General features: G+C 67.2%; 51 protein-coding genes (2 of these 51 running past the window's edge). 18 read left to right on the plus strand and 33 right to left on the minus strand.

The features are described 5' to 3' along the window. From araH to H512_RS0107035, 3 genes are all read right to left on the minus strand, one after another. On the minus strand, nt 1-189 hold the start of the coding sequence (gene araH, locus H512_RS0107025; protein ID WP_026782855.1) for an L-arabinose ABC transporter permease AraH. Its footprint begins 759 nt before the window's first position; 189 of the gene's 948 nt are visible here — the first part of the coding sequence; its start codon is at nt 187-189; its stop codon lies beyond the left edge, outside the window. Then, on the minus strand, nt 189-1,709 hold the full coding sequence (gene araG / locus H512_RS0107030; protein ID WP_026782856.1) for an L-arabinose ABC transporter ATP-binding protein AraG: 1,521 nt from the start codon (nt 1,707-1,709) through the stop codon (nt 189-191). Before araG ends, araH begins: the two co-directional genes overlap by 1 nt. Nucleotides 1,710-1,788: 79 nt before the next feature. Further along, nucleotides 1,789-2,775 (minus strand): arabinose ABC transporter substrate-binding protein, encoded by a 987-nt coding sequence (locus H512_RS0107035; protein WP_053239651.1) that lies wholly within the window; start codon nt 2,773-2,775, stop codon nt 1,789-1,791. A 666-nt stretch (nt 2,776-3,441) separates the two neighbouring features. Between H512_RS0107035 and H512_RS27325 the strand changes: the two genes are divergently transcribed. After that, nucleotides 3,442-3,615: a hypothetical protein gene (locus tag H512_RS27325; RefSeq protein WP_169507135.1), complete on the plus strand. Its 174-nt coding sequence runs from the start codon at nt 3,442-3,444 to the stop codon at nt 3,613-3,615. 358 nt (nt 3,616-3,973) lie between these two features. Next, entirely contained in the window at nt 3,974-4,687 is a 714-nt protein-coding gene (lexA, locus tag H512_RS0107045; protein ID WP_026782858.1) for a transcriptional repressor LexA, read from the plus strand. A gap of 435 nt (nt 4,688-5,122) precedes the next feature. Here the strand turns inward: lexA and queA are convergent, their stop codons facing one another. Further along, on the minus strand, nt 5,123-6,217 hold the full coding sequence (gene queA / locus H512_RS0107050; RefSeq protein ID WP_026782859.1) for a tRNA preQ1(34) S-adenosylmethionine ribosyltransferase-isomerase QueA: 1,095 nt from the start codon (nt 6,215-6,217) through the stop codon (nt 5,123-5,125). A 927-nt stretch (nt 6,218-7,144) separates the two neighbouring features. On the opposite strand from queA, the gene H512_RS25685 reads away from it, so the two are divergent. The 3 genes from H512_RS25685 (at nt 7,145) to H512_RS0107065 (ending at nt 10,096) form a co-directional block, all read left to right on the plus strand. After that, entirely contained in the window at nt 7,145-8,305 is a 1,161-nt protein-coding gene (locus H512_RS25685) for an HD-GYP domain-containing protein (protein ID WP_053239652.1), read from the plus strand. Nucleotides 8,306-8,453: 148 nt separating this feature from the next. Beyond that, the gene (locus H512_RS0107060) at nt 8,454-9,095 is read left to right on the plus strand and encodes a DUF47 domain-containing protein (RefSeq protein WP_026782860.1); all 642 of its coding nucleotides are present in this window, start codon (nt 8,454-8,456) and stop codon (nt 9,093-9,095) included. Beyond that, on the plus strand, nt 9,092-10,096 hold the full coding sequence (locus H512_RS0107065) for an inorganic phosphate transporter (RefSeq protein WP_026782861.1): 1,005 nt from the start codon (nt 9,092-9,094) through the stop codon (nt 10,094-10,096). Before H512_RS0107060 ends, H512_RS0107065 begins: the two co-directional genes overlap by 4 nt. Here the strand turns inward: H512_RS0107065 and H512_RS22975 are convergent. The 4 genes from H512_RS22975 to coaD form a co-directional block, all read right to left on the minus strand. Beyond that, a complete protein-coding gene (locus H512_RS22975) occupies nt 10,069-10,908 on the minus strand; it encodes a DUF817 domain-containing protein (protein WP_245585362.1) in 840 nt (279 codons plus the stop codon). The genes H512_RS0107065 and H512_RS22975 overlap by 28 nt on opposite strands. 126 nt (nt 10,909-11,034) lie before the next feature. After that, entirely contained in the window at nt 11,035-11,502 is a 468-nt protein-coding gene (locus H512_RS0107075; RefSeq protein WP_026782862.1) for a peptidylprolyl isomerase, read from the minus strand. Between the two features lie 75 nt (nt 11,503-11,577). Continuing rightward, entirely contained in the window at nt 11,578-12,117 is a 540-nt protein-coding gene (locus tag H512_RS0107080; protein WP_210162673.1) for a peptidylprolyl isomerase, read from the minus strand. Between the two features lie 27 nt (nt 12,118-12,144). Beyond that, nucleotides 12,145-12,642, minus strand: coding sequence for a pantetheine-phosphate adenylyltransferase (gene coaD, locus H512_RS0107085; protein WP_026782864.1), 498 nt, complete (start codon nt 12,640-12,642; stop codon nt 12,145-12,147). 225 nt (nt 12,643-12,867) lie between these two features. Here coaD and H512_RS0107090 point away from each other — a divergent pair, with 225 nt between their 5' ends. After that, nucleotides 12,868-13,116, plus strand: a complete 249-nt coding sequence (locus H512_RS0107090; RefSeq protein ID WP_026782865.1) for a hypothetical protein — start codon at nt 12,868-12,870, stop codon at nt 13,114-13,116. 191 nt (nt 13,117-13,307) lie between these two features. On the opposite strand, the gene gyrA is transcribed toward H512_RS0107090, so the two are convergent. The 6 genes from gyrA to H512_RS0107120 form a co-directional block, all read right to left on the minus strand. Further along, nucleotides 13,308-15,977, minus strand: a complete 2,670-nt coding sequence (gene gyrA / locus H512_RS22980; protein WP_156899420.1) for a DNA gyrase subunit A — start codon at nt 15,975-15,977, stop codon at nt 13,308-13,310. Between the two features lie 422 nt (nt 15,978-16,399). After that, nucleotides 16,400-17,041, minus strand: a complete 642-nt coding sequence (locus tag H512_RS0107100) for an NAD(P)H-dependent oxidoreductase (RefSeq protein WP_026782866.1) — start codon at nt 17,039-17,041, stop codon at nt 16,400-16,402. A gap of 280 nt (nt 17,042-17,321) precedes the next feature. After that, entirely contained in the window at nt 17,322-18,728 is a 1,407-nt protein-coding gene (gene der, locus H512_RS0107105) for a ribosome biogenesis GTPase Der (protein WP_036790540.1), read from the minus strand. Nucleotides 18,729-18,810: 82 nt separating this feature from the next. Then, nucleotides 18,811-20,184, minus strand: a complete 1,374-nt coding sequence (locus tag H512_RS0107110) for an outer membrane protein assembly factor BamB family protein (RefSeq protein WP_053239653.1) — start codon at nt 20,182-20,184, stop codon at nt 18,811-18,813. Then, nucleotides 20,181-20,858, minus strand: coding sequence for a tetratricopeptide repeat protein (locus H512_RS0107115; RefSeq protein ID WP_026782869.1), 678 nt, complete (start codon nt 20,856-20,858; stop codon nt 20,181-20,183). Before H512_RS0107115 ends, H512_RS0107110 begins: the two co-directional genes overlap by 4 nt. Before the next feature lie 136 nt (nt 20,859-20,994). After that, nucleotides 20,995-21,570, minus strand: coding sequence for an NnrU family protein (locus H512_RS0107120; RefSeq protein WP_026782870.1), 576 nt, complete (start codon nt 21,568-21,570; stop codon nt 20,995-20,997). 278 nt (nt 21,571-21,848) lie between these two features. Here H512_RS0107120 and H512_RS27600 point away from each other — a divergent pair, with 278 nt between their 5' ends. The 4 genes from H512_RS27600 (at nt 21,849) to H512_RS22985 (ending at nt 27,483) form a co-directional block, all read left to right on the plus strand. Continuing rightward, entirely contained in the window at nt 21,849-22,325 is a 477-nt protein-coding gene (locus H512_RS27600; RefSeq protein ID WP_425414161.1) for a L,D-transpeptidase, read from the plus strand. A 730-nt stretch (nt 22,326-23,055) separates the two neighbouring features. After that, nucleotides 23,056-23,205, plus strand: a complete 150-nt coding sequence (locus H512_RS26265) for a DUF1127 domain-containing protein (RefSeq protein ID WP_084633142.1) — start codon at nt 23,056-23,058, stop codon at nt 23,203-23,205. 457 nt (nt 23,206-23,662) lie between these two features. Further along, the gene (gene trmFO, locus H512_RS0107135; protein ID WP_026782872.1) at nt 23,663-25,054 is read left to right on the plus strand and encodes a methylenetetrahydrofolate--tRNA-(uracil(54)-C(5))-methyltransferase (FADH(2)-oxidizing) TrmFO; all 1,392 of its coding nucleotides are present in this window, start codon (nt 23,663-23,665) and stop codon (nt 25,052-25,054) included. 104 nt (nt 25,055-25,158) lie between these two features. Further along, complete coding sequence (locus tag H512_RS22985; protein WP_053239654.1) at nt 25,159-27,483, plus strand: putative bifunctional diguanylate cyclase/phosphodiesterase; 2,325 nt, start codon at nt 25,159-25,161, stop codon at nt 27,481-27,483. 73 nt (nt 27,484-27,556) lie between these two features. Here the strand turns inward: H512_RS22985 and H512_RS0107145 are convergent, their stop codons facing one another. Continuing rightward, nucleotides 27,557-28,504: a nucleoside hydrolase gene (locus tag H512_RS0107145; RefSeq protein WP_084798342.1), complete on the minus strand. Its 948-nt coding sequence runs from the start codon at nt 28,502-28,504 to the stop codon at nt 27,557-27,559. Between the two features lie 71 nt (nt 28,505-28,575). Continuing rightward, on the minus strand, nt 28,576-29,583 hold the full coding sequence (locus H512_RS22990) for an SLAC1 anion channel family protein (protein ID WP_053239655.1): 1,008 nt from the start codon (nt 29,581-29,583) through the stop codon (nt 28,576-28,578). Between the two features lie 157 nt (nt 29,584-29,740). On the opposite strand from H512_RS22990, the gene H512_RS0107155 reads away from it, so the two are divergent. Beyond that, a complete protein-coding gene (locus H512_RS0107155) occupies nt 29,741-31,333 on the plus strand; it encodes an MBL fold metallo-hydrolase (protein ID WP_026782874.1) in 1,593 nt (530 codons plus the stop codon). A gap of 5 nt (nt 31,334-31,338) precedes the next feature. Here H512_RS0107155 and tsaA read toward each other — a convergent pair whose 3' ends face one another. Continuing rightward, a complete protein-coding gene (tsaA, locus tag H512_RS22995; RefSeq protein ID WP_036790543.1) occupies nt 31,339-31,797 on the minus strand; it encodes a tRNA (N6-threonylcarbamoyladenosine(37)-N6)-methyltransferase TrmO in 459 nt (152 codons plus the stop codon). A gap of 90 nt (nt 31,798-31,887) precedes the next feature. On the opposite strand from tsaA, the gene H512_RS0107165 reads away from it, so the two are divergent. Next, complete coding sequence (locus H512_RS0107165; protein ID WP_026782875.1) at nt 31,888-32,679, plus strand: TOBE domain-containing protein; 792 nt, start codon at nt 31,888-31,890, stop codon at nt 32,677-32,679. Nucleotides 32,680-32,823: 144 nt separating this feature from the next. After that, nucleotides 32,824-33,975 carry an MFS transporter gene (locus H512_RS0107170; protein ID WP_026782876.1) on the plus strand — a complete coding sequence of 384 codons (1,152 nt, stop codon included), beginning with the start codon at nt 32,824-32,826 and terminating at the stop codon, nt 33,973-33,975. 2 nt (nt 33,976-33,977) lie between these two features. Here the strand turns inward: H512_RS0107170 and H512_RS0107175 are convergent, their stop codons facing one another. The 3 genes from H512_RS0107175 to H512_RS0107185 all read right to left on the minus strand — a co-directional run bounded on the left by H512_RS0107175 (nt 33,978) and on the right by H512_RS0107185 (nt 37,903). Continuing rightward, the gene (locus H512_RS0107175; protein ID WP_026782877.1) at nt 33,978-35,294 is read right to left on the minus strand and encodes an RsmB/NOP family class I SAM-dependent RNA methyltransferase; all 1,317 of its coding nucleotides are present in this window, start codon (nt 35,292-35,294) and stop codon (nt 33,978-33,980) included. Nucleotides 35,295-35,407: 113 nt separating this feature from the next. After that, the gene (gene guaB / locus H512_RS0107180; protein ID WP_026782878.1) at nt 35,408-36,913 is read right to left on the minus strand and encodes an IMP dehydrogenase; all 1,506 of its coding nucleotides are present in this window, start codon (nt 36,911-36,913) and stop codon (nt 35,408-35,410) included. Nucleotides 36,914-37,174: 261 nt separating this feature from the next. Then, nucleotides 37,175-37,903: an HAD family hydrolase gene (locus H512_RS0107185; protein WP_026782879.1), complete on the minus strand. Its 729-nt coding sequence runs from the start codon at nt 37,901-37,903 to the stop codon at nt 37,175-37,177. A 148-nt stretch (nt 37,904-38,051) separates the two neighbouring features. On the opposite strand from H512_RS0107185, the gene mazG reads away from it, so the two are divergent. Continuing rightward, nucleotides 38,052-38,885, plus strand: coding sequence for a nucleoside triphosphate pyrophosphohydrolase (gene mazG / locus H512_RS0107190; protein WP_026782880.1), 834 nt, complete (start codon nt 38,052-38,054; stop codon nt 38,883-38,885). A 140-nt stretch (nt 38,886-39,025) separates the two neighbouring features. Here mazG and H512_RS26270 read toward each other — a convergent pair whose 3' ends face one another. The 5 genes from H512_RS26270 to H512_RS0107215 form a co-directional block, all read right to left on the minus strand. Next, a complete protein-coding gene (locus tag H512_RS26270; protein WP_084798343.1) occupies nt 39,026-39,178 on the minus strand; it encodes a DUF3563 family protein in 153 nt (50 codons plus the stop codon). A gap of 495 nt (nt 39,179-39,673) precedes the next feature. Further along, a complete protein-coding gene (locus tag H512_RS26275; RefSeq protein ID WP_084798344.1) occupies nt 39,674-39,829 on the minus strand; it encodes a DUF3563 family protein in 156 nt (51 codons plus the stop codon). A 297-nt stretch (nt 39,830-40,126) separates the two neighbouring features. After that, nucleotides 40,127-40,288 carry a DUF3563 domain-containing protein gene (locus H512_RS26280; protein ID WP_084798345.1) on the minus strand — a complete coding sequence of 54 codons (162 nt, stop codon included), beginning with the start codon at nt 40,286-40,288 and terminating at the stop codon, nt 40,127-40,129. 185 nt (nt 40,289-40,473) lie between these two features. Next, on the minus strand, nt 40,474-41,367 hold the full coding sequence (locus H512_RS23000) for an MBL fold metallo-hydrolase (RefSeq protein WP_084798346.1): 894 nt from the start codon (nt 41,365-41,367) through the stop codon (nt 40,474-40,476). Beyond that, a complete protein-coding gene (locus H512_RS0107215) occupies nt 41,364-42,155 on the minus strand; it encodes a TatD family hydrolase (protein WP_026782881.1) in 792 nt (263 codons plus the stop codon). Before H512_RS0107215 ends, H512_RS23000 begins: the two co-directional genes overlap by 4 nt. A gap of 296 nt (nt 42,156-42,451) precedes the next feature. Here H512_RS0107215 and recG point away from each other — a divergent pair, with 296 nt between their 5' ends. Further along, a complete protein-coding gene (recG, locus tag H512_RS0107220) occupies nt 42,452-44,563 on the plus strand; it encodes an ATP-dependent DNA helicase RecG (RefSeq protein ID WP_026782882.1) in 2,112 nt (703 codons plus the stop codon). Between the two features lie 4 nt (nt 44,564-44,567). On the opposite strand, the gene pcaQ is transcribed toward recG, so the two are convergent. Then, nucleotides 44,568-45,497, minus strand: a complete 930-nt coding sequence (gene pcaQ, locus H512_RS0107225) for a pca operon transcription factor PcaQ (RefSeq protein WP_026782883.1) — start codon at nt 45,495-45,497, stop codon at nt 44,568-44,570. Nucleotides 45,498-45,646: 149 nt separating this feature from the next. Here pcaQ and H512_RS0107230 point away from each other — a divergent pair, with 149 nt between their 5' ends. Next, complete coding sequence (locus H512_RS0107230) at nt 45,647-46,306, plus strand: DsbA family oxidoreductase (RefSeq protein ID WP_026782884.1); 660 nt, start codon at nt 45,647-45,649, stop codon at nt 46,304-46,306. A 500-nt stretch (nt 46,307-46,806) separates the two neighbouring features. Here the strand turns inward: H512_RS0107230 and H512_RS27450 are convergent, their stop codons facing one another. The 7 genes from H512_RS27450 to H512_RS0107270 all read right to left on the minus strand — a co-directional run bounded on the left by H512_RS27450 (nt 46,807) and on the right by H512_RS0107270 (nt 54,502). Continuing rightward, a complete protein-coding gene (locus tag H512_RS27450) occupies nt 46,807-47,229 on the minus strand; it encodes a transposase (RefSeq protein WP_483823599.1) in 423 nt (140 codons plus the stop codon). 164 nt (nt 47,230-47,393) lie between these two features. After that, entirely contained in the window at nt 47,394-48,356 is a 963-nt protein-coding gene (locus H512_RS0107245) for a quinone oxidoreductase family protein (protein WP_026782886.1), read from the minus strand. Nucleotides 48,357-48,929: 573 nt separating this feature from the next. Further along, nucleotides 48,930-49,916 (minus strand): class II fructose-bisphosphatase, encoded by a 987-nt coding sequence (glpX, locus tag H512_RS0107250; RefSeq protein ID WP_026782887.1) that lies wholly within the window; start codon nt 49,914-49,916, stop codon nt 48,930-48,932. Nucleotides 49,917-50,237: 321 nt separating this feature from the next. Then, the gene (locus H512_RS0107255) at nt 50,238-51,557 is read right to left on the minus strand and encodes a homoserine dehydrogenase (RefSeq protein WP_026782888.1); all 1,320 of its coding nucleotides are present in this window, start codon (nt 51,555-51,557) and stop codon (nt 50,238-50,240) included. 45 nt (nt 51,558-51,602) lie between these two features. After that, nucleotides 51,603-52,832, minus strand: coding sequence for an LL-diaminopimelate aminotransferase (locus H512_RS0107260; protein WP_026782889.1), 1,230 nt, complete (start codon nt 52,830-52,832; stop codon nt 51,603-51,605). A gap of 172 nt (nt 52,833-53,004) precedes the next feature. After that, nucleotides 53,005-53,745 carry a cytochrome c biogenesis CcdA family protein gene (locus H512_RS0107265; RefSeq protein WP_026782890.1) on the minus strand — a complete coding sequence of 247 codons (741 nt, stop codon included), beginning with the start codon at nt 53,743-53,745 and terminating at the stop codon, nt 53,005-53,007. Between the two features lie 115 nt (nt 53,746-53,860). Beyond that, the gene (locus H512_RS0107270) at nt 53,861-54,502 is read right to left on the minus strand and encodes a lysozyme family protein (RefSeq protein ID WP_036790547.1); all 642 of its coding nucleotides are present in this window, start codon (nt 54,500-54,502) and stop codon (nt 53,861-53,863) included. A 181-nt stretch (nt 54,503-54,683) separates the two neighbouring features. On the opposite strand from H512_RS0107270, the gene H512_RS23010 reads away from it, so the two are divergent. Then, a complete protein-coding gene (locus tag H512_RS23010) occupies nt 54,684-55,721 on the plus strand; it encodes a TRAP transporter substrate-binding protein (RefSeq protein ID WP_084798347.1) in 1,038 nt (345 codons plus the stop codon). Nucleotides 55,722-55,783: 62 nt separating this feature from the next. Then, on the plus strand, nt 55,784-57,671 hold the 5' portion of the coding sequence (locus H512_RS0107280) for an EAL domain-containing protein (RefSeq protein WP_169507136.1). It continues 593 nt past the right edge of the window; the window shows 1,888 of its 2,481 coding nt (coding positions 1-1,888); its start codon is at nt 55,784-55,786; its stop codon lies off the right edge, out of view.

Raw genomic sequence — 57,671 nt, forward strand, 5'->3', positions numbered from 1 at the left:
ATCGCGCGAGGCGAGGCAGAACATCATCGTGCAGGAGACGATGCCGATGGTCACCACCGACTGGAACAGACCGAGCATGTTGCGCTCGGTGAGGAAGCTCGGCACGAACACCGATACCACGGCGAAGGCGATGATGAAGATGACGAGGAGGCCCTGCTCGCCGAGCAGGAGACGTTTCAGGAAGGCCATCACGATGCTTTCTTGTTCGGGCTCCGAGCCGTCCGGTCCGGCAGGGCCGAGGCGAGGATGGCGTGTTCGTTGAATTGGGCGCGGTCGTAGCGGGCGGCGATCCGCCCCTCGCACATGACGACGATGCGGTCGGAAATGCCCATCACCTCCGGCAGCTCGCTGGAGACGACGACGATGGCGAGGCCCTTCTCGGCCAGTTCGTAGAGCAACTCGTAGATCTCGGCCTTGGCGCCGACGTCGATGCCGCGCGTCGGCTCGTCGACGATCAGCACCTTGACGCCGGTCTCGGCCAGCCAGCGGGCGAGCACCACCTTCTGCTGGTTGCCGCCGGAGAGATTGACGACGTCCTGCTTCGCCGACGGCGTGCGGATGCGCAGTTGCCGGATGAAGGTCGCCGCCGTATCGGCCTCGCGCCTCGGGCTGAGCAGGCCGAAGGGCGAGAAGTGGCGGCGGGCCGAAATGACGATGTTCTCGCCGACGGAGAGGCCCTGGACGATGCCGTCGAACTTGCGGTCTTCCGAGCAGAGCACCAGCCCCTCGCGGATCGAGCGGCGCGGGCTCGCCCCGGAACTCTCGGCGCCGCCGATGGTCACCTTGCCGGAATGGCGGGGATCGGCGCCGTAGACGAGGCGCATCAGCTCGGAGCGGCCGGAACCGACCAGCCCGAAGAAGCCGACGATCTCGCCGGCCCGCGCCTCGAAGTCGATCGGCTGCGGCAGCCTGGTTCCGGTCAGCCCTTCGACCTTGAGGCGAACCTCGCCGGCCGGCCGGCCGCGCCAGCCCCAGATGTCGGAAATCTCGCGGCCGACCATCTCGGCGACCAGCCGGTCGCGCGTCACGTCGGCCATCGACGGATGATGGGCGGCCAGCCTGCCGTCGCGCAGCACGGTGCAGCCGTCGCAGAGGCGGAAGATCTCGTCGAGCCGGTGCGAGATGTAGACGATCACCTTGCCGGCCGCCCTGAGTTCGCCGATGATCCGGAACAGCACCTCGCTCTCCTGCGACGACAGCGACGAGGTCGGCTCATCGAGTGCGATGACGCGGGCATCGAGCATGATCGCCTTGGCGATCTCGATCATCTGCCGCTCGCCGAGCGACAGCTTGGACACCTTGGTGTCGGCATCGATGGAGAGGCCGATTTCCTTGAGCCGCCGGTTCACCTCGGCCTTCAGGGAGCGGAAGTCGATGATGCCGGCCCGGCCGGGAAAGCGGCCGAGGCGCAGGTTCTCGGCCACCGTCAGGCCGGGAACGAGTTGCAGTTCCTGATGCACCACCACCACGCCGGCCGCGAAGGCGTCGCGGGTGGAGGCAAAATGCTGCGTCACGCCGTCGATGGAAATGTCACCCGCGTCGGCGGCGGTATCGCCGGAGAGGATGCGGATCAGCGTCGACTTGCCGGCGCCGTTCTCGCCGATCAGCCCGTGCACGGAGCCCTTTTCCACCCCGAAGGAGACATCCGACAGCGCCTTGACGCCGGGATAGGTCTTGGAAATGTGGGAGAAGCTCAGGAAGTCGGCCATATGCGCGCGCCTCGTCGTGGAGGCCGGCGGCTTGCCGCCGCCGGCCGGTTTCGAGCAGTCCTCTAGCTTGTCCGGCAGCTTATTCGATGCCGAGGCTCTTGCGGACGTCGACATAGGTGTCGCGCAGCGCCAGTTCGCCGGCGGTCAGCGTCAGGGCCGGCGGCGCCTTGTCGTTGGCGATCCAGTCGTACATGTTGAGCGCCGTCTCGTAGCCGTGGCGCTTCGGCGAGATGATCACGGTGCCGAAGAAGCCGGTGGCGGCGGGCTTCTTGAACTCGTTGATCGCCGAATCCGCGCCGCCGATGCCGACGCCGATGAAGTTGTCCGGCGTGATGCCGACGGTCTCGGACGCGCGCACCGCGCCGAGCACCGCCTCGTCGTTGAGGCCGAAGGCCACCCAGTGCTTCACCTCCGGATGCTTGTTGAGCACCACGGTAGCGGCGTTCAGCGCCGCCTCGGTGTCGGTCTTGGCCTGCGGCGCGTCGAAGATGTTGGCTTCGGGGAAGCCGGCCGCCTTCAGCGAGGTGATGGCACCCTCGACGCGGTCGACGGCCGTCGGAAGCTGATCGTAGGAGACGCGGACCGCGCCGACCGTGGCCATGTCCCAGCCGCGCTTCTTGATCTCGTCGGCGATGGCGGTGCCAACCGCCTCGCCGATCTTGGTGGCCGAGATGCCCATGTGCGGCACGCTGTCGATCGGCGAGCCGTCGGCGTTGACCAGACGGTCGTCGACGGTCATCAGCTTGAGGCCATTGGCCTCGGCCTTGGCGACGATGCCGGGGCCGAGCTTGACGTCCGGCGTGCAGATGATGAAGCCCTGCGCGCCCTGGGCGCCGAGGTTGTCGATGGCCGACTGCACCTTCTCGCCGTCCTCGGCGCCGATCTTCACCAGCGTGAAGCCCTTCTCCTTGGCGGCGATGTCGGCGAACTTCCACTCGTCCTGGAACCAGGGCTCCTCCGGCTGCTTGACGACGAAGCCGATCTTGACGTCGGCGGCATAAGCCGCGGCGGTCAGCGCGCCAAGGGCGATACCGACGGCGGCGAAGCTCTTCACAATGCGAAGCATGGCGTTTCCTCCATTTTATCTTCAACGATCGCTCGCCGGTGCGGCGTGCCTTCTCGCTGTCCCAAGCAACCTTGGCGGAATGGACCGGCGCTCCGCCATGGACGATTCCGCGCCCTCCGCCATCCCGGAATGGCCCGGCATCTTTGGTCGGCTGAACGGAAGCGCCCGGCGTGCCCGCCGGAAACGGCAAGGACGCCGGCACGGAGTGAGCCGGAACGCACCGGATGATCCGGACCGGCCGGCCGGAAACCTCCTCCGGATATCCTCTCTCTCCCGCCCTGTCGCCTTTTTCGGCTGTCCTGCTTCCGCTCGGCGGCCATCCCACCGCCGACCGGAGTGTCCGCCGCCCGTCACGTCCGACAAGCAAGGACGATCGTGTGCGGCGGAAGATAGCCTAGGTGGCGGATGTCCTTCCGGGAATGGCTGCATCCATGAATTCCATGGACGAAACTCTTAACGAGACATCGGCTCCGACCTTTGGCTGATGCCGCCCGGAAGCCGAGCCGAGCCGGAAGGGGCGGGCCCTCGGCGAGGCGGTCGGACGACGCGCGGCATGCCCGACCTACGCAATTGGCCGGATACGCTCGGCCCTCGCCGTCATTGACCGGCGCGGCGCCACTGCTTACGCTTTCCGGACAGGCACTTGCCAACCCGGAGGACCCCCCCGTGACCGAACAGGCAACTGTTACCGTCGGCGTCATTGCCAAGGAAATCGGCGTTTCCGACGCCAAGGTGAAGAAGGCGATCGAAACGCTGAAGATCGAGCCGGTCGGTAAGCGCGGCGTCTGCAAGCTCTACGCGGCCGACGTCGTCGAGGCCGTGAGGAAGACGCTCGCCTGACCCCGCGAGATCGGCGAAACGGCCTACCCAAGCCTCGTATTCCCGGCAGATGCAGCCACTGTTCTCCACGCCGGGATAGAAACGCGCCTTCCTCCAGCAGGGAGAGTTGGCCGGTATCTCGTGCCGGCATCACCCGCGTTTTCCATCCGTCCGGAGCGAATAGCCGGGCGTTGCTCCCGATACGACTGGGAATTACTCCGCCCGACAACGATTCTCGTCCTGCCCGCACCTGTTCAAAGGTAGATCCGGCAATCTCCCATTGCGGAACACACACGGAACATGTTAACTCTGTTCGTGATTTGTACCGAATCGCGGTGCGGTGCGCAGAGCGCTCCGGCCGACCAGCGGGGACCAGACGATGCTCACGCGCAAACAGCTCGAACTCCTGATGTTCATTCATGAGCGGCTGAAGGAATCGGGCGTGCCGCCGTCCTTCGACGAGATGAAGGACGCGCTGGACCTCAAGTCGAAGTCGGGCATCCACCGGCTGATCACCGCGCTGGAGGAGCGCGGCTTCATCCGCCGCCTGCCCAATCGGGCGCGGGCGCTGGAGGTGATCAAGCTGCCGGAGACCATGCAGCCGGGCATCGGCCGCGGCCGCAAGGGCTTCGCGCCGGCGGTCATCGAGGGCGACGCCGGCCGCAAGACGCCGCAGGCCAGCGCCGCCGCGCCGTCGCTCGACAGCCGCGACACCGTGCCGGTGCCGGTGATGGGTCGCATCGCCGCCGGCGTGCCGATCGCCGCCATTCAGAACCAGTCGCACATCCTGCACGTGCCGATCGACCTGGTGGCCGGCGGCGAGCATTACGCGCTGGAAGTGCGCGGCGACTCGATGATCGAGGCTGGGATCCTCGATGGCGACACCGTGGTCATCAAGAAGTCGGACACCGCCGATTCCGGCGACATCATCGTCGCGCTGGTGGACGACGAGGAGGCGACGCTGAAGCGTCTGCGCCGCAAGGGCGCCTCGGTGGCTCTCGAAGCCGCCAACCCGGCTTACGAGACGCGCATCTTCGGCCCCGACCGGGTGCGCATCCAGGGCCGGCTCGTGGCGCTGATGCGCCGCTACTGATCCCGGTAGCCGGTTCCGGCCTTGATTCCCTTCCCAGGGCGGGTGCGGGCTGCGCCGACCAGCCGCTCCATGAATTCGTCGGCAATCGTGCCCTGAGGGGAACTTGGGCACTGACGCGCCGGGGCACTGAAGCCGCTGGCCCGGACGGCTGGCGCGGCGAGATTATTTCGTGCCCTCGCCCGATTGGCTGTGGACTGGAGCAATTCCAGCAAAGCGGGAACCGGTTTGGCGTCCGCAATTGCGTGTTGATAAAGAGATGGAGCATTCCCGGTGAACCCGTTTTCACCGGCAATACCCCAGAGAGCCGGATTGGGGCATCGTGTCGGGACGTCGGGCCGGAACGCCAAATCGAGCCGGCCGCATGAGCCTTCGCGCCAGGCGGCCGAGAGTTCTCCTGCCTCTAGCTACGCGTCATCTTCCTTGCCCCCCGGATGATCAGTCCTTCTTCGCCAGCCGGCTTTCCGCCGCCGGATGCAGCAGTGACGTATCGCCGTATGAGTAGAAGCGATAGCCGTTGGCGATGGCATGGGCATAGGCGGCGCGTATGGTATCGAGGCCGGAGAAAGCCGAGACCAGCATGAACAGCGTCGATTTCGGCAGATGGAAGTTGGTCATCAGCAGATCGACGGCGCGGAAACGGTAGCCGGGCGTGATGAAGATGTCGGTGGCACCCCGGAAGGGCCGGATGATGCCATCCTCGCCGGCGGCGCTTTCGAGAAGGCGCAGCGACGTCGTGCCGACCGCCACCACCCGGCCGCCGCCGGCCCGCACGGCATTGAGCGCCTTGGCGGTTTCCGCCGAGATGTGACCGATCTCGGCGTGCATCCGGTGATGTTCGGTGTCCTCGGCCTTCACCGGCAGGAAGGTGCCGGCGCCGACATGCAGCGTCACGAAATGCCGGCCGATGCCGCGCGCCTCAAGCCGCGCCAGAAGGTCCGGCGTGAAATGCAGCCCGGCGGTCGGCGCGGCCACCGCGCCGTTCTCGCGAGCGTAGACCGTCTGGTAGTCGGCGCGGTCGTGTTCATCCTCGGCGCGGCGAGCGGCGATATAGGGCGGCAGCGGAATGTGGCCGACGGCGGCCAGCGCAGCGTCGAGCGCCGGACCGGCGAGATCGAAGCGGAGGCCGACGTCGCCCTCCTCGCCCTTGGCGGTGACGATGGCGGCAAGCGGCCCGGCCGCCGGATCGGCGCCGGAGAACAGCACGCGGTCGCCGGGGCGGAGCTTGCGGGCGCCCTTGACGAAGGCACGCCAGCAATCCGGCGCTTCGCGCAAGTGCAGCGTCGCCGAGATGTGGACGGGCTCGGCGCCGGGGCGGTCGCGCCGTCCTTCGAGCTGGGCGGGGATCACCCTGGTGTCGTTGAACACCAGCGCGTCACCCGGCAACAGCAGATCGGCGAGGTCGCGCGCCTGCCTGTTCTCGAAAGGCACGCCGGGCCTGACGACCAGAAGACGCGACGCGTCACGCGGTACGACTGGACGCAGGGCAATCCGCTCGGGCGGCAGGTCGAAGTCGAAGTCTGAAACTTGCATGGCCCTGCATTAGGCAGCGCCGGTGCGAAAGGCAACCAGGATTCCGGCCTTGCAGGGCGGCGTCGGCGGGGGGATCCATGATCGCCGCTCGGCCAAGCCGACAGCCTGTTTCCATCAACGACCGACCCGGAAGTCCGGCGGAGCGGCTTGGGGACTGCAACCCCGGTCAACCGTGCAGGGCGACGGGTACCGGCTGCCATGGTTGCGGTCACCTCGATGTTTCAGGCCATGCCCAAGCGTGACGGGCGACGGCACAACAGCGCCCAGAAAATCCCGCAAGGCATGTATCGATCCTCGACCAAGCACGAAGCGCAATAACCTGCGTCGCTGCCGCCGCTGTTGTCGAACGTTACCGATCCACGCCCATGCACGGGAGGCGCCGCCTGTCGACCCGCCGGCCACAACAGTCATCGGCCGTCCAGGTCCACGCCACCGCAGAGGGGTGGTGCGTCATTACCAGGTCCATACGGTCCTGGTCGGCTGTTTTGCCCCATGTCGGTGCCACCCGCTACCTGAAGCGGGTCCAGCTCCGCCGGAGGTCTGTCGTCCCCTCCGTCGCGCGACATTCATACGGCGGTCCGCGCTCGTTCGGTCCTGTGACGGCATTGAGGAGCAGCGCAGGCCATATCCTTCGCCCTGCTTGCCACTCTCCTCCGCGCTCGAGACCACAACCGCCCACCTCTCGAAACGTTTTTTGTGAGTAGAGTTTATCTAAGATTTTACGCTTGCCGGCGGTTTCGGGGCCCGCCTGCTTACTACCGGCAGCGACCTATGATAGAACACTTACAACGCAAGCAAACGACGAAAACTGCCAATCGCCGGCCCCGGCGGAACAGACCGTCTTGTCCTTTTCACGGCGAGCCGACCGCCGCCATCGCCTTAGCGCCTGCCCTGGAGCGTCCGAACGTGGCCCACCCGAGATCCCCGTTGCGCATCACTGACAACGTTGTCGACACCGATCAGCGGCCGGCTGTCGTCCTGGAGCGCCTCGATCTCGAACTGCGGTTGAAGCTGATGCGGCAGGCGGCACCGGCCGCCGTGCTGGCCGAACGCCCGGACCTCGGCAGCGCGGCGGCTCTGATGCTGTCGGACCTCGGCTTCATCGCCGCGCCCTGGCGATCGGATGCGCCCGAGCCCGACCTCGACCACGGCCTGATGCTGATCGTTGGCGACCGCTTCGCGCCGGACTTTCTCAACGACGTGCTGAACGGCCCCTGGACGGCCCGGCTCGACCGCGTCGTGCTGTTCGGCGACCGGCTCGGCGGCCGGACGCTGGCGGCGCTCGACGAGATCGGCTTTCCCTTCATCGTCAAGTCGCTGCCGACGCCCGAGCGGCTGGCCAGCATCCTGGCCCACGCCGATCCGTCGACGGCAGCGCTCCGCCAGTCGGCCGTCGCCCGCCGCACGGCGGCGGCGGCAGAGATCGAGACCGGCTCCGACCGCCTGTTCGGGCTTATTCGTGCCGGCGACCTCGGCGCCGCCATCGCCGAGGCGAAGGGCGCCTTCAACCATTTCGAAGCGCTGCTGGACAGCGCCGCCGCCGCCCACTGGCTGACCATCATCCAGAGCTATCATGATGGCACCGCCCAGCATTGCAGCCTGGTGTCGGCCATCGCCATGCTGTTTGCGCGTGGCCTCGGCTTCTCGGCCGGCGACCAGCGCCGCCTGTTCGAGGCCGCGCATTTTCACGACGTCGGCAAGGTGCATGTGCCGCTTTCCGTCCTCGACAAGCCCGGCGCGCTCGATCCCGAGGAGCGGCGGGTGATGGAGACCCACGCCAGGGCCGGCTACGACATGCTCGTCGGCAACGATGCGGTTTCTGGCGAAGTGGCCGAGGCGGCGCGCGATCATCATGAGTATCTCGATGGCACCGGCTATCCCTACGGCATAAGCGGACGCCGGATCACCGACATCACGCGCATGATCACCATCTGCGACATCTTCGCCGCCCTGATCGAACGCCGCGCCTACAAGGCGCCGAGAACGGCGCGCCAAGCCTATGCCATCATGCAATCGATGGACGGCAAGCTGGACGCCACGCTTCTCCGCGCCTTTTCGCCGATCGCCGAGAGCTGCTCGTCCGACTGACGGCAAAAATGCAGCGCTGCCCTTCCCTTGACGCGGGACGGCCATGAAAACGCCCAAAAAGATAAGGCGTCGCAGGAACTGCGACTAGCGCACGGAAGGTTCATCGGCTAAACCGCATGCCGAAAAGTCCAAAAGACAAGGACCAACCATGCTCGAATGGTTCCGCAAGCTCCTCCCGCACGAGGAGCAGTTCTTCGCCCTGTTCGCCCAGCATTCCGAAACCGTAGTTACCGCCGCCCACTCGCTGAACGCTCTTTTGTCGGGCGATGACCGCGATCGCCGCATCGCCGAGATCGTCGCGCTCGAGGACAGGGCCGACGGCATCACCCGCGAGGTGCTGCTGGCCGTCCGGCGCAGCTTCATCACGCCGTTCGATCGCAACGACATCAAAGACCTCATCCAGTCGATGGACGACACCATCGACACCATGCACCGCGTGGTGAAGACCATCCTGCTGTTCGAGCAGCAGGTCTTCGATCCCGGCATGCGCGACATGGGCGCCGACATCGTCCAGGCTTCCCGGTTGGTCGCCGAGGCGATTCCGCTCCTGAAGAGCGTCGGCACCAACGCCCCGCGCCTGACGGCGCTGTCGGAGGAAGTGACGCGCGTCGAAGGCCACTCGGACTTCTTGCATGAGAACGGGCTGAAGGACCTCTACCGGCGCCACGGCGTCGGCAACGCCATGGGCTACATCATCGGCAGCCAGATCTACGGCGAGCTGGAGAAGGTGCTCGACCGCTTTGAGGACGTCGCCAAGGAAATCAGCGGCATCGTGATCGAGAACGTCTGATGGAGACGCTGGCCTTCCCTCTCCTCGTCGGCCTGATCGGCATCGCGCTGCTGTTCGACTTCCTGAACGGCCTGCACGATGCCGCCAATTCCATCGCCACCATCGTGTCGACGCGCGTCTTGAGGCCGCAATACGCGGTGTTCTGGGCGGCCTTCTTCAACTTCATCGCCTTCCTGTTCTTCGGTCTGCACGTGGCGACGACGCTCGGCAAGGGCATCATCGATCCCGGCATCGTCACGCCGCACGTGGTGTTCGCGGCGCTGATGGGCGCCATCACCTGGAACGTCATCACCTGGCTGGCCGGCATTCCCTCCTCGTCCTCGCACGCGCTGGTCGGCGGTCTGGTCGGCGCCGGCCTCGCCAAGACCGGCTTCAGCGCCATCGTCTGGGGCGGTCTCCTGAAGACGGCGGCCGCCATCTTCCTGTCGCCGGCCTTCGGCTTCTTCCTGGCGCTGATGCTGGTGCTGGTGGTGTCCTGGACCTTCGTCAAGCGTACGCCGTTCGCCGTCGACAAGACCTTCCGGCACTTGCAGTTCGTTTCAGCCTCGCTCTACTCGCTCGGCCATGGCGGCAACGACGCGCAGAAGACCATGGGCATCATCGCCGTGCTGCTCTATTCGCAGGGCTACCTCGGCGGCGAGTTCCACGTGCCCTTCTGGGTGGTGATCGCCTGCCAGACGGCCATGGCGCTCGGCACGCTGATGGGCGGCTGGCGAATCGTCCACACCATGGGCTCGAAGATCACCCGCCTCAACCCCATGCAGGGCTTCTGCGCCGAAACCGGCGGCGCCATCACCCTGTTCGTCGCCACGCACTTCGGCATTCCCGTGTCGACGACGCACACCATCACCGGCGCCATCGTCGGCGTCGGCGCCGCCCGCCGGGTGTCGGCGGTGCGCTGGGGCATCGCCGGCAATATCGTCATCGCCTGGGTCATCACCATGCCGGCCGGTGCCGCCATCGCCGCCGCCGCCTACTGGCTGGTCGACCTGTTCGTCTGAGCCGCGTCCTCGCCGCCGGGCCGCGCCTCGGGCGGGCGCGGCAGCAGGACGAGCGTGACCAGCGTGAAGCTCACGAACAGCAAGAGATACCAGGACCCCATCTTGCCGAGCGAGACGGGGTGCCAGACCGCCTGCCCCGGATAGAGCCAGGTGCCGGTGACGGTGCCGACGTTCTCCGCCACCCACATGAAAAAGCTGGTCAGGACGGCGGCGAGGACGAGCGGCATCCAGCGAGGTGCCCGATCGACCGTGTAGTAGATCCTCACCCGCCCGTAGAGAAGCGCCGTTGCCGCGAACAGAAGCCAGCGGGCGTCGAAAAAGAAGTGATGGGCAAAGAAGTTGGCGTAGATCGCCAGCGATAGCACGATGGTGCGGACACGCTTGGGGAAATCGGTGAACCGCATGTCGAAGACGCGGATCGCGCGCGCCATGTAGCTACCGACCGAGCCGTACATGAAGCCGGAGAACAGCGGCACCCCGGCGATCGCCATGACCGCCGGCTCCGGATAGGTCCAGGACCCCATGTGGACCTTGAAGATTTCCATGGCGGTGCCGACGACATGGTAGACGGCGATGACCTTCACCTCGGACAAGCTCTCGAGGCGAAAGGCCAGCATCAGAAGCTGGACCGTCAGCGCGAAGACGAACAGGGCATCGTAGCGATGGATCGGCCAGCCCGCCGGCCAGAGATATTTCGTGGCGATCAGCGCCGACAGCATCACCCCGCCGAACAGGCACGCCCAAGCCTGCTTCAGGCCGAACAGCAGGAATTCGGCGACCGGCGGCGGCAGGCGCGCCAGCAGGCGCCTCAAGGCCAGACGCAGCGGCTCCAGCAAAGGTCCGGTGGCATGCTCCGGCGCGGAAAGAATGACCGCCTCCGTCAAAAAAACGCCGACGGGAGAGAACTCTCGTCGGCGCAAGCTCGAATCGGGCAGGCGTCAGGCCGCGTCAGCCGCCACGACCACCGAAATGATCTTGTCGGGATCGCGCACCGGCTCGCCGCGCTTGATCTTGTCGACGTTCTCCATGCCCTCGATCACCTTGCCCCAGACGGTATACTGCTTGTCGAGGAAGCGGGCGTCGTCGAAGCAGATGAAGAACTGCGAGTTGGCCGAGTTGGGGTTCATGGCGCGGGCCATGGACACCGTGCCGCGCACGTGCGGCTCGGCGTTGAACTCCTGCTTCAGGTCCGGATACTGCGAGCCGCCGGTGCCGGTGCCCTGCGGGCAACCGGTCTGGGCCATGAAGCCGTCGATCACCCGGTGGAAGACGATGCCGTCGTAGAACTTCTCACGCACCAGCTTCTTGATGTGGGCGACGTGATTGGGCGCAAGGTCGGGCCGCATCTCGATGACGACGGTGCCCTTGGTGGTTTCCATGACGAGGGTGTTCTCGGGATCCTTGATATCGGCCACGCGGGCCTCCTTTCGGCTCTGGTTGCCGGCGTGCCTCTAGCACGGCCGGGCGGAAAGTTCGATCGGTCAGTTCGGATCGGAGGCGAGGCGCGCCTTGACGATCTTGTCCGGATTGGCCGGCGGCTCGCCGCGGTTGATCTTGTCGACGATGTCCATGCCGTCGGTCACCTCGCCCCAGACGGTATACTGGCCGTCCAGGAAGCTGCCGTCGGCGAACATGATGAAGAACTGCGAGTTGGCGCTGTTCGGGTCCTGGGCGCGCGCCATGCCGACGGTGCCGCGGCCGAAATGCGCCTTGGAGAACTCGGCCGGAATGTCGGGCAGCTTGGAGCCGCCCATGCCGGTGCCGGTGGGATCGCCGGTCTGGGCCATGAAGCCCTCGATCACCCGGTGGAAGATGATGCCGTCGTAGAAGTGCTGGCCGACCAGCGTCTTGATCTGCGCCACGTGCTTGGGCGCCAGATCGGGCCGAAGCTCGATCGTCACCTTGCCCTTGCTGGTCTCCAGGATCAGCGTGTTGTCGGGCGAGGCGGCCCAAGCGCCGCTTGCCAGAACGAGGCTGGTGGCGGCGAGCGCCGCGAGAAAGGTCCTGCGGATCACATCGATCTCCCTGCTTCTTAATGTGCCGATTCTTCAGCCGGCCGGATAGCGGGCGCGGAGTTTGTCCGCAACCTGCGGCGGAACGAAGGCAGTTATGTCGCCGCCGAGACGGGCGATCTGCTTGACGAGGCTGGACGCCACGTGGCGGACGCCCGACGAGGCGCCGAAATAGATGGTGTCGATCTCCGGCGCCAGCACCGCGTTCATGCCGGCCATGCCCACCTCGACGTCCAGGTCGGAGCTGTTGCGGATGCCGCGCACCAGCACGCGGGCGCCGTGCCGGCGGGCAATGTCGACGACCAGATCGGCGAAAGTCACCACTTCGATGCGGCCGCCGGTCCGGCCGGCGATCGGCACCACCAGCTCGCGCAGCATGGCTTCGCGCTCGGCGGCGTCGAACTCGCCCTTCTTCTCGTGGTGGATGCCGATGGCCACGACGAGCGTGCCGAACAGGCGCGAGGCGCGCTCGATCACGTCGAGATGGCCGTAGGTGGCCGGGTCGAAGGAGCCGGCGTAGAGGGCGGTCGTCATGGTTGTCCTGAATAGCCCTTTCCCCGGCCGTTCACAACTCCGCCTCGCCTGCCGCAACCGCCGACGGAGGAACGTTCGATGCCATCGGCATTTGGTCGCATTAACGGCTGATTAAGCATTAGCGCCGATGCCTTCAATGCTCATCATCGCGTTAACTGCCGCGTAACGATCCCGCCCGAAACTCGACCTTCACAGGTAGGTCTCGTGAATGGAAGGCGGCCTGACATGACGAAGCACGGTACCCTGCGCATGAAGAAGATGGCCCTCGTCATGGCCGGTCTTTCCGCGGCCGTTCTGTCGATCGGCGCCACCGAACCGATGTTCCCCGAACTCGGGCGCGGCGATCAGGCGTCGGACGTCAGCCGTTGCGCCACCGAAACCGTCGACGGCCTCAAGGTCTGCGCCAGGGAGGCGCACGCGACCAGCGGCATCACGATCACCACCGTCGCGGCGGGTCTCACCATCGTGGAGTGACCGGTCATCAGGGCATGTCCGCGCGCAAAGCCGATTGCCGCCTTTGCCGGAATGCCCTGGAAGACGACGGACGATCGGGGCCGGCGAGCCCCGGCCAGATGCGGCAAGGGCGCAAGACGGCAGGCCCCGTCTTGCGCCCTCTCCTTTTGTCGGTCAGGCGGCGGCCGGCGTTTCCGCCGGCCGGCCGATCATTACGCCTCGGGCTCTTCGCCGATGTCGGAGATGTGCTCCACCGACACCACCTTCTCGCCGTCGGCCGTGTTGAAGATGCGGACGCCCTTCGAGGCGCGCGACACGATGCGGATCTGGTCGACCGGCACGCGGATCAACTGGCCGCCATCGGAGACCAGCATGATCTGGTCGGCCGGCTCCACCGGGAAGGCGGCGATCAGCTTGCCGATCTCGTCGAGCTTGCTCTGGTCCGTGGCCTTGATGCCCTTGCCGCCGCGGCCGGAGGTGCGGAACTCGTAGGACGACGAACGCTTGCCGTAGCCCTGCTCGTTGACGGTCAGCACGAACTGCTGGGCCAGCATCATCTCGGCGTAGCGCTCCGGCGACAGCGTGTCGATGCCGTTGCCCTCCTCCTCAGCGTCGTCGGCCACCGCCTCATCGACAACCTCTGCATCCTCGGCGCCGGCCGCCCGCTGCTCGGCCGCCCACTCTTTCTGGAAGGCGGCGCGCTCGGCCGGGCTGGCGTCGAAGTGGCGCAGGATGGTCATGGAGATCAGCTCGTCGCCGTCGGCAAGCGAGATGCCGCGTACGCCGGTCGAATCGCGGCCCTTGAACACGCGCACGTCGCCGACCGGGAAGCGGATGCACTGGCCGAGCGCCGACACCAGCAGGAAGTCGTCGCTCTCGGTGCAGGTCTCGACGCCGATGATGCCGTCGCTGTCGTCGTCGAACTTCATGGCGATCTTGCCATTGCGGTTGACCTGCGCGAAGTCGCTGAGCTTGTTGCGCCGCACCGTGCCGAGCCGGGTGGCGAACACCACGTCGAGATCGGCCCACGACGCTTCGTCTTCCGGCAGCGCCAGGATGGAGGTGATGCGCTCGCCATCGGTCAGCGGCAGGATGTTCTTGATGAACTTGCCGCGCGACTGTGGCGTGGCGAGCGGCAGCCGCCAGACCTTCAGTTTGTAGGCGATGCCGCGCGAGGAGAAGAACAGCACCGGCGTATGGGTGTTGGCGATGAACAGGCGGGTGACGAAATCCTCCTCCTTGGTCGCCATGCCGGAGCGGCCCTTGCCGCCGCGATTCTGCGCCCGGTACTGCGACAGCGGCACGCGCTTGATGTAGCCCTCGTGGGAGACGGTGACCACCATCTCCTCGCGGGCGATCAGGTCCTCGTCCTCCATGTCGGCGTCGGACTCGAGGATCTCGGTGCGGCGCGGCGTGGCGTAGGCGGTGCGGATCTCGGTCAGCTCGTCGCGGATGATCGACATCACGCGGTCGCGCGAGGCGAGGATCTCGAGATAGCCCTTGATCTCCTCGGCGAGCTGGTTGAGTTCGTCGGAAATCTCGTCGCGGCCGAGCGCGGTGAGGCGCTGCAGACGGAGATCGAGGATGGCGCGCGCCTGTTCTTCGGAGAGGTTGTAGGTGCCGTCGTCGTTGACCTCGTGGCGCGGATCGTCGATCAGCCGGATCAGCGCCTCGACGTCGGCGGCCGGCCAGCGGCGGGTCATCAACTGCTCGCGGGCGGTGGCCGGGTCCGGCGCGTTGCGGATGACGGCGATCACCTCGTCGATGTTGGCGACGGCGATGGCAAGGCCAACCAGCACGTGGGCCCGGTCGCGCGCCTTGCCGAGCAGGAAGCGGGTGCGCCGCGTCACCACCGTCTCGCGGAAAGCGACGAAGGCGGAGAGCACGTCCTTGAGGTTCATCAGCTGCGGCCGGCCGCCGTTCAGCGCCACCATGTTGACGCCGAACGACGTCTGCAACTGCGAGAAGCGGTAGAGCTGGTTGAGCACCACGTCGGCCACCGCGTCGCGCTTCAGCTCGATGACGACGCGGATGCCGTCACGCGAGCTTTCGTCGCGGAGATCGGCGATGCCCTCGACGCGCTTCTCGCGCACCAGCTCGGCGATCTTCTCCACCATCACCGACTTGTTCACCTGATAGGGAATCTCGGTGACGATCAGCGCCTCGCGATCCTTGCGGATCTGCTCGATGGCGACGCGGCTGCGCATCACCACCGAGCCGCGGCCGGTCATGAACGCCTGCCGGATGCCGGAGCGGCCGAGGATCATGGCGCCGGTCGGGAAGTCCGGGCCCGGCAGCACCTCCATCAGTTCCTCGATGTCGATGTCCGGATTGTCCATCAGACGGATGGTGGCATCGACCACCTCGCCGAGGTTGTGCGAGGGGATGTTGGTGGCCATGCCGACGGCGATGCCGCCCGAACCGTTGACCAGAAGGTTCGGGAAGCGGGCCGGCAGCACGGACGGCTCCCGCTCGGAGCCGTCGTAGTTGGGATTGAAGTCGACGGTGTCCTTGTCGAGATCGTCGGTCAGCGCCTGCGACACGCGTTCGAGGCGCACCTCGGTGTAGCGCATGGCCGCGGCGCTGTCGCCGTCGATGGAGCCGAAGTTGCCCTGTCCGTCGACCAGCGGCAGCCGCATCGAGAACGGCTGAGCCATGCGCACCAGCGCGTCGTAGATCGAGGCGTCGCCATGCGGATGGTACTTACCGATGACGTCGCCGACCACGCGCGCCGACTTGCGATAGGGCTTGTTCCAGTCGTAGCCGTTCTCGCTCATCGAGAAGAGGATGCGGCGGTGCACCGGCTTCAGGCCGTCGCGCACATCCGGCAGGGCGCGCGACACGATCACGCTCATGGCGTAATCGAGATAGCTGCGCTTCATTTCCTCGATGAGAGAAACGGGCCTGATGTCGGTCGGCTCGGCGCCGTCGGGCGTCTTGGTGTTTTCAGCCAATGGCTTAGACTTCCTGAACTACTCCGCCGCGCGGCCACATGGCCTCAAGACGGCGGGGGTTGTCTTGTCCGTCCTGTCGTGCGGCTGAGGATCATTTCGCCCTTGCCGGCCAGACCTTCCGGATATGCTTCGTTCTAGCCGATTCTGACCGTGGAAGCCAACAATGCACGCTCCCATCAACAGCCCTGCGAATCGGTGGATTTTCCTTGTCTATTCAAAGCACTATTCGGGCTTTTTGAGGGCCGGCGGCAAGCACCCGAAACCCTACCCGAATACCGCTCGTGCCGGGGCGGACGCAGCCGTCAAAAAGATTGGGCGGACCCGAGGATCCGCCCCTTCCGTTCGCCGGCTCAGCGGATCACGGTGACGAATTCTTCCTTCGGCCGGCGCACCTTCTTGAGGCCCACCAGCCAGTCCTGGTCGGCCTGCCGGTAGCCGAGCGGCAGCATGGTCACCGACCTCAAGCCACGCGCCCTGAGACCCAGCAGCTCGTCGAGCGCGTCGGCGTCGAAGCCTTCCATCGGCGTCGCATCCACCTCCAGCATCGCCGCCTCGGCAATGGCGAAACCGAAGCCGATATAGGACTGGCGGGCAGCGTGCTCGAAGTTGGTGCGGGCGTCGCGCGGCACGTAGGCATTGAGCAACCGATGCCGGTAGGCGTTCCAGTTGTCGAGCGCCTCGCCCGTCAGCTGCCGCTCGGCCTCCACGAAATCGAAGGCCGCGTTGATGCGGTCGGCGGTGTAGGTGTCCCAGGCGGCGAACACCAGGATGTGCGAGGCGTCGACCACCTGCGTCTGGCCGCTGGCGATCGGCAGGATCTTCGCCTTGATGTCCGGATTGGTGATCACCAGCAGGTCATAGGGCTGCAGGCCGCTCGACGTCGGAGCAAGGCGGACCGCCTCGACGATCTTGTCGATCTTGTCCTGCGGCACCGGCCGCGCCGGGTCGAACTTCTTGGTGGCATAGCGCCAGTTGAGCTTTTCGAGGAGCATGGAGGAATCCTTGTCGGAGGAAGGGGCCGTGGCGACGCCGGTTCGGGGAGGGGCGCGAAGGGTCGCCGCGAGAGACCCCGCGACAGTCGCGCGCCGTCGGCGCACCTTGCAACCGTCTCGCATGGAAGTCACCAAGATGTGACCGTCGATCGCTTGTGCCAATCGGCGCAGACGCCGACGCACCCGCTCATTGAAGCCATTGCCGATTTCTCATGTGCATCAGGGCATGAGAAATCGACAAGCGGAATACCTGGGAGGCATGTTCAATGCCTCGCAGGTCTCAGCCCTTCTTGTCGTAGGGGTTGTCGCCGCCCGAGCGCATCTGCACGCGGATCGGCGTGCCCGGCATGTCGAAGGTCTCGCGCAGGCCGTTGGACAGATAGCGCATGTAGCTCTCCGGCATCGCTTCGGGGCGCGAGCCGAAGATCACGAACATCGGCGGCCGCGTCTTGGCCTGGGTGATGTAGCGGATCTTCAGGCGGCGGCCGGCCACCGCCGGCGGCGGATGATGCTCGATCAGGCCGGTCAGCCAGCGGTTGAGCCGGCCGGTGGAGATGCGGGTGTTCCAGACGTCGTAGGCGCGCGCCACCGCCTCCATCAGCTTGTCGATGCCCTGACCGGCGAGGCCGGACAGCGTGACCAGCTCGACGCCGCGCACCTGCGGCAGCAGCCGCTCGCATTCCTCGCGCAGCTCCCTGAGCTTGGCACCACGATCCTCGACGAGATCCCACTTGTTGAGGCCGATCACCAGCGCCCGGCCCTCGCGGACGATCAGGTCGACGATATGAAGGTCCTGCTTCTCGAAGGGGATGGTGGCGTCGAGCAGCACGACCACGACCTCGGCGAACTTGATGGCCCGGAGCGCGTCGGCCACCGACAGCTTTTCGAGCTTTTCCTGCACGCGCGCCTTGCGGCGCAGGCCGGCCGTGTCGAACAGCTTCACCTCGCGGTCCCGCCACGTCCAGTCGACCGAGATCGAGTCGCGGGTGATGCCGGCCTCGGGTCCGGTCAGCAGCCGGTCCTCGCCGATCATCCGGTTGATCAGCGTCGACTTGCCGGCGTTGGGCCGGCCGGTGACGGCAACGCGCAGCGGCCGCTGCACCTCGGGGGCCACGAGGTTGCCCTCCTCGTCGACGTCGAGGTTGGTCACCGCCTCCTCGCTCTCCGGCTCGGCAAAGCCGAGGCGGCCCTCCAGCGCCTCGCGCAGCGCGTCGTAGAGGTCGGCAAGGCCCTGGCCGTGCTCGGCCGAGATGGCGATCGCCTCGCCCAATCCCAGCTCGTAGGCCTCCATCAGCCCGGCCTCGACCGCCCGGCTCTCGGCCTTGTTGGCCACCAGGATCACCTCGCGGTCCATGCGGCGGATCATGTCGGAGAAATGCTTGTCGAGCGGCGTGACGCCGGCCCGCGCGTCGTAGAGGAACAGCACGGCGTCGGCCTCGCGGATCGCCGTCTCGGTCTGGGCGCGCATCCGGCCGAGGAGCGAATCCGGATCGGCCTCTTCGAGGCCGGCGGTATCGATCACCTGGAAGGCGAGATCGCCGAGCCGGCCGCTGCCGACGCGGCGGTCGCGGGTGACGCCGGGCGTGTCGTCGACCAGCGCCAGCTTCTTGCCGACGAGCCGGTTGAACAGGGTGGACTTGCCGACATTGGGGCGGCCGACGAGGGCGACGGTCGGTTGCGCGGGCATGATCGAAACTTCCTTGAATAGACGTTGCGGCGCCGGATCGTCCGATCCGCCGCCGCCCGTCCGTTTTCCCGTGGCGCCGTGCTCAGTTCACGGCGATGAGCGTACCGTCTCCGGCCAGAACCATCATCTTGCCGGAGTTGAGAATCGGGGCGATAGCACCGCTGAAGCCGATCTCGGTGTTGACGCCGAGCGCGCCGGTCGCCGCGTCCACCGAGGCGATGCGGCCGTCGTTGGAGGTGGCCCACAGCGTACCGGCCGCCATCACCGGCCCGGCCCACGAGCCCTTGCGGCTCGACGACGGCCGGAGCGGCAGCGTCTGCGCCCAGATCACCTTGCCGGACTTGATGTCGATGGCGATCATCCGGTTCTCGAGGTCGATCAGGAACAGGCTGCCGCCGGAGACGATCGGCGTCTCGGCGCTGCCGATCGGCTGCTGCCAGCGGACATTGCCGGTCTTGAGGTCGAGGGCGACCAGCGCACCGCCGATGCCGGTGGCATAGACGGCGTCGCCATGGATCACCGGGCTGGCCGAGGCGTCGCGCAGGCCGGTGATCGCCGAGATCGAGCTGTTGGTGGTGATCGACGCCTGCCACTTCATCGCGCCGGTGGCGAGGTCGAAGGCCTGGATCTGGCCGGACGAACCGGCGACCACCACCGTGTCGCCCGAGATGGCGGCGCTGCCGGCGCCAGCCAGCGCCGCGCCGGACACATCGGTCGAGGCGCGCCAGCCGGCGGCTCCAGTCGTCGCGTCAAAGGCCTGCACCACGCCCGACTGGGCGGTGATGACCACCTTGCCGGCGCCGATGGCCGGCGCCGAGCGGGCCGGCGCGTCGAGCTTCACGCGCCAGAGAATGGAGCTGGAGCCGATATCGATCGCCACCAGTTCGCCATAGCCGGTCGCCGCATAGACGCGGCCGCCGGCCACGGCGAGGCCGCCGCCGCCGACCGCGTCGCGCTTGCCGGCCGGATAGACGCTGACGTGCCAGAGGGCGCCGCTGTTGGCCACCTTGAAGCCGGAGACGACGCCGGAGGCGTCATAGACATAGACAACGCCATCGGCGGCCACCGGCCGCGCCGAGATGCCGCGGCCCTTGCTGGTGGAAAGGCCCATCATGTCGTTGCCGAAACCCGACTTGCCGCCCTTCATCGACCAGAAATGCACACCCTTCAGCGCGCCGGCGACGTTGCCGGGATCGTTGGTGGCCGTGCCGCCCGGCTGCGACCAGGCGGCAAGCGCCGTCGCCGCCCCGATGGTCGCCCGGCCGTTGGTGACGCCGCGCGTCGGGTCGGACACGGCGAGGATGGACGTGCGGTTGCCCTCGGCGACGACCGCGTCTTTCTTGAAGGGATTGAGCGACGACAGCTGATCCATCGCCGAATCCGAGCCGCAGCCGGCCAGCGCCGCGACGACGGCGAGCGACAGGAGGGCGGCGGAGAGGCGCGGACGGGCGATCATCCGGCGGCTCCATCGCCGACGTCGCCGGCCTCGGATATGGCGAGATCGCGCAGGATGCGGGCGCGGGCACGCACGTCGGACGGCGTCGCCGGATCGTCGGTCAGCTTGCGGGCTTCGGTGTTGACGCTCTTCCAGTCCTCGGCGCGGACGGCCGAAAGCGCGATGATCTCGCGCGCCGCATGGCGCCAGGGCGAAATGTCGTTGTTGTAGCCGGCGACGCGCGCCTTGATCTGGTCGAGGTTTTCGCGGTCGACGGCGATCAGCGCGGCGCGGACGGCGGCGAGGTCGCGGAAGGCCTGGTCGACGCCGGACGCCTTGGACAGGTCCTCGAAGGCGGCGAGCGCGTTGTCGGTCTCGCCCATCGCCGCGTGCTCGGAGGCGGCGCGGAAGCGGGCCAGCACCTGATACTGCGTCGGCGCGCCGCCGGCATAGACGGCCAGCGCCTCGGCCAGCGCCTTGTGGTCGCCCGGCTTCACCGAGGCCAGCACCTCGGCATAGGCGTCGCCCGCCGCGTTGGCGCGGCTGGTCGCCCAGTAGTCGTAGCCGCGCCAGGCGGCGGTGCCGATGACGATCAGGCCGGCTGCCAGATAAACGAGCCAGCCATAGCGCTTCCACATGCTGCTCAGCCGGTCGCGGCGCAGGTCTTCGCCCACTTCGTCGAAAATATCAGACATCTTCCATCCAACTGTCCGGTCGCGATCCCCCGCAGGATACGCCCGTGGCACGGCCGGCGCCGGCCCCGCGCCAGCGCAACTCATCGACGCCGTTTACAGCGTTTTTCGCGGCGGCGCCACCTCTTCATGCGGCGGTTCAGACGAGCGGCATGCCGATCAGCCAGTCGTGCAGCAGGAACATGAAAGCCGCCCAGACGGCGAGACCGATTCCGACGGCGATCCAGTCGTTCATCGGCTCGGGCGGCTTCGCCGGGGCGGCGGACATCGGCCGGGCGATCAGCGAGAAGCGGGCCGCCAGCGTCCACACGAAGAACACGGCGCTGAGCAGCACGCCGGCCAGCGTGCCGACGACCAGCGCATGGGCGACCGACCACAGCGTCACCGACAGCAGCATCGGATGCTGGACGAAGCGGCCGATGCGCGTCGGTGCCGGAAAGAAGGAGGCGATCAGCAGCGGCAGCGCCACCGCCATCAGCACGAAGGCGAACCAGCGCGCCCAGGCCGGCGGCTCGAACAGCAGCACCGGATCCTGGCGGGCGAGGCCGTAGCCGTAGATCAACAGGACGAGGCCGGTCAGCGAGACCAGCGAATAGAGGCCGCGCCACGGGTTGTAGCCGATGCGGGCGATCGCCGCCGTCCGCGCGCCGGGCAACAGGATGTAGATCGAGTGCATGCCGACGAAAAGAACAAGGCCGACGAGAAAGATCGACATGTCCGGCTCCCTGAACGGCCACGGCGGCCAGCCCGCTCCACCCGCTCATGGCGCGCGGCGCCGGTGCCCGGTTCCCGGAATTTCGACGAGAAGCCGGGAATTCGGCAAGGCCGGCATCAACCATAATCGGTTAACGCTTGCGTGCAATAGTCGTCCGTATCTTCGCGGGGGATGTCATGTATCGCGTCTTCGCCCTGTTGGGATTGTCCCTTTCCGTGAGCGTCGCTTCGCCGGCCCTTGCGGCAACCGTGAGCGACGTCGCCCCGGCCGTCACCGACATGCGTCCGTCGCTGCCGCTCGCCCAGGCCGGCAGCGAACTGGCAATGACGCTGCCGCCGGCCGCCGACATCGCCGAGGCGATCGGCGCCGGGCCGCCGACGCGCCAAGCCCTCGGTCCCAAGGTGATGGTGCGCGTCGACATCTCCGAACAGAGCATGACGGTGCTGGTGCACGGCAAGGTCGCCCATGTCTGGAAGGTGTCCACCGCCGGACGCGGCTACCGGACGCCGACCGGCTTCTGGACGCCCTACCGGATGCACGTGATGTGGCGCTCGCGCAAATACGACAACGCGCCGATGCCGCACTCCATCTTCTTTCACGAGGGCTATGCGATCCACGCGACGCCCTACGTCAAGCGGCTGGGCAAGCCGGCCTCGCACGGCTGCGTCCGCCTGCACCCCGATAACGCCAAGGCGCTGTTCGCCCTCGTCCGGCAATACGGCCCGGCAGCGGTACGCGTCTCCATCGAGAACTGACAGCGGACAGCCCGCCCTTCCCCCTCGATCCGCGCGCGCCCGATCCGGTCTTCCTCCGGACCGGGCCGCCTTGGCCGATCCCCCAGCCTTCGGCCCGAGTCCCTCATCCCGCTGGACGGCCGACGGCGCGCTCCTCGATGCCGGCGCCGCCAGCCGTTCCGCTTCTCCGGCGCATCCAACGACATGCGGACAGCGCAATCGTCCATGACATCGCTGTCACAGCACGACAATCTTCCATGCCCACGGCGATAGCTTGGGAAAACGGTTCAACTGAGAACTGCGGCTTGCCGGCTGGACCCGGAAAACCGATTCATACGCCTCAGGATTTTCCCGTAGGGGTTTTGGAACTCGTCAAAAGGCGATCCCCACTTCCATAACCGGCCGGCTCATTCAAAAATTCTTTGGGCGGGTTTTAGCGCAGGTTTATGCTGCAATGCAGCATTGTCGCCTTTCTGAGCAAATCGCATCAAAACGCCCCTCAACAAACCTAAACAACGGCAAATGTGCGACCAACTCACCGCCTAAGGTCGTATTTTGGCCGTATTTGCGGCTGGGCGGGGTTAACTTTTATCGGCTCAATTGCTGCCGTGCGAAATCTGCATTCCTGACATGCGTACCCCCCTCTAGCCCCGCATGGCTCGTTCGCCTAAATGTCTTCGTGTCGAGAGCGAAGCGCAGCAGACGCAGGACTGAAGAGCGCAGCGCCTCACAACCCGAATGGATGAATGAAATGCTGGACACCGTTGTCAACAAGCTCCGCTCCTACCGCAAATACCAGGAGACCTACCGCGAGCTTTCCCGCCTGAGCACCCGCGAGCTGGCCGACCTCGGCATCTCCCGCGGTGAGATCTCGAACGTCGCCCGCAAGGCCACGCTCTGAACCCTTGGAATTAGGACCGCCCCGCGAACTCTCCTCCTCCCAGTTCCCCGGGCGCTCCTGATAGACACCCTGCCGGTTCCTCCTCCCTCCGGCCGGTGTCTTGGAAAAATGGGCCTCCTCCCCCATCTTTCCATTAGGCGACGATGGCCCCCTCCTCCTCCCAGGGCCATTTCGCCGGTTTTGTGAGTACCGACCAGCCCTTCCTCCTCCCTGGGCGATGTCGGTTTGGCCGCAGCAATCCTCCTCCCTTGCTGTGGCCGCCCTGTGGCGCTCCTCCTCCCGCGTCACAGGCAAGCTGTAGCGGCATACCTCCTCCCATGCCGTCTACAGAAAATTGCAGCGCCCACCGGATCTCCTCCCCCGGTGGGCGTTTGCATGTCCGGGGTATCTCCACCGCTGCCGCCGGGCATCAGGAAAAGCGCTGCACACGGCGGCGGGACGTGCTATCCCCCCGGCCATGAGCCAACAGACCCCCGCCCCCATTCACATCGTCGGCGCCGGCCTTGCCGGCTCTGAAGCCGCCTGGCAGATCGTCTCGCGCGGCATTCCCGTCGTCCTGCACGAGATGCGGCCGCGCCGCGGCACCGAAGCGCACAAGACCGGCGGCTTCGCCGAACTGGTCTGCTCCAACTCCTTCCGCTCCGACGACCATGAGAACAACGCTGTCGGCTTGCTGCACGAGGAGATGCGCCGCGCCGGCTCGCTGGTCATGGCGGCCGCCGACGCCCACAAGGTGCCAGCCGGCGGCGCGCTGGCCGTCGACCGGGACGGCTTCTCCGGCCGGATCACCGAGACGCTGCGCGCCCATCCGCTGGTCACCGTCGCCGAGGGCGAGGTCGACGGCCTGCCGCCCGAGGATTGGGGCGACACCATCGTCGCCACCGGCCCTCTCACCTCGCCGGCGCTGGCCGAGGCCATTCGCGCCGCCACCGGCGCCGCCGCACTGGCCTTCTTCGACGCCATCGCGCCGATCGTCCATTTCGACAGCATCGACATGGACAAGGCATGGTTCCAGTCGCGCTACGACAAGCCCGGCCCCGGCGGCACTGGCGCCGACTACATCAACTGCCCGCTCGACCGCGACCAATACGAGGCCTTCATCGACGCGCTGATCGCCGGCGAGAAGACCGAGTTCAAGGATTTCGAGAAGACGCCCTATTTCGACGGCTGCCTGCCGATCGAGGTGATGGCCGAACGCGGCCGCGAAACGCTGCGCCACGGCCCGATGAAGCCGGTCGGCCTCACCAACCCGCGCAACCCCACGGTCAAGCCCTACGCCATCGTCCAGCTCCGCCAGGACAACGCACTCGGCACGCTCTATAATATGGTCGGCTTCCAGACCAAGCTGAAATACGGCGTCCAGGCCGACGTCTTCCGGATGATTCCCGGCCTGGAGAAAGCCGAGTTCGCCCGGCTCGGCGGCCTCCACCGCAACACCTACCTCGACAGCCCGCGCCTCCTCGATGCCGTGCTGCGCCTGAAAGCGGCGCCGCGCCTCAGATTCGCCGGTCAGGTGACCGGCTGCGAGGGCTATGTCGAGTCGGCATCGATCGGCCTCCTGGCCGGCCGCTTCGCCGCCGCCGAGCGGCAGTCCGTCGCCGCCCTGCCGCCGCCGCCCACCACCGCCCTCGGCGCGCTGCTCGGCCACATCACCGGCGGGCATCTCACGGCCGACACCGAGGGAGCGCCGCGCTCCTTCCAGCCGATGAACATCAACTTCGGCCTGTTCCCGCCGGTGGAGATTCCGAAGGAGCCCGGCCGGCGGCTGCGCGGCAACGAGAAGACCATCGCCAAGCGTCAGGCGATCTGCCGGCGGGCGCTCGCCGACCTCGCCGCATGGCTCGACTGACGCCCTCGGTAACGATCGGAAGAAACAATCGGCGTCCAAAGTAACAATTGTAAAAGGAAAATCTGGCTTATACGGAAAGACACGGACTGCCTCGGAGTGCGAACATGGGTTCGAGCCGGCTCCTTCGGGCCTGGTGGCGGATGAACGGGCTGGTCCTCAGGGCCGCCAGCCTGCCGGCCCTGATCGCTCTCGTCGCCTTCGGATTGCTCGGCGTGCTCGCCGACCGCCAGAACCGGCAGATCTTCGAGCAGCACGCGCGGGCCGCCGTCGCCGACCGGCTGTCGGTCATCCGGGCCCGTCTCGAAGGCAACATCAGCCGAGACATCCAGATCGGACACGGCGTCGTGGCGGCAATCGCCACCCGTCCGTCGCTCGACACCGCGGAGTTCGGCGCCTTTGTCGAGCACCTCATGGAGACCGGTTCCGACCTCAGGCTGGTCGTCGCCGCGCCCGACATGGTGGTCCGCATGGCGCACCCGCTGCCCGGCAACGAGAAGGTGATCGGGCTCGACTACATGCAGACGCCCAGTCAACGCGAAGCCGTCCTGCGCGCCCGCGAGACCGGCCGTCTCGTGCTGGCCGGCCCGCTCGACCTCGTCCAGGGCGGCGTCGGCCTGGTCGGCCGCATCCCGGTATTTCTCGACCGGCCGCACGGGCCGCCGGCCTTCTGGGGCATCGTGTCGGTGGTGATCGACGTCGACCGGCTTTATGCCAACAGCGGCATCAGCGCCGCCGATTTCGACCTCGACCTGACCATCCGCGGCCGCGACGGCAAGGGCGCGGCCGGCGACATCTTCTTCGGCTCCGAGGCCGCCCTCGACCAGAACCCGCTCATCGCGACGATCGCCATTCCCGGCGGAACGTGGCAGTTGGCCGCCACGCCGAAGGGCGGCTGGCCGCCGCCGCCCAACGCCGCGCTGTTCCGCCTGATGCTTGCCGTCATCGGCGCGCTGATCGTCGTGCCTATTCTGGTCACCGGCCATCTCTATGCCGAGAGACGGCAGAATCTCGACGAGCTGGGCCGGGCCAAGAGCCTCGCCGACGCCCGCAACCGCCAGCTCGAGGAGGCCAACCGCCGCATCCGCCACGCCTCGCTGCACGATGCGCTGACCGGGCTACCCAACCGCCGCCACCTGATGGACCATCTCGGCCGACTCGATTCCGACATGGCGGCGACGGCCGGCGGCATCGCCATGCTGCACATCGACCTCGACCGCTTCAAGCAGGTCAACGACGCCTTCGGCCACGCGACCGGCGACCGCCTGCTCCAGCATGTCGCCGGGCTGATGCGCGCCACCTTCCGGCCGGCCGATCTGGTGGCCCGCATCGGTGGCGACGAATTCGTGGCCGTCTGCCTTGGCGACGAACCGGAGCCGCTGGCCCGCCGGCTGGCCGGCGACCTGCTGTCCGCCTTCCGCCAGCCGATCGACCTCGGCGAAACCCGCTGCCGCAGCGGCCTCTCCATCGGCATCGCCTGCGCCGACGCCGGCAATGGTCCGCCGTCGCGGCTGCTGATCGACGCCGACATCGCCCTCTATCGCGCCAAGGAATGCGGCCGCAACCGCTTCGAGTTCTTCACCGAGGCGCTGGAGGCCGAGGTGGTCAGCGCCAAGCATCTGGCCGACCAGATCCTGACCGGCATCGACGAAGGCCAGTTCACCGCCCATTACCAGCAGCAGTTCCACGCCACGACGCGCGAGGTGGTCGGCCTCGAGGCGCTGGTGCGCTGGAAGCATCCCGCCGAGGGGCTGCTTGCCCCGGCTGATTTCCTTGAGGTGGCCGAGGACGTCGACGCCCTGCCGACCCTCGACCATATCGTGCTGGAGACCGCCCTCGCCGACCGCCTGCGCTGGCGCGCCGCCGGCCTTGCCGTGCCGCGCATCGCCGTCAACGTGTCGATGGGCCGCCTGCGCGACGAGCGCCTCGTCGATCGCCTCAAGGCACTGGCCATCGAGCCCGGCGCCCTGTCCTTCGAGCTGACCGAGGCGATCTACCTCGACGACAGCGACGAGGTCGTCACCGACAACATCCGCCGTCTGCGCGACCTCGGCATCGAGATCGAGATCGACGACTTCGGCACCGGCTATGCCTCCATCGTCAGCCTGATGCGCCTGAAGCCGAGCCGCCTGAAGATCGCCCGACAGCTCACCGCCGCCGTCACCACTTCTTTCCCCCAGCGCCAGCTCGTCCGCTCGATCGTCGAGATCGGCCGGACGCAGGACATCGGCATCGTCGCCGAGGGCGTCGAGACGCTGGAACAGGCCGACATCCTCGCCGACCTCGGCTGCGATATCCTGCAAGGCTTCGCCTTCGGCCGGCCGATGGCGGCCGGCGCGCTGGCGCGGATCATGGCAGAGGAGGCCGTCTCGCCATCCGCCGATATCCGCCGTCGGGGCCGTGATTCCTCGGCCTTCAGCGCCCGCCTCTAGAGCGATCCCGGCAAAGGCGGGAACCGGTTTTGCGCCCGGAATTGCCTTGAAACAAATGGATGAAGCGTTTGCCTCAGTCGCGACGCGCCGCGTGGAGCCGCTCGATGACCAGCTCGAAATAGCCGTCGGCGTCGATCTCGGTCAGCACCAGCGCGTTCTTCGGCCGGCCGGTCACCGAATGCCAGTCGACCACCGTCATGCCGCGCGTCAGCTCGTCGCAGGAAATCTCGACGTTGACGAGTCGGCCGCCGAACAGCTCCGGCTTCAGGAGCCAGGCAATGACAGTGGGGTCGTGCAGCGGCCCGCCCTCCATGCTCCAGGCTTTCTCGTCGAAGCGCTTGTTCCATTCGAGGAGGTGATAGAAGGCTTCCATGTGCGGGCCGCCCCGCGCCCGTAGCAGGTCGAGCCGGTCCTTGCGCGTCAGCGCCTTGTGGGTGCAGTCGAGCGGGATCATGACGATCGGCGCGCCCGCGGCGAACACCTTCGTCGCCGCCTCGGGATCGACGTAGATGTTGTATTCGGCGGCCGGCGTGACGTTGCCGCCCTCCGAGCGGGCGCCGCCCATCAGCACGATGCCTTCAAGGCGTTCGGCGAGGCGCGGCTCCCGCGCCATCGCCAGCGCGATGTTGGTCAGCGGCGCCAGGCAACAGAGCGTCACCGTCTTCTCCGGCCGCGACATCACCAGCTCGACGATCCTGTCCGGCGCAAATCCGTCGGCCGCCCGCGCCACGGGCTCCGGCAGGTCGTAGCCCTCGAAGCCGGTGGCGCCGTGCACGTATTCCGCCGTTTCGAGCAGGCGGGTAATCGGCCCGGCGGCGCCGGCATAGACCGGCACGTCGGCGGCACGATTCACCAGCTCCAGCGCCTTCAGGGCGTTGCGGGTGGTGTGATGGAGCGGCACGTTGCCGCCCACCGTGGTGACGGCGAGAAGCTCCAGTTCGGCCGGTGAGCCGAGCGCCATCAGGAAGGCGACGGCGTCGTCGGGCGACGGATCGGTATCGACGATGATGGATCTGACCATGAAAGGCTCCGGGATGGCGGTCCCGCAGACTTATCCGGTCAATTACTTACAGGCAACGGCGAAATCGCCGGTCAGTCGGAGACGAACAGCTTGCCGTTGGCGAGACCGTAGAGCGTCGCCAGCACCACCATCAGCACCAGCAGCGAGGCGAGCGACAGCTGCGCCCACAACAGCCAGTCGGCGTAGGGGAATGGGTAGGCGCGGACGAACGTGAACAGCGCCACCGTGAACACCGCCGCCGGGAAGGTGTAGCTCCACCAGGACAGCGCCAACGGCGCCCGCACGAAGCGCGGCAGGATGGTGAGGAACACCACGGCCAGGAAGGCGGCGTAGCCGAACAGTGCCATTGCCGGCCAATCAACCTTGCCTTCGAGCGCCACCAGCGACAGGAAGGCCACCGACGGCGGCGCCAGCAGGATCACCAGCGTCGGCTTCAGCTTCTCGGGGAAGGCCGGGCCGGCGGTGACGCGCTGGAAGACCAGCGGCTGGACGATCAGCCAGAACATGATGCCGACGCCGAACAGCAGCCAGGACGGCATGACGAGACCGAGCCGGACGCCGAACACCGGCGCCAGCAGCATGCCGACCAGCGGGATCAGCGTCGGCGGCATCAGCGACATCGGGTCGTTGCGCGGCGTGAGCAGCAGGCCGCGCACGGTGAGCAGCGACAGCAGGAGGTGCAGCGATACCGCGACGACCCACACCCAGAAGGCGGGGCCGGGCAGCATCGGCATCAGCATGGCCGACACCATCATCAGGCCGATGGTGAAGGCGCCGGCGAAGGCCGCGCGGGCCGGATGGCTGAGATCGGCGATCAGCGCCCGCGGATGACGGATCTCCCGCCAGATATGCAGCAGCGTCAGGAGCGCCCAGACCAGCGCCGCCACCGACAGCAGCGCCTCGCCGGGAAAGGCCGGTACGCCGAAATGCGCCGTCGCCTCGCGCCAGGCAAGGCCGAGACCGCCGATGCCCATCGGCGCCGAGAACAATGGGAACGGCAAGTGGGCGATGCGGCTCGGCCGCGATGGCGGCGGCGGCGTCTCCGTCTCCTCGCGGGCGTTTCTGTTGGCGGTCGCCATGTCGGCCTCCTCGCGCCGGCGGGAACTTTCGCGACGCGTTCCTATTTTCCCTTAGGGAAGCTAAGGCTCCGTAAAGCGGCCTTGCCATCGCCGCGCGGAGCGCCACTATGAAAGAAGCGGCCGGCGATGCGGTTCGGCCCTTCTCCGAGGTGTTCCGATGTCCGACCAGCCCGTCATCACCTTCCACGGCGCCGCCGAAACCGTCACCGGCTCCTGTCACATGATCGAGGCGGCCGGCAAGCGCGTGCTGATCGACTGCGGCATGTTCCAGGGCTCGAAGACCGAGAAGGAACTCAACTACCGGGCCTTTCCCTTCGATCCGCGCGCCGTCGACGCGCTGATCCTGACACACGCCCACATCGACCATTCCGGCCTCATTCCCAAGCTGGTGAAGGACGGATTTGCCGGCCCGATCTTCGCCTCGCCAGCCACCATCGACCTCTGCAAGGTGATGCTGCCCGATTCCGCCCACATCCAGGAGATGGAGGTCGAGCAGCTCAACCGTCGCAACAAGCGGCGCGGCCGGCAGGAGGTGACGCCGATCTACGGCCTCCTCGACGCCATGGAGGCGGTGAAACAGATGCGGCCGACCCGCTTCGGCGAATGGCGCGAGGCGGCGCCGGGCATCCGCTTCCGCCTGTGGAACGCCGGCCACCTGCTCGGTTCGGCGTCGGTCGAGGTGGAGGCGGCCGATGGCGACCGGCCGCTGCGTCTGCTGTTTTCCGGCGATCTCGGCCCGGACAACAAGCTGTTGCAGCCCGGCCCGGAGGCGCCGGCCGGCTGGGACCACGTGGTGATGGAATCGACCTACGGCGACACCGACCGGCAGGAGGTGACCGAAAGCCGTCGCCGGGCGGCACTGAGGTCCGAGATACGGGCGGCGATCAACCCGGACGGCGTGCTGCTGATTCCCTCCTTCGCCGTCGAGCGCACGCAGGAGCTTCTGGCCGACATCGTCCACCTGTTCGAGACCGGCGAGCTGCCGCCCTGCCCGGTGATCATCGATTCGCCGCTCGCCAACCGGGCCAGCCAGATCTTCCGCTCCTACGCCCGCACGCTCGACAACGGCGATCTACTGCTGCGCGCCTTCGCCTCGCCGCACGTCCGCTTCACCGAGAGCGTCGAGCAGTCGATGGCGCTCGACCAGATGCACGGCTTCCACATCGTCATCTCCGCTTCCGGCATGTGCGAGGCCGGCCGCATCCGCCACCGCCTGCGCAACTGGCTGTGGCGGCCGGAGGCAACGGTGCTGCTGGTCGGCTACCAGGCGGCCGGCACACTGGGACGCCTGCTCGCCGATGGCGCCTCCGAGGTCCGCATGAAGGGCGAGCAGATCGAGGTGCGCGCCCGCATCCGCAAGCTCGACCTCTACAGCGGCCACGCCGACGGGCCGGAGCTGGCCGCCTGGCTGACGAAGCGCCTGCCGGTCAGCGGCACGGTGTTCATGGTGCACGGCGAGGAACCGGCCATCGACGGCCTCCGGGCACGGCTTGCCGGCGTCATCCCCCGCGAACGCCTCGTCGATCCGCGCCTCGACGCCAGCTACCGGCTCGGCCACGCCGCCGCCGTCGAGATCGTCGATACCGCGCGGGCACCGCGCCTCGAACCGGCGCAGGTCGGCCGCATGGACTGGCACAACGACTTCCAGAGCCTCCTCCTCGACATCCAGAAGGAGATCGCCGGAGCAGCCGACGAGAAGGCGCGCGCCAGGGTCGTCCGTCGCCTGCGCGGCGCGCTTGCCGCCGAGTGAGCGCGTCACGCGCCAGAGGTCGGCCTGAGGCGCGGCTTGATATCGATGAGCGGCGTGCCGTCGCGGCAATCGAGCCCGTGCACCACCAGCGCGGCGGGCTCGACGCCGTCGACGCGCACCGTCGACAAGCCAATCGGGTTGGGTCGGTGCGGCGAGCGGATCGCGAACGTGCCGCGCAAATCGGACCGGCCTCTCGGGTGCTGCACCACCAGATCGCGCCGCGCATCGCCGAGCCAGTAGAGAACGTCGATCGCATCGCCGACGCCGATACCGGCAAGCGCCGCTGGCCAGGGGGCGGCGATCTCGATGCGGCAGGAAGGCCCCGCCTCGGCATCGCCCTGTCGCGGACAGTCGGCCACCTCGCGCCACGGCGTGCGCAGGACGCCGATGAAAAGAAGGCCGGCATCGATGCGATCCGGCACGTCGACCGTCATCTCGTCGTCGCGCAGCTTTGCGTCGTTCATCTCCGATCTCCGTCTTTCACGGCCGAGACATTTCCCCGGCCGTTTCCCTGGTCTAGAACAGTCCCACCTTATACACGCGGACGGAGTGCCATGCCGATCAACGCCTCGATCACCCTCGAAAGCGACGGCCCGTCGTCGGTGAACGGCGACCGCATCCGCCTGCTTGAAGCCGTCGCCCGCGAGGGTAGCATCTCCGCCGGCGCCAGGGCGGTTGGCATCACCTACAAGGCGGCCTGGGACTGGCTCGACGCGCTCGCCAACCTGTTCGGCCGGCCGATGCTGGAAACCCGCACCGGCGGCCGATCGGGCGGCGGCGCCACGCTCACCCCGGCCGGCGCGCGGGTGATCGAAGCCTATCGCCGCATGGAAGCGGAGATGGCTCGCGTGGTACGCTTGATCGAGCCGGATCTCGCCGGCAGCGGCATTTCTCCCTTCAACCTTGTCTCGGGGTATTTCATGCGCACATCGGCACGCAACGTCCTGCGCGGTACCATCCAATCCATCGAGGCCGACGCCCTCACCGCCGACGTCGCCGTCGCGGTGTCGGAGCAGACCACCATCCGCGCGCTGATCACCGCCGCCAGCCTCCGGGACCTTGGCCTCGTCGTCGGCCGCGAGGCGATCGTGCTGATCAAGGCGCCCTTCGTGATGATCGCTCCTGGCACCGAGCCGCCGGCCGTCTCGGTGGCCAACCGCATCGCCGGCACCGTCTCCCGCATCGAGCTGGGCGCGGTCAACGCCGAGGTGGTGCTCGACGTCGGTGGCGGCAAGTCGATTGCCGCCTCGATCACCGCCCGCTCGGCCGAGGCTCTGGCGCTCGCCGAAGGCTCTCCCGCCATCGCCCTGTTCGACGCCGCCCACGTCATCATCGCCATCGATTGATACGGCCCCGGCGCCCTGCGGCAATGGCCGAAACCGGTCGTCGTCGCGTTCCCACGCTCTGGCGGCCAAAGCGCATTGACTGTAGGCTGCGGTTGAATCGATTCTAGGCTTCGTTGCCAAGCCCCTTCCCCACCGGATCCAAAGATGACCCAAGTCCGCCTGATCATGCTGATCTTTTTCCTGGAGCCGCTCGTCTTCGGCAACTGGCTCTCGCGCATTCCCGAGGTGCAGGCGGGCCTCGGCCTCAGCCCGGCCCAACTGGCCGTCTCCCTGCTCGGCATGCCGATCGCCAACGTGCTGGTCCTTCCCTTTGCCGGGCGGATCTGCAATGCGGTCGGCGCCCGCCGGCTGCTGGTCGCCACCTTCGCCGGCATGCTGATGATCCTGATGCTGCCGGGTCTTGCCTTCAACATACCGTCGCTGTTCCTGATCCTCGCCTCCTGCGGCGCCCTGCTGGCGCTGGCGGAACTCGCCATGAACGTCGAGGCGGCCCGCATCGAGGAGGAGGCCGGCCGGCTGATCATGAGCACCTGCCACGGCTTCTGGAGCGTCGGCATCGGCGTCGGCAGCTTCGTCGGCGCCACGCTGGCCACCCTCGGGCTGACCGTGACGGAATCGCTGGTGCTGTCGGTGGTCGTCGTGCTGCCGATTGCCGTCTGGGCCGGGCTGCAACTGCCGGCCATCGAGCCGATCAAGCCGGCGGACGACAAGCCCAAGGCGTCCTTCTTCGCCATTCCGCCCAGGGCGTTGCTGCTGGTCTGCCTGTTCAGCATCGGCTTCGCCGTCACCGAGGGGGCGATGGGCGACTGGTCGGGCATCTTCCTGCGCGACGAGACCGGCACGCCGACCGCCATGCTCGGCTACGGCTACGCCACCTTCGCCGCGCTGCTGTCGATCGGCCGCTTCCTGGGCGACACGCTGCGCCTGCGCCTCGGCATGGTGGCGCTGGCCCGGCTGACGGTGTCGATCGCCCTCGGCGGCGCGCTGCTGCTGTCGGTGGCGAGCAGCTTCTGGATGGGCGCCGTGGCCTTCGGCATGATCGGGCTCGGCATTTCCGTCGCCTTCCCGATGGCGGTCACCGCCGCCACGGCGACGCCCGGCACGCCGGCCGGCAATGTCGCCATCCTCTCGGCCATCTACGTGCTCGGCTTCCTGACCGGGCCGCTGGTGATCGGCGGCCTTGCCGAGTTCCTCGGCATCCGCGTCGGCCTGATGTTCCTGATCCCGATGCTGCTGCTCAGCCTGACGCTGACCGGCTCGCTGCGTCCCGGCGACCGCAAGGCCGCCGCCTCCTGACCTCAGACCGTCCGGTTGAGGATGGCGACGAAGAAACCGTCGGTGCCGGTCAAGGCCGGCGTCAGGCGCAGCATCGAGCCGTCACGACCGGCAAGACCCAGGCGGGCGAGATCGGGCGCTGCCTCGCCGGTCACCGTCGCGAAGGCGGCGGCCGCGTCGCCGAGCGCGAAGGCCGGCGTGCGATCGAGGAAGGCGGCGATCTGCGCCTCGTTCTCCTCCGGCAGCACCGAGCAGGTGATGTAGACGATGCGGCCTCCGGCCTTCACCAGCCGGACCGCGTTGTCGAGCACCGCCGCCTGCTCTTTCAGGCGAATGTCGAGCGCCCCCGGCGCCAGGCGCCACTTGGCGTCCGGCCGGCGGCGCCAGGTGCCGGAGCCGGTGCACGGCGCATCGACCAGCACCAGATCGCTCTTGCCGGCGAGATCGGCCAGCACATCCTGATCGCGGCGCGGCTCGCGGATCTGGATGTTGCGGCTGCCGGAGCGGTCGATGCGGTCGAGGATGTCGCCGAAGCGTCGCTTGTCGCTGTCGTAGGCATAGATCTGGCCGTGGTTGCCAAGCGCCGCCGACAATGCCAGCGTCTTGCCGCCGGCGCCGGCACAGAGATCGACGACCTGCCGGCCGCCGCCCGTCGCGGCGACCAGCGCGGCGAGCTGGCTGCCCTCGTCCTGCACCTCGAACCAGCCCTTCTTGTAGGCGAGATCGGAGGAGACGTGGCCGGGCCGCAGGTCGCCGTCGACAGCCGGAATGCGGATGCCGACCGGCGACCAGCGGCAGCGCGTCGCCTTGAGATGATCGAGGCCGGACAGCACCTGCTCGATGTCGCTTTTCAGCGTGTTGACGCGGAGATCGACGTCGGCGCGGCCGGACAGCGCTTCGCCCTCCTCCACCGCCCGCTCCCCGAAGGCGCGGGCCAGCGAGGCGGCCAGCCATTCGGGATAATCGCCCTTCACCCAGTCGGGCGCGTCGGCCGGCACGGCCCCGGCGGTCAGCGCGGCGCGCTCGGCATCGGAAAGCGGCGGCGGCGCGAACTTGTCTTCAGCGAACAGGACATCGAGCGCCGGCACGCTGCGGCCCCAGAGGCGGACGGCAGCGGCCAATGCCAGGGCACGCGGACTGTCCGAGCCCATGACGGCGGCGAGCGACGCCTTGCGGCGCAGCACGTCGTACACCAGATTGCCGATGGCGCTGCGGTCCTTGGAGCCGGCGAAGCGGTGGGCGAGGCCCCAGTCCTTCAGCGCGTCCTGCACCGGCCGCCGCGTGCGCTCCACATCGCCCAGCACCTCGATCGCCGCTGCGATCCTGCCGCCGTCTCTCATGGTGGTATCCTTCGGTTGCCCGTCCAGTCACTGCGCCGACATATGAATGAGACGGCCGCCGGGAGCAAGCCCGACGGCCGTCGCATGATTCCAGCCGATTGCTTTGTCGCGGCTTACGCGACGCCCGGATAGTTGGGGCTCTCACGGGTGATGGTCACGTCGTGGGCGTGGCTCTCGCGCATGCCGGCCGAGGAGATGCGCACGAACTGGGCCTTCTCCTGCAAGTCGGGAATGGTCTTCGCCCCGACGTAGCCCATGGCTGCGCGGACGCCGCCGACCAGCTGATGGACCACCGAGCCGAGCGGACCCTTGTAGGGCACCTGCCCCTCGATGCCCTCCGGCACCAGCTTCAGCTGGTCGCGCACCTCGGCCTGGAAGTAGCGGTCGGCCGAGCCGCGCGCCATGGCGCCCACCGAGCCCATGCCGCGGTAGCTCTTGTAGCTGCGGCCCTGGTAGAGATAGACCTCGCCGGGGCTCTCGTCGGTGCCGGCCAGGAGCGAGCCGATCATGCAGGCGGTGGCGCCGGCGGCCAGCGCCTTGGCGCAGTCGCCGGAGAAGCGGATGCCGCCGTCGGCGATCACCGGCACGCCGGCCTCGCGGGCGGCCGACACGCCCTCCATGATGGCGGTGAGCTGCGGCACGCCGACGCCGGCGACGATGCGCGTGGTGCAGATCGAACCCGGACCGATGCCGACCTTGACGGCGTCGGCGCCGGCGTCGATCAGCGCCCTGGTGCCGTCGGCGGTCGCCACGTTGCCGGCGATCACCTGCACGTGGTTGGAGAGCTTCTTCACCTTGGTGACGGCCTGCAGCACATATTCGGAATGGCCGTGGGCGGTGTCGACCACCAGCACGTCGACACCGGCGTCGATCAGCGCCTGCGACCGCTCGTGGCCCTTGTCGCCCACCGTGGTGGCGGCGGCGACGCGCAGCCGGCCCTGGTCGTCCTTGGAGGCGTTGGGGTTGAGCCGCGCCTTCTCGATGTCCTTCACGGTGATCAGGCCGACGCAGGCGTAGGAGGAATCCACCACCAGGAGCTTCTCGATGCGGTGCTGGTGCAGGAGGCGCTTGGCCTCGTCGTGGCTGACGCCCTCTCGCACGGTGATGAGGTTCTCCCGCGTCATCAGCTCGTAGACGCGCTGGCTGGGATCGGAGGCGAAGCGGACGTCGCGGTTGGTCAGGATGCCGACCAGGCGCCCGTGGCCGCGGCTGCCGTCGCCGGCATTCTCGACCACCGGAATGCCGGAGATGTTGTGCGCCCGCATCAGGTCGAGCGCGTCCTTCAGCGTCGCCTCGGGGCCGATCACCACCGGATTGACCACCATGCCGCTCTCGAACTTCTTGACCTGCCTGACGTGCTCGGCCTGCGTCTCGATGTCGAGGTTGCGATGGATGACGCCGATGCCGCCGGCCTGCGCCATGGCGATGGCAAGGCGCGACTCGGTCACCGTGTCCATGGCCGAGGACAAGAGCGGAATGTTCAGCTCGATGGAGCGGGTGAGACGGGTGCGGACGTCGGTGTCGGCCGGCAGCACTTCCGAGTGGCCGGGCTTCAGCAGCACGTCGTCGAAGGTCAGCGCGAGATCGCCACCGGCGGACGGAACGAAGAATGAGGCCATGACCAACTCCTGGGGCTCGCGGGCGACGAAATGAAAATAAGCCTGACCGAAATCGCGCGTCTTGCGACTCGGGGGCAGGCATTCATCACCGAATGAAGTTGGCGGTGGTCTCTACCACGGGTGCGGCGTTTGGCAAAGGCAAAAGCGCGACTTTGGTATACTTACGCGAAATCGCTGACCTGCCACCGGGCACCTGACTCAGCGCATGAAGCCGCCGATTCACCCCGTGAAGCAGCGGAATCGCCGTGTGAGGCGGCGGAATCACTTTGTGAGGTCGTCACCGGAAGCGTTAATGATTTCAATGCGATCCGCCACCTTGCGGATGTGTTCCTCGACGAACAGTCGAGGATGGGCGACCGCCGCCTCGACATGCTCGTAGCTCCAGGTCAGTTCGTGCGGCACATGAACGGCGAAGGCGCCGGCGGCGAGCGCCGGCAGGATGTCGGAGCGCAGCGAGTTGCCGACCATCAATCCGCGCTCCGGCCCGTCGCCGCGCGCCGCGAACACGCGGGCATAGGTGGCGTCCGACTTGTCGGAGACGATTTCGACGGCGCGGAACAGCCCGCCGAGGCCGGACTGCACGAGCTTGCGCTCCTGGTCGCCGAGGTCGCCCTTGGTGATCAGGAGGAGCGGGTAGCGGTCCGACAGCGCCTCCAGCGTCTCGCGCACCTCCGGCAGCAGTTCCACCGGCTGGCTCAGCATGTCGCGGCCCATGGCGAGGATGTCGGCCACCACCGCCGGCGCGAGGCGGCCGTCGCTGGCCTCCAGCGCCGTCTCCATCATCGACAGCATGAAGCCCTTGATGCCGAAGCCGTAGAGCGGAATGTTGCGCTTCTCGACGGCGAACAGCCGGGTCGCCAGCGTCGCCCGGTCGCCGAAATCGGCGATGAGGTCGAGGAAGCGATCCTCGGTCGCCCGGAAGAAGCGCTCGTTCTGCCAGAGCGTGTCGTCGGCGTCGAAGCCGATGGTGGTGACGGGTGCCTGCCGCATGATCTTCCCTTCCCGAAAGCCGTCGCGCCGGCGATCGTCATTATCACCCCGCCCGACGGCCGATCAACGCCGCCGGCCGTCTTTGGCGTTGACACGGGGGCGAGGCCCGCGCGAAGTCTCGCGCCGACAGAGCAAGGAATCCCCCGCCATGCAGCCCGGCCGCGACATATCCGTCCTGATCGACATCATGGCCCGGCTGCGCGACCCGGACGGCGGCTGCGCCTGGGACCGCGAGCAGACGTTCGCGACCATCGCCCCCTACACCATCGAGGAAGCCTACGAGGTGGCCGAGGCGATCGCCCGCGGCGACCGGCACGACATCTGCGACGAGCTGGGCGACCTCTTGTTGCAGGTGGTGTTCCACGCCCGCATGGCCGAGGAGGAAGGCGCCTTCGCCTTCCCCGACGTGGTCGAGGCGGTGACGCGCAAGATGATCCGCCGCCATCCGCACGTGTTCGGCCCCGAGGAGGCGCGCACGCCGCATCTCGTCAAGGGCCTCTGGGAGAAGATCAAGGCCGAGGAGAGGGCCGAGAAGGCGGCGCGCCATGGCGGCGAGTTGCCGAAGGGTTTGCTCGATCAGGTCTCGGTGGCCATGCCGCCGATGCTGCGGGCGGTGAAATTGCAGCAGAAGGCGGGAACGGTCGGTTTCGACTGGAACGATCCGCGCGCCGTGCTGGCCAAGATCCGCGAGGAGCTGGACGAGCTGGAGACGGAGCTGGATCGCGCCGATGCCGGGAACACGGAGACGGCCGAGGCGCGGTCGGCCATCGAGGCCGAACTCGGCGACGTGCTGTTCGCGCTGGCCAATCTCGGCCGCCATCTCGACATCGATCCGGAGGCGGCGGTGCGGGCGACCAACGAGAAGTTCAGGAAGCGCTTTTCCTACATCGAGCGCAAGCTCGGGGAAGCCGGGCGCCGGCCTGCGGAGGCCACGCTTCAGGAGATGGAAGCGCTCTGGCAGGAAGCCAAGTCCGAGGCCTGAGGGACCGGCCCATAAAAGAGAAACCCGGCGCGATGGCCGGGTTTCACAATCCTCTCGGGGCCGGACCGTCTTCGAGCTTGCGGCTCGCGGTCCGGGGTAGCTGGCGGGCGATCCCCATCACGGGATCGACGTGGCGACGATCACAGGGCATTGCGGAACATCCCACGGTCGACGGCGCGCTGGCGGTACTCGAGGTCGATGCGATCGGTGGCCTCGTTGAGGTAGGCGAGTTCGCGTTCGGCGGCGGTGGCGGGGCGAAGGGCGCGGGCGGCCTTGCGAAGCTGGGTGAACATTTTCTCTTCCTTTCGATCCACGAACCGCCGGTTTTTCTTCAGGACCCAGCGATCCGTTCCTCTGTCCTGACAACAACGAAGATAATACATTCTGTTCTTGGGACCAGATCGAATGTTGCATGACGCGCATGCACTCTGCGAATTGGTCTCAAAAGATTTTCTTCAGACGGCTTTCAGAAGCGCTTCATTCGACTTTGCCGGCTGAGAAAAAACTTAACCGTCCATTAACCACGATCGACCGTCCCGGCGCCGGCCAAACCGGAGGCGCCGGCCTGAAGCGCGGCGGGCGGAGGCTGACGCGCGGCGCCGGTGAAAAGCGGCGCCCCGGAACGACAAAAGCGCCCGGGCGGTCAAGCCATGCGGGCGCTGTCGGCAGGTCAGGATATTTCTTGTCGGAGGATCGCGGCCCTGGGGTTCGCCGGATCGTTCCGTCTTCCCATTTCGCCGGCACATGGCCGCGCCAGCGATTTTCTCGTTTTTCGTCAGAGGCTTCGATCAGAGACCGAGGTTCCTGTTCCGGCGGAACATGCCACGGTCGATCTCGCGCTGGCGAAGCTCGAGGTCAAGACGGTCACCAGCCTCGTTGAGGTAGGCCGCCTCGCGTTCGGTGACGCTGACGGAGCGGAGGGCCTTCTTGAGATTGGCAAACATAGCTGCATCCTTTCTTTGGGTGCCGCCGGGATCATCCTTGTTCCGGCGTTCGTTTCATTGCTCTTACGCTTCAAAACATAGCGATTTATCCCGATCGTACCAGTGCTGATAGCGCAAAGCGGCCATGCGCCCGACGAGAATCGACTTGAAGAAGAACTATAGTCTTCCTTCAGATAAAGTTTCGATGCAGCGGAATGTGATCAGCATATCCAGAATACGACAAAAGCGCTCCGCCCTGCCGGGCCGGGAGCGCTTTCCGCGTCGCGGGTGATGTCGTCGGCCGTCGCCGATGCCGGCTCAGAGGCCGTAGGGAGGACGGCGGAACAGGCCGCGGTCGATCTCGCGCTGGCGGTACTCCAGCTCGACGCGGTCGCCGGCGGTGTTCAGGTAGTGCAGCTCACGCTCCTCGGGAGTGACAACGTGCAGGGCGCGAGCGACCTTCTTCAGCGGACCAAACATGACTTTCAATTCTCTCGACGATACGGACCGGCGACGATCCCGGCACCGCCGGACATCCGGCCGCCGCGTCGCCTCGCCCCTCATATAGACTTTCGTCGTAGTGTCGCCAACACCGCTTTCGCAGGGCAGCCATGCGAAGGCCCTGGAATCGCGTCACAATTTCTTCATGAGCTTTTCAGGCAAATTTAATTGGCCGGCGTTGCCTTGGCGACACCGGCAATCGGGCGTGGCGCCGCCGCCGGCTCAGCCGGCTCAGCCGGCGCATCGATCACCTTGCCGTCCTCGATCACCATGCCGTCGTAGGACGGCAGCACGCCGGCCGGCAACTCCCCGGCAAGCGTGCGGTAGTCGAGATCGTGATGCATGTGGGTGATGATGATGGTACCGGCGCCGATACGGCGGCCGGCCTCGATCGCCTGATCCACCGAGAAGTGGCTGACGTGCGGCCGGTAACGCAGCGCATCGACAATGAACACGTCGACACCGGCGATCAGCGGCCAGGTTTCGTCGGGAATGGCGCTGACGTCGGAGGAATAGGCGAGATCGCCGAAGCGGTAGCCCATGCTGTGGATCTCGCCGTGCACCTGCTTGTAGGGCAACACCTCGATCGGTCCGCCCTTGCCGTCGATGGTGAACGCCTGGCCGGCGACGACGCGATGCTCGATGACGATGGGCGGATAGCCGGAGCCGACCGGCGTTGCGAAACAATAGCCGAAGGCTTCCTTGAGGCGGGCCGCCGTGTCCTCGTCGGCATAGACCGGCACGCGATGGCCGCTGTTGTGGAAGAACTGCCGCAACTCGTCGATGCCGTGGATGTGGTCGGCGTGCGAATGGGTGTAGAGCACCGCGTCGGCCTCGCCGACGCCGGCCCGCAGCACCTGCTCGCGGAAATCCGGGCCGGTATCGACGATGATGCGGGTGACGCCGCCGTCCCCGCCGATCCGCTCGACCATCAGCGACGAACGGAGACGGCGGTTGCGCGGCTCGCCCGGATCGCAGGCGCCCCAGTCGTTGCCGATGCGCGGCACGCCGGGCGAGGCACCGCAACCGAGCACGGTGAAGCGCATGCGGGCGGTCATGATGGGAAGACCTCGCGCGGCACCTTGGCGAACAGGCGGGCGAAGTTGGCCGTGGTCGCCGCCGCCATCTCGGCCGGCGTCACGCCCTTCACCTCGGCCAGCACCTTCGCCGTATGCGCCACATAGGCCGGCTCGTTGCGCTTGCCGCGCCAGGGCTGCGGCGCGAGATAGGGCGCGTCGGTCTCGACCAGCAGCCGGTCCATCGGCACGTCGCGGGCGATCTCCCGCAACTCCTCGGAGCGCTTGAAGGTCAGGATGCCGGAGAAGGAGACATAGGCGCCGAGCGCCGTCGCCCGCTCCATCAGCTCGCGGCCGGAGGAGAAGCAGTGCAGCAGGATCGGGAAAGCGCCCTTCGCCGTCTCCTCGGTGAGGATGGCGATCATGTCGGCGTCGGCATCGCGCGAATGGATGCAGAGCGGCAGGCCGGTGATCCGCGCCGCCGCGATGTGGCGGCGGAACACCTCGGCCTGCACGTCGCGCGGCGACGAATCGTAGAAATAGTCGAGCCCGGCCTCGCCGATGCCGATCACCTTGGGATGGGCCGACAGCGCCACCAGATCGTCGACGCCGACGTCCGCCTCCTTGGCCGCCTCGTGCGGATGCGTGCCGACCGTGCAGTAGACCGCGGGATGCGCCTCGGCGATCGCCCGCACCGCCGCGAAATCGCGGACGCGCGTGCCGATGGTCACCATAAGGCGCACGTCGGCCGCCGCCGCGCGGGCGATCAGCGCGTCGGTCTCGCCGGCGAAATCGGGAAAATCGAGGTGGCAATGGCTGTCGACGATCATCGGGGTCCGAACACGGAAAAGCGAGGGATTGTTCCGACATAGCCGCTCGCGCCGCCCCTGTCGAGCATCGGCGGCGGAAGGCTGATGCGCGCCGCGCGCCGGCCGTCACAAAACTCTCACCGACCGCGGCTAGAAAGGCGGCGGTCACGGCACGCATTGAGCCGCCCGACCTCTCGTTGACAGACAGGCTATTTTTCAGGGCGCCTTCGGGCGTCCGTTTTTTTGCGGCGTGGATGAAGCGCCCGGTTCGGTCGCGAACGCTACCGTGATGCTCGCGGATGCCCTAACATCCCGCCATGCGTCCCGATGTGCTCAATCCGCTGTTCCAGCCGCTCACCAGCCTGCCCGGCGTCGGCCCGCGCACCGCCCCCAAGCTCGAAAAGCTGGTCGGCCCCGGCGGCGAGACGGCGCGCGGCGCGGTGGTGCTCGACCTGTTGTTCCACGTCCCGACCGGACTCATCGACCGCAGCCATGAAGCGCTGATCGATTCTGCCCCGGAAGGGGCGATCGTCACGCTGCGCGTCCACGTCGACCGCCACCGGCCGACGCCGCCGCAGTCGCGGGCGCCCTACCGCATCCTCGTCCACGACGACAGCGGCGAGCTTGCCGTCACCTATTTCCGCGCCGAAAAGGCCTGGCTGGAAAAGCTCTATCCAGTCGGCGAGACGGTGCTGATCTCCGGCCGCGTCGAGCGCTTCAACGGCGCGCCGCAGATGAGCCACCCCGACCACGTGGTGGCGGAGGCCGAGGCCGACAAACTGCCGCGCCTCGAACCGGTCTACCCGATGACCGAGGGCGTCGGCGGCCGGCTGATCGCCCGCCTCACGGAAGCGGCCCTCGCCCGCCTGCCGGCGCTGCCGGAATGGCTGGACGAGGCGCACCGCCGCCGCGAGGTCTGGCCCTCCTTCGCCGACGCGCTCAGGCAGCTCCACAGGCCCGAAGCGATCGAGGCCGCCGACCAGCCGAGCCCGGCGCTGACCCGCCTCGCCTATGACGAACTCCTGGCCAACCAGCTCGCCCTCGCACTCGTCCGCCGGCAGTTGAAGGGCGCCACCATCCGGCCGCGCCTGCCGACCGGCGACATCGCCACCCGCCTGCGCGCCGCCCTGCCCTTCAAGCTCACCGGCTCGCAGGAGACCGCCATCGCCGAGGCGGTCGCCGACCTGTCGGCCCCCAGCCGCATGGTGCGGCTCGTGCAGGGCGACGTCGGCTCGGGCAAGACCATGGTGGCGCTGTTCACGGCCGCCGCCGCCGTAGAGGCCGGCGGCCAGGTGGCGGTGATGGCGCCGACCGAACTCTTGGCCCGCCAGCACGCCCGCTCCATGGCGCCCCTTGCCGAAGCGGCCGGTCTCCGTCTGGCGCTGGTCACCGGCGCCGACAAGACCAGGGGCAAGCGCGAGACGCTGGAGCGGATCGCCGCCGGCGAGGTCGACATCGTCGTCGGCACGCACGCGCTGTTCCAGTCGGCCGTCGAGTTCCAGAACCTGACGCTGGCCGTCGTCGACGAGCAGCACCGCTTCGGCGTCCACCAGCGGCTGGCCCTCTCCGCCAAGGGCGCCAGGACCGACCTCCTGGTGATGACCGCGACGCCCATCCCGCGCACGCTGATGCTGGCCTATTTCGGCGACATGGACGTCTCCCGCCTCACTGAGAAGCCGGCCGGACGCAAGCCGATCGCCACCGTCACCGTACCGCAGGACCGCATCGGCGAGATCGTTGGCCGCATCGGCTCGGCCATCCGGCTCGAAGGCGCCAAGGTCTACTGGGTGTGCCCGCTGGTCGAGGAGAGCGAGAGCGTCGACCTCGCCGCCGCCGAGGAGCGCTACGCCGACCTCCGGCAGTATTTCGGCGACGACGTGGCGCTCGTCCACGGCCGCATGAAGGCGGCCGAGAAGGACGCCGCCATGGCCCGCTTCAAGGCCGGCGAGGCGCACATCCTGGTGGCGACCACGGTGATCGAGGTCGGCGTCGACGTGCCTGACGCCACCATCATGGTGATCGAGCACGCCGAGCGCTTCGGCCTCGCCCAGTTGCACCAGTTGCGCGGCCGGGTCGGCCGCGGCGACAAGTCGTCGGCCTGCGTGCTGCTCTACAAGGGACCGCTCGGCGAGACGGCGAAGGCGCGGCTCACCGTCATGCGCGACACCGACGACGGCTTCCGCATCGCCGAGGAGGACCTGAAGCTCAGGGGCGGCGGCGAACTGCTCGGCACCCGCCAGAGCGGCCTGCCCGGCTTCCGCTTCGTGCGCGCCGAGCACCACGGCGCGCTGATGGAGACGGCGCGCGACGACGCCGGATTGCTGCTCGCCCGCGACGCCGGCCTCGCCGGCCCGCGCGGCGAGGCGCTGAAGCTGCTGCTCTATCTATTCGGCCGCGACGAGGCGGTGCGGCTGATCCGGGCCGGCTGATGCCTCACCGCTCGCCGGCCGCCCGCACCTCGCCCGCCACCTCGCGGATGGCGGCCATCAGCAGCTCGGCGCCGAGCGTCGGCGTCACATCCGAACGGACGATCAGCCCCAAGGGACCGAAGGTGTCGGAGGTGTCGACCGGCAGCTCGCGCAGCGTGCCGGCCGCGATGTCGCCGGCCACCTCGCCATAGTGGGCGATCCAGATGGCGTCGGAGCTGGTGGCGAAGGCCCGGCCGAACACCGTCGACACCGTGTCGATGCGGCGAAGCTGCGGCCCGACGGCCAGGCGGATCAGCAGCTCGACGGCATGATCGTGAATGATCGAGCCGGGCGGCGGCACCAGCACCACATAGTCGGAGAGGCGCGAAACCCCCGCCCCGGCCGCGAAGATCGGATGCTCGCGCCGCGCCACCACCGCCACCCGCTCGGTGTAGAGATGCTCGAAGGTCAGGCCGACCATGCTGGCCGGCAAGCCCATCCGCCCCAGCGCGAAATCCAGCTCGCCCACCCGAAGCTGGTTGAGGATGGTGACGTTGTCGGCGGTTATGACTTGCGGCGTCGTCCCGACGTTGATGGCGAGGAAGCGCGCCACCGCGTCCGGCAGCACGCGCGCCGAGGCCGACGATAGCGCGCCGATCCTGACGATCGACGCCCCCTGCTTCAGCGCCAGTTCCACCGACTCGACGCCCTGCCGGAGCGCGGCGATCGAGGCGCTGGCAAAGCGCAGGAACACCTCGCCGTAATAGGACAGCACCACCGAGCGGTGGCTGCGGTCGAACAACTCGACGCCGAGAATCTCCTCCAGTTCCCTGATGGTCTTCGACACCGCCGGCTGGCTGATCGACAGCGACACCGCTGCCTTGCCGATGCTTTTCAGACGGGCGACTTCCACAAAGGAGCTGAGATGCCTATGTTTGATACGGTTCTCGATCACGGCGGGTCCTCTATAACCGGCCGTTATGTAAAAGGGCCGCGGGTCCTGCTACCATGGATCATTGGTCGAGTCCGTGTCTGCCCTCGTCCGTAAAGGAGGGTATGGAATCGGGCCGGTCGTCGGCCGCAACGCTCACGCGAGGAGTTGCCATGCAGAAACCCACGCTCCATCTCGACGTCATCGTCGACGTCGTCTGCCCCTGGTGCTTCCTCGGCAAGCGCCGGCTCGACGCCGCCATCGAGGACCTCGACGATGTCGACGTCGCGGTGCGCTACCGGCCGTTCCAGCTCGATCCCGACACGCCGAAGGAAGGCATCGACCGCGAGAGCTACATCATCGGCAAGTTCGGCAGCCCCGACGCGCTGGACGAGGCGCACGCCCGCCTGTTCGCGCTCGGCGCCGACGTCGGCATCACCTACGCCTTCGACCTGATCGAGAAGACGCCCAACACGCTTGACGCCCATCGCCTCGTGCGCTGGGCGGCGGCCGAAGGGCTCGAAGAGCCCATGCTGGAGCGGCTGTTCTCGCTGTTCTTCGAGGAAGGCGCCGACCTCAGCGACATCGATACGCTGGTGGCGGCCGCCGAGGAAGTCGGGCTCGACGGCGACGAGGTGACGATGAAGCTCGAGGATGGCGCCGACCTCGACGCGGTGCAGGCGGAGATCGCCCATGCCGCCCGCATCGGCATCACCGGCGTGCCGACCGTCATCATCGAGAACAAGTTCGCCATCTCCGGCGCCCAGACGCCGGACGTGCTGGTCGAGGCGCTGCGTCGCATCGCCGCCGAGCTGGACGCCACGCAGGGCTGAAGCCTCGAAAGGATGAAACGACGAAGGGGCGCCCCAACCCAGGCTATGCAAGAACCCGATGTCGCTTAATTGGCTGCCGCAGATGCGACGTGAGCTTCCGGCTCAGTTCGGCGTGATCGACTGAACCCCGAAGGCATTCGCCGCGTGCAGGATATTGAAGGCGAGGATCGAGAGGGCCGCCTCCGCCTTCGCCGCCCTTATTCGCCTGGTTAGGAATCTCCCACTGCGCTCTGGAGATTGTACGAAGGCATCTTGGGTGCAAGACCATAGCCCATTGGCTTTGCCTCCGGCTCGCCGAAGACGAGCACCTCTGCGTCATGCCGCGCCAACTCCTGCTGCCTTCGGACGAGCCGATCCTTCCGGCGCCGGAGAGAGGCTATGGCGGCCGCGAAATTCTCGCGGTGTAGCGGCTGATCGTCGAAACCCTGACCCACTGTCTCGCCGATGATGTCGGGGCGATCGAGATAGTAGGCGATTTCCTTTTCAGTGTGCGCGATGTCTCAGGCGAGATGTTCGGCCCCAGCGATATTCTTCGGACTTGAGACGGCCCGCATCTTCGTGCCGTCCACCGCCACGACATGCCCGCCGACGAGTCCTTGCTCACGACAGAATTGCACAAAGGCCGCGCTAACAGCGATGATCGCTTCGGGATTGTCATGCCGGAAGGCCGCAATGGTCCGGTAATCCGGCGCCAGGCGGCGCATCAACCACATCGCTTCGAGATCACGAACGCCGGCGCGCTCGAGATGGCGCGACGATCGGACTTGGTTGAGATAACCCCATATATAGAGCCGGAGCAAATCACCGGGCTGGAAACCCGGCCTGCCAGTTGCCTCCGCAACGGCCCGGTTGAAGCCTAGCTCGACCAAGTCCAGGCTGGCGACGAAAGCATCGACGACGCGAACCATACCATCCGACGCCACGTAGTCATCGATGCAGGGTGGCAGTAAGCTGATCTGATCTCGGCTGCCCCCGCAAATGAAGCTTACAACTCGCCTCCGTAAATTGTAATTCTATTATACTTCGATTTACGGGCTTGGATAAGCTTGTTTATCGTCATTCGATTTTAAACATACCGCCCGAGAATCTACAGCTTAACGTTCGGAGCGAGAACAATCCTCCTCTGTGTATCGCTTGCTGACCATGCCTCTTCTATCTGGCTAAGCGGCATTGTCGTAGTCGCAAGGTCGAAGCCGATTACAGGGGCAGCGTTCATCAGCTGGCTGATGCAGCCGACGATGTCTTTCTCGGGGACGCTACCGGCGCCGCTGCCCATAATCTCGATTGCGGAGGCACGCAGAAGCGCGCCCGGCAAATTGACGGACGTTCCGCCGGAAAGGCCGAGTTGGATAAAACGAATGCGTTTGGTTGCGTGACCAGAGCGGGCGGCCTCGATAATCTGCAGGGCGCTTGGCCCCCAGAGGTAGTCGAGCACAATGTCCACGCCATCGGCGAAGTGATGTTGCCACTCCTCAGCCGAAGCATGGCCGGCCTGATCGAGCACAACCGTAGCATCCGCACCCAACATGGTCAGCCGATCCAGCACTTCGCGGTTGCGTCCAGTGGCTATCACCCTGCCGGCTCCAAGGTGTTTGGTGATCTGAACTGCGACACGCCCCGCCGACCCGGTCGCGCCGTTGATGAGGACGGTTTCGCCCTGCTGGATTTTCGCTCTCATCTGCAGCGCGACCCAAGCCGACATGCCGGGATCGGCAAGCGCTGCTAGAGACACATCGTCAACACCATCCGGAACGGACAAACATTGTGCTCTCGCTACAACCGTCCGCTCGGCCATTCCGCCGAAGGGTTGGCGGGGGAATAAGAAGTAGACGCGTTGACCATCGTCGAGCGTTCCGATGCCGTCGATGCCGACGACGAATGGCGGCTTAGCGGTAAAGCTGTAGTGCTTGCCGAGCGCTCGTAACTTGACGAAATTTGTGAGCGCCGATGCTGTCACATGGATCCGCACCTCCCCCTCGCCAGGGACTGGCTCATCGAAATCAACATAACCCGGAGCGTTCCCGGTTTCACGAACGACGGCCCCTTTCATGCCGCGCTCCCGACCGAAGAAAGATCATCGCTGCGGGAGCAATCGGTCCGGTTTTGGATAGCCATTTCGTCTGTCCTTCCTGTCTTGCCGCGGGCACAGCGAAGGACTTGAGCAACTTGCTTTCGTCTACGAATGGCTACACGCCACTGGCAGCCCAGCAAGAGGACACACGTCCACCCTGCCGTGGACGCAGCCGCATTGGCTGGTTTGGCCTGCCGACCCGGCGGCAAGCTGGCCGGAGCTCACCACACCGGCCTGCCTTTTTCGACATTCAATGGATAACGTTCCGCTTGGACGCGATCAAGTCCGCTTTTAATCGTCTGAAGTCAGCCACGACATCGCGGCGGTGGCCAAGCTGCACTAGCTCCGATCGACGATGCTTTTCACTCTGCTGGCGTAGCATGCTCAACGTCTCGTTTTTGCACAGCCCCAACCGGAGCGCCCCTTTCCGATGACATAGAGCATTTCCGTCGAAATCCGGTTCGCCGGAAATGCTCTATCTCATTGTTGAGACGCAATTCCGGACGCAAAACCGGTTCCCACTTTGCTGGAATTGCTCCAGCGGCCGTGCCGTCAGATGACCTCGCCCATGTCGCGGTCGATATGCTCGGCCTTGATCCAGCGGACGGTGCCGGTCCATGAGCGCATCACCACCGTGTCGGTGATGATCTTGCCATTCTTGAAGCGCACGCCGCTCAGGAGGTTGCCCTTGGTGACGCCGGTCGCCGCGAACAGCACGTCGCCCTGCGCCATATCCTCCATGGTGTACTTCTTGGTGACGTCCTCGATACCCATCCGCTTGGCACGCTCGATCTGGTCGGGCCGGTTGATCATCAAGCGCCCCTGCATCTGGCCGCCGAGGCAGCGCAGCGCCGCCGCCGCCAGCACGCCCTCCGGCGCGCCGCCGACGCCGAGGTAGATGTCGATGCCGGTCTCGTCGGGATCGGTGGTCTGGATGACGCCGGCAATGTCGCCATCGCCGATCAGCCGGATGGAGGCGCCGAGCCCGCGGACCTCGTCGATCAGCCGCGCGTGACGCGGCCGGTCGAGGATGCAGGCGGTCAGCGCCGACACCGGCACGCCCTTGGCCTTGGCCAGCGCGCGGAGGTTGTCGGTGGGCGTGGCGTCGAGATCGACCACGCCGGCCGGGAAGCCCGGGCCGATGGCGATCTTGTCCATGTAGACGTCGGGGGCGTTCAGCAGGCCGCCCTGCTCGGCGACGGCGATGCAGGCCAGCGAATTGGTCTGGTTCTTGGCGCACATCGAGGTGCCTTCGAGCGGGTCGACGGCGATATCGACGCGCGGCCCCTTGCCGCTGCCCACCTCTTCGCCGATGTACAGCATCGGCGCCTCGTCGCGCTCGCCCTCCCCGATCATGATCGTGCCCTGGACCGGCAGCTGGTTGAGTTCGCTGCGCATGGCGTCGACGGCCGCCTGATCGGCGCGGCGTTCGTCGCCATGCCCCCTCTGGCGGGCGGCTGCGATGGCGGTGCGTTCGGTAACCCGAACGATTTCCAGAGTCAGAATTCGATCGAGGGAAGTGGAGAATTTCTGCAACATGAAATAACCCGCGGTTGGGACGGCCGACCGGATTCGTCGCAGCGCCCGGCGGAGGCCTCGGGGCGGCACGCGAACGGGGAGGAAACCCGGTCGATACCTAAGCGAGGTAGGAAGAAGGGGCGTTTGAGGTCAATGCGCCATAGGACGCAATACGGATCCGGCGCCGCCGGGTTAACCATGGCGCGACGCCGTCCCGCCACGATTACTTGGCGAAATACCGCCATTTACCGCCATTTGCCGCTGGTTCCATCGCCAGACATGCAAAAAGTCGATAGCAGCATTCCCGTGCCTGGGTCCGTCGTCCACCGGCTCCGGCGGTGATCACAGGCTTTCGATGCGGATCAGCGTCGGCTTCTCGGCGATGTGCCCGGCCGCCTCGATGGCATCGAGGGCGGCGCGGATCTCCGTCTCGCGCGTCGCGTAGGTGATCAGCACCACCGGCTGCGGCGCACCGGTGTGGCCGAGCGCCTCTTCGCCGTCGAGGGCGCGGCGGTGCTGGACGATGGACTCCAGGGAGATGTCGCGGTCGGCCATGCTCTTGGCGATGCCGGCGAAGGCGCCGGGCCGGTCGTAGACGGAAAGGCGCACGTAGTAGCCGCCCTTGTGCGCCTGGATCTCGGCCTTCTGGTAGGGCATCAGCTCGACGACCGGCAGGCCGAACACCGGCGTCAGGTGGCCGCGCGCCTGGTCGACGATGTCGGCGATCACCGACGACGCCGTCGCGTTGCCGCCGGCGCCGGGGCCGACCAGCACAACCTCGCCGAGCGCGTCGCCGTCGAAGGCGACGGCGTTGAGCACGCCCGACGTCTGCGCCACCACCGATTTCTTCGGCACCATGGCCGGGTTGACGCGCGCCTCGATGCCGGTGTCGGTGCGGCGGGCGACGCCCAGGAGCTTGATGCGGTAGCCGAGTTCGTCGGCGGCCTTGATGTCGTCGAGCGAGATCGAGGTGATGCCCTCGACGTAGATGGCGTCGGCGTCGATCTCGGTGCCGAAGGCGAGGCTGGTCAGGATGGCCAGCTTGTGGGCGGTGTCGAAGCCGCCGACGTCGAAGGTCGGGTCGGCCTCGGCATAGCCGAGCCGCTGCGCCTCGGCGAGGCAGGTGGCGAAGGAGAGCTGCTCCTTCTCCATCCGCGTCAGGATGTAGTTGCAGGTGCCGTTGAGGATGCCGACGATGCCGGTGACGGTGTTGCCGGCCAGGCTCTCCTTCAGCGTCTTGATCACCGGAATGCCGCCGGCCACCGCCGCCTCAAAGCCGATGCCGACGCCGGCCGCCTCGGCGAGGCGGGCGAGTTCGACGCCGTGGCGGGCGAGCAGCGCCTTGTTGGCGGTGATCACCGGCTTGCCGGCGGCGAGTGCGGCGCGCACCAGCGTCTCGGCGGCGCCGGACGCGCCGCCGATCAGTTCGATCACCACGTCGACGTTGGGATCGGCGACCATGGCGACGGGATCGTCGTACCAGGCGAAACCGCCGAGATCGACGCCGCGGTCGCGCTTGCGGTCGCGCGCCGACACGGCCGTGATCGTCACCGGCCGTCCCGCCCTCAGCGTCAGCGTGCTGAGATTGGAGCGAACGATACGGACGACGGACGCGCCGACGGTCCCGAGACCGGCGATGCCGAGGCGAAGCGGTTTACCCATGGTGCTTTCCGAAACTCTCGAATCTGGTGGTGGCGTGGCGGCCGGTCAGCGGAATCCGCCGGCCGGCGCGTAGTTATGCATGGTTTCCTCGGCTGTGTCGAAGAATCGCCGCAGTCCCCGCGCCGCCTGACGGATGCGCTGCTCGTTCTCGACGAGAGCGATGCGGACATACTCGTCACCCTGCTCGCCGAAGCCGACGCCGGGGGCCACCGCCACCTCCGCCTTCTCGATCAGCAGCTTGGAAAATTCCAGGCTGCCGAGCGGCTTGAAGCGCTCGGGCAGCGGCGCCCAGGCGAACATCGAGGCGCGCGGCACCGGGATGTCCCAGCCGGCGCGGCCGAAGCTCTCCACCATCACGTCGCGGCGGCGCTTGTAGGTCTGGCGTACCTCGTCGATATGGGCGTCGGCGTCGGGATCGTTGAGGGCGGCGGTGGCCGCCACCTGGATCGGCGTGAAGGCGCCGTAGTCGAGGTAGGACTTGACGCGGGAGAGCGCGGCGATCAGCCGTTCGTTGCCGACGGCAAAGCCCATGCGCCAGCCGGCCATCGAGAAGGTCTTGGACATCGAGGTGAACTCGACGCAGACGTCCATGGCGCCCGGCGCCTGCAGCACCGAGGGCGGCGGCACGCCGTCGAAATAGATCTCCGAGTAGGCGAGATCGCTGAGCACGAACACCTCGTGCTTGCGGGCGAAAGCCACCACGTCCTTGTAGAAGTCGAGTTCGACCACCTCGGCCGTCGGGTTGGACGGGTAGCAGAGCACCAGGGCGAGCGGCTTGGGGATGGAGTGCATCACCGCCCGCTCCAGCGAGTGGAAGAACTCCGGCCCCGGCGTCACCGGCACCGAGCGGATGACGCCGCCGACCATCAGGAAGCCGAAGGCGTGGATCGGATAGCTGGGATTGGGGCAGAGGATGACGTCGCCCGGCGCGGTGATCGCCTGCGCCATGTTGGCGAAACCTTCCTTGGAGCCCAGCGTCGCCACGATCTGCGTGTCGGGGTTGAGCTTCACGCCGAAGCGGCGGGCGTAATAGGCGGCCTGCGCCTTGCGGAGGCCGTTGATGCCGCGCGAGGCGGAATAGCCGTGCGTGTCGGGCCGCTGCACGGTCTCGATCAGCTTGTCGACCACGTGGCGGGCGGTGGGAAGGTCGGGATTGCCCATGCCGAGGTCGACAATATCGGCGCCCGAAGCTCGCGCGGCAGCCTTGAGCCGGTTGACCTGCTCGAAGACATACGGCGGGAGGCGCTTGATCTTGTGGAACTCGTTGTTGCTCATGGGGTTGACCTCGGTATGGTCGTGGTAGCCGGCGGTTTTCGCCCCGCGCCGGCCGGCGGGTCTGTGCTTCTAGATCAATTCGGACGAGGGTGAAAAGGGACTTTTGGACCGCTTCCGGCCGATCGGGCCAAAAAGGCGGCCCTGTTGCCGTTCCGCCCCGTCCGCAGGCGCCTCAACCGATGGCCGAGAGCGCCGGGAAGGTCTCCAGAAGCCAGAACGACGCGCGCTGCATGCCGCCTGACAGGAACAGCGCGCCGGTGATCACCAGCACGCCGCCCATAGCTCGCTCGACCAGCGGGAAATGCCGCCGGAAACGGCGCATGAACAGCACGAAACGGGCCGCGAACAGCGCGGCGATCAGGAAGGGCACGCCGAGACCCAGCGAGTAGACGGCGAGCAGCAGCGCGCCGTCGGCAACGGTGTCGCGGCTGCCGGCCACCGACAGGATGGCGGCCAGCACCGGGCCGATGCAGGGCGTCCAGCCGAAGGCAAAGGCAAGGCCGAGCAGGAAGGCGCCGCCGAGGCCGGCCCGCACGCGGGGGCCGTGGAAGCGCGCCTCGCGATAGAACAGCGCCACGCGGAACAGTCCGAGAAAATGCAGGCCCATCAAAATGATGAAGACACCGGCCACCATGCCGAGCACGCCCGACCACTCGCGGACGATCTGGCCGAAGGCCGAAGCCGTGGCGCCGAGCGCCACGAACACCGTGGTGAAGCCGAGCACGAAGGCGAGCGCCACCTGGGCCGCCCGCCGCTTGGCGGCAAGCCGGCTCATCTCCTCGCCGGTCAGCTCCTCAATCGAGGCGCCGGTCAGGAAGCCGAGATAGGGCGGAACGAGCGGCAGCACGCAGGGGCTCACGAAGGAGAGCAGGCCGGCGCCGAATGCTGCGATCAGGGTGACGTTCGCGTCCATGGGACCTCTGTGCCGCGGGGCACCGACTGATAGCCGATTTCTCCGCGGCGCGCGAGGTGGGTTTTCCGCCCGCCGGTCAAATCGCCGCGAAGTCCCGGCCGGCCACCCTCCCCGTTCAGGCTGCCGGGCGAATCGCCGCCAGGAAGCGGCGGCCGTGCTGGGCAACGGTTCGCGCCCGGTCGGAACCGTTGATGATGCGCCGGGCACCTATCCAGTCGTCGCGCAGCCGGACACCCGACGGCGTGCAGGTGAAGAAGTCGGCAAGCCTGGCGCCGGTGAAACTGCCGGCCTCCATGCCGTGAAACAGGATCTCGACGGCATAGTCGAGCCTTTTCGCCAGCTCCGGCGTGGCGAGGAGGTCGACGGCGGCGCCGGTGACCCCGGAGAGATGCGCCGACATCGCCGCGTAGTTAACCTTCCAGGTGAGTTGCACGAAGCCGCGGCCGTGGTAGCGGGCGCCGTCGCCGGGCGCCGTGTTGCCGAACCGGGCGGCCCGCTGCGGCCGCTGCCCGGCCGGACCGTAGAGCCGCTCGAAATAGGCGGTGCCGCCGCGCTCGTCGATCGGCTGCATGGTGCGGGCCGTCTCGTGATAGGCGGTGGCCAGCGCATAGGCGAGCCAGCGACGATCGCCACCCGGCCTCCGTGCCTCCCAGCCGTCGAGCAGCGCGGTGAGCCCGTCGACCTGCGACTGCGTCAGCCGGCCGCCGAACAGGCTGCCTCGCACGGCACGAAAGAAGAAACTCCGATCGATCGGCATATGCTTCTCATACCCCCTGTGGGTTGATCCGCCTCTCGCCCATGCTACGCTTGGGCGAGACCGGGTGCATAAGCCGATAAACCGGCGCGATGCTGGAGATTTGCTGATTAACTATTATCTAGTAACAGCCGCATATATTGGCTATCTGGGTTGCATACGGTTGTACGCATCGGGGGACCGGATGATCAGGCTGTCGGCAATCGTTGGACTGGCATTGACTGCCGGTCTCGCGGCGCCTGCTTGGGCAGGCGGCACGACGGCCATCGACGTTGCCAGCACCTTTCCGCTGTCGCTGCCGCTATTCTCGCAGGCGGCCGAAAGCCTGACGCGGCAAGTGGAGAGCCTGACCGACGGCGAGGTGCGGCTCGCCTTCCACGAGCCGGGCGAACTTGCCCCGGCCACCGAGACGCTGGATCTCGTCAGCTCCGGCAAGCTGGCCGCCGCCTGGGCCACCGCCGGCCAGTTCGCACGGCACGACAGCGCCTTCGAGCTTCTGAGTTCCATCCCCTTCGGCCCCGACACCGTCGAGTACATGGCCTGGCTGTTCGACGGCGGCGGGCTCGCCCTGTCGCGCGGCATGTTCGGCGCCTACGGCATCCACAACATTCCCTGCATGGTCTTCCCGCCCGAGGGCGCCGGCTGGTTCTCGAACGAGATCCGCAGCGTCGACGATCTCCGCGGCCTGCGCATCCGCTACTTCGGCCTTGGCGGCCGCGTGCTGGCCAAGCTCGGCGCCGACGTGGTGCAGATGCCGGCCGGCGAGATCGTTGGCGCCATGCGGCGCGGCGAGATCGCGGCCGCCGAATATTCGCTGCCGTCGATGGATCTGGTGCTCGGCCTGCAGGACGTCGCCAAATACTATTATTTTCCCGGTTGGCATCAGCAGTCGACACTCTATGAACTCTATGTGAATCAGGCCGTCTGGGGCAAACTGACGCCAAAGCAGCAGGAGACCATCGAGGCCGCCTGCGCGGTGGTGATGCGCGACGGCATCGGCCGGGCGCAGACCATGCAGACGGAGGCGCTTCAGGAACTCAAGGCACGCGGCATCAAGCTGAGACGGTGGTCGCCCGACCTGCTCATGACCTTCGAGGCCGCCTGGGCGGCGGTGGCCGACGAGCAGATGGCGACAAGCCCGAAATTCAGGGAAGTCTACGAGTCCTACGACCGGTTTCACAAGAACTATGAGTTCTGGAAGCGTTTCAGTTATCTTCGTTGAGGTCATCGAAGCAATCGAGGGGGCAGTCGGGACTGATGAACTGGCAGGGGCTGACGAGCGGCGTGAGGGACGCGAGCATCCGGACCAAGATGTCCGGCGCGCTGATCTTCGTGCTGCTGCTGATCGCCGCCGTCAGCGCGCTCGGCGTGGCGCAGGTCGTCTCGGTCAACCGGGTCACCACCGAGATCCGCGAGGTGCGGCTGCCGCAGGTGGAGATTCTGGAGAAGCTGCGCCGCCTCGCCCTTCAGCACCATCTCGTCGTCATGCGCCGCCTGCAGGTGATCGACTATCGCAATCTCGCCGAGATCGACGCCAGCCTCGACGAGACGCGCCTCGAACTTGAGACGGCGGCCGGCAGCTTCAAGGCGACCATCCGCTCGGGCGAGGAGGAACGGCTGTTCGCCGTGTTCTCCCAGGCATGGGCGACCTATCTCGCCTCGCTCGACCGGGTGAACGACGCGCTTGAAAGCGGCGAGCAGGAAGAGGCCACCTCGCTTGCCAACGGCACGACGCGCGTCGAGTACCAGACGGCGGCACGCGAGCTGGAAAGCCTGATCGCCTATGCCAAGGCCAAGTCGGAGGATGCCGCCGCGCGAGCCTCGACCGCCGTGTCGCGGGCGATCAGCCAATCGCTCGCCCTGTTCGCGATCGCCAGCCTGGCGGCGCTGGCCGCCATCTCCTGGGTCCGGCGCAACATCTCCGGCCCGCTGCGTTCCATCACCCTCGCCATGCGGCGCCTGACCATCGGCGACCACACCACGCCCATCCCCGAGCCGACGCCCCGCCGCGACGAGATCGGCGTGCTGCTGCTCGCCCTCTCCGGCTATCGCGACGCGCTGATCCACAGCCGAGACTTCGCCCGCAACGCCGAGCGGGAATGGGAACGCCTGCGCGCCGCCGTCGCCAACATGCCGGTCGGCCTCTCCATGTTCGATGCCGACGACCGGCTGATCATCTGCAACCGCATCTATTGCGAGATGTACGGCCTGGCGCCCGAGGACACCCTGCGCGGCCGCCATTGCGACGAGATCTTCGCCAACGCCACGCGCCACGGCGGCATCTATGAAGCCTTCCGGGACACGCTGCTCGAAGCGCGGGCCGGCGGCGACGCCACCGTCCACGCCGTGTTCGAGACCGACGACGACCGCATCCTCGCCCTCGGCATCCAGAACATCGCCGGCGGCGGCTGGGTGGCCATCCACGAGGACGTCACCGCCCGCCGCCGCGTCGAGGAGCGGATCCGCCACATGGCCCGCCACGACGCGCTGACCGACCTCGGCAACCGCCTGCTGTTCCGCGACTGCCTGGAAGAGGCGCTGTCCGGGCTCGACGACCGCCGGGGCGTCGCCGTGCTCTGCATCGACCTCGACCGCTTCAAGAACGTCAACGACACGCTCGGCCATCCGGTCGGCGACGCGCTGCTGCAGGCGGTGGCCGACCGCCTCCGGGCCTGCATCAGCCAGACCGATATCGCCGCCCGCTTCGGCGGCGACGAGTTCGCCATCATCCAGCTCGCTCCCATGCCGCAGCCGGATACCGCCAGCAACCTCGCCGGCCGCATCGTCCGCATCATCGGCGAGCCCTACGAGATCGATGGCCAACAGATCATCATCGGCGCCAGCGTCGGCATCGCCATCGCGCCGTACGATGGCACCGACCCCGACACGCTGCTGAAGAATGCCGACATGGCGCTCTACACGGCCAAGGCCGACGGCCGCGGCGTCTATCGCTTCTTCCATGACGAGATGGGCCTGCGCTCGCAGACGCGGCGCCTCCTGGAGCTGGAGCTGCGCCGGGCGCTGATGTCCGAGGAGCTGTGCCTCCACTACCAGCCGATGTTCAACATGGAAAACCGCGAGGTCATCGGCTTCGAGGCGCTGTTGCGCTGGAACCACCCGATCCGTGGCATCGTGCCGCCCAACGAGTTCATCTGGCTGGCCGAGGAGGTCG

The organism is Pleomorphomonas koreensis DSM 23070 (assembly GCF_000425185.1).
Lineage (GTDB): Bacteria > Pseudomonadota > Alphaproteobacteria > Rhizobiales > Pleomorphomonadaceae > Pleomorphomonas > Pleomorphomonas koreensis.

Coding starts and splice junctions, on each gene's coding strand:
- H512_RS0107230 (WP_026782884.1), top strand. CDS start 45,647: ATGCAGAAACCCACGCTCCATCTCGACGTCATCGTCGACGTCGTCTGC.
- H512_RS27600 (WP_425414161.1), top strand. CDS start 21,849: ATGCGTCCGTCGCTGCCGCTCGCCCAGGCCGGCAGCGAACTGGCAATG.
- H512_RS0107100 (WP_026782866.1), bottom strand. CDS start 17,041: ATGCTCCTCGAAAAGCTCAACTGGCGCTATGCCACCAAGAAGTTCGAC.
- H512_RS0107155 (WP_026782874.1), top strand. CDS start 29,741: ATGTCCGACCAGCCCGTCATCACCTTCCACGGCGCCGCCGAAACCGTC.
- queA (WP_026782859.1), bottom strand. CDS start 6,217: ATGCAAGTTTCAGACTTCGACTTCGACCTGCCGCCCGAGCGGATTGCC.
- H512_RS0107215 (WP_026782881.1), bottom strand. CDS start 42,155: ATGATCGTCGACAGCCATTGCCACCTCGATTTTCCCGATTTCGCCGGC.
- mazG (WP_026782880.1), top strand. CDS start 38,052: ATGCAGCCCGGCCGCGACATATCCGTCCTGATCGACATCATGGCCCGG.
- H512_RS0107120 (WP_026782870.1), bottom strand. CDS start 21,570: ATGTCGATCTTTCTCGTCGGCCTTGTTCTTTTCGTCGGCATGCACTCG.
- araG (WP_026782856.1), bottom strand. CDS start 1,709: ATGGCCGACTTCCTGAGCTTCTCCCACATTTCCAAGACCTATCCCGGC.
- H512_RS26270 (WP_084798343.1), bottom strand. CDS start 39,178: ATGTTCACCCAGCTTCGCAAGGCCGCCCGCGCCCTTCGCCCCGCCACC.
- H512_RS22990 (WP_053239655.1), bottom strand. CDS start 29,583: ATGGCGACCGCCAACAGAAACGCCCGCGAGGAGACGGAGACGCCGCCG.
- H512_RS0107265 (WP_026782890.1), bottom strand. CDS start 53,745: ATGGACGCGAACGTCACCCTGATCGCAGCATTCGGCGCCGGCCTGCTC.
- H512_RS0107145 (WP_084798342.1), bottom strand. CDS start 28,504: ATGGTCAGATCCATCATCGTCGATACCGATCCGTCGCCCGACGACGCC.
- H512_RS26280 (WP_084798345.1), bottom strand. CDS start 40,288: ATGTTTGGTCCGCTGAAGAAGGTCGCTCGCGCCCTGCACGTTGTCACT.
- H512_RS0107245 (WP_026782886.1), bottom strand. CDS start 48,356: ATGAAAGGGGCCGTCGTTCGTGAAACCGGGAACGCTCCGGGTTATGTT.
- H512_RS23010 (WP_084798347.1), top strand. CDS start 54,684: ATGATCAGGCTGTCGGCAATCGTTGGACTGGCATTGACTGCCGGTCTC.
- H512_RS0107260 (WP_026782889.1), bottom strand. CDS start 52,832: ATGAGCAACAACGAGTTCCACAAGATCAAGCGCCTCCCGCCGTATGTC.
- H512_RS26265 (WP_084633142.1), top strand. CDS start 23,056: ATGCTGGACACCGTTGTCAACAAGCTCCGCTCCTACCGCAAATACCAG.
- lexA (WP_026782858.1), top strand. CDS start 3,974: ATGCTCACGCGCAAACAGCTCGAACTCCTGATGTTCATTCATGAGCGG.
- H512_RS0107185 (WP_026782879.1), bottom strand. CDS start 37,903: ATGCGGCAGGCACCCGTCACCACCATCGGCTTCGACGCCGACGACACG.
- der (WP_036790540.1), bottom strand. CDS start 18,728: ATGCCCGCGCAACCGACCGTCGCCCTCGTCGGCCGCCCCAATGTCGGC.
- recG (WP_026782882.1), top strand. CDS start 42,452: ATGCGTCCCGATGTGCTCAATCCGCTGTTCCAGCCGCTCACCAGCCTG.
- H512_RS0107270 (WP_036790547.1), bottom strand. CDS start 54,502: ATGCCGATCGATCGGAGTTTCTTCTTTCGTGCCGTGCGAGGCAGCCTG.
- trmFO (WP_026782872.1), top strand. CDS start 23,663: ATGAGCCAACAGACCCCCGCCCCCATTCACATCGTCGGCGCCGGCCTT.
- coaD (WP_026782864.1), bottom strand. CDS start 12,642: ATGACGACCGCCCTCTACGCCGGCTCCTTCGACCCGGCCACCTACGGC.
- H512_RS0107115 (WP_026782869.1), bottom strand. CDS start 20,858: ATGTCTGATATTTTCGACGAAGTGGGCGAAGACCTGCGCCGCGACCGG.
- guaB (WP_026782878.1), bottom strand. CDS start 36,913: ATGGCCTCATTCTTCGTTCCGTCCGCCGGTGGCGATCTCGCGCTGACC.
- H512_RS23000 (WP_084798346.1), bottom strand. CDS start 41,367: ATGACCGCCCGCATGCGCTTCACCGTGCTCGGTTGCGGTGCCTCGCCC.
- H512_RS0107035 (WP_053239651.1), bottom strand. CDS start 2,775: ATGCTTCGCATTGTGAAGAGCTTCGCCGCCGTCGGTATCGCCCTTGGC.
- H512_RS0107255 (WP_026782888.1), bottom strand. CDS start 51,557: ATGGGTAAACCGCTTCGCCTCGGCATCGCCGGTCTCGGGACCGTCGGC.
- H512_RS26275 (WP_084798344.1), bottom strand. CDS start 39,829: ATGTTTGCCAATCTCAAGAAGGCCCTCCGCTCCGTCAGCGTCACCGAA.
- tsaA (WP_036790543.1), bottom strand. CDS start 31,797: ATGAACGACGCAAAGCTGCGCGACGACGAGATGACGGTCGACGTGCCG.
- H512_RS0107170 (WP_026782876.1), top strand. CDS start 32,824: ATGACCCAAGTCCGCCTGATCATGCTGATCTTTTTCCTGGAGCCGCTC.
- H512_RS0107090 (WP_026782865.1), top strand. CDS start 12,868: ATGACGAAGCACGGTACCCTGCGCATGAAGAAGATGGCCCTCGTCATG.
- H512_RS0107165 (WP_026782875.1), top strand. CDS start 31,888: ATGCCGATCAACGCCTCGATCACCCTCGAAAGCGACGGCCCGTCGTCG.
- H512_RS0107175 (WP_026782877.1), bottom strand. CDS start 35,294: ATGAGAGACGGCGGCAGGATCGCAGCGGCGATCGAGGTGCTGGGCGAT.
- H512_RS0107060 (WP_026782860.1), top strand. CDS start 8,454: ATGCTCGAATGGTTCCGCAAGCTCCTCCCGCACGAGGAGCAGTTCTTC.
- glpX (WP_026782887.1), bottom strand. CDS start 49,916: ATGTTGCAGAAATTCTCCACTTCCCTCGATCGAATTCTGACTCTGGAA.
- H512_RS22985 (WP_053239654.1), top strand. CDS start 25,159: ATGGGTTCGAGCCGGCTCCTTCGGGCCTGGTGGCGGATGAACGGGCTG.
- gyrA (WP_156899420.1), bottom strand. CDS start 15,977: ATGAAGCGCAGCTATCTCGATTACGCCATGAGCGTGATCGTGTCGCGC.
- H512_RS0107110 (WP_053239653.1), bottom strand. CDS start 20,184: ATGATCGCCCGTCCGCGCCTCTCCGCCGCCCTCCTGTCGCTCGCCGTC.